The sequence below is a fragment of the Streptomyces sp. NPDC053673 genome (genome assembly GCF_055585225.1).
Genome location: NZ_JBVJKN010000039.1, coordinates 1 through 57,671, shown reverse-complemented (window position 1 = coordinate 57,671; position 57,671 = coordinate 1). Strand labels below are relative to the sequence as shown.

At 71.4% G+C, this 57,671-nt stretch carries 38 protein-coding genes and 1 pseudogene (1 of these 39 running past the window's edge); 10 read left to right on the top strand and 29 right to left on the bottom strand.

What is annotated here, in order from left to right; translation table 11 throughout:
- Positions 1–70 carry the 3' end of an agmatinase gene (gene speB / locus ACZ6ZQ_RS33740; protein ID WP_469772326.1) on the top strand. It extends 920 nt beyond the left edge of the window, so 70 of the gene's 990 nt are visible here — the last part of the coding sequence; the start codon falls outside the window, past its left edge; its stop codon occupies positions 68–70.
- Positions 71–383: 313 nt separating this feature from the next.
- On the opposite strand, the gene ACZ6ZQ_RS33735 is transcribed toward speB, so the two are convergent.
- Positions 384–854 carry a MarR family winged helix-turn-helix transcriptional regulator gene (locus ACZ6ZQ_RS33735; protein WP_469772325.1) on the bottom strand — a complete coding sequence of 157 codons (471 nt, stop codon included), beginning with the start codon at positions 852–854 and terminating at the stop codon, positions 384–386.
- A gap of 129 nt (positions 855–983) precedes the next feature.
- Between ACZ6ZQ_RS33735 and ACZ6ZQ_RS33730 the strand changes: the two genes are divergently transcribed.
- From ACZ6ZQ_RS33730 to pcaD, 6 genes and pseudogenes are all read left to right on the top strand, one after another.
- The gene (locus ACZ6ZQ_RS33730; RefSeq protein WP_469772324.1) at positions 984–1,739 is read left to right on the top strand and encodes a CoA transferase subunit A; all 756 of its coding nucleotides are present in this window, start codon (positions 984–986) and stop codon (positions 1,737–1,739) included.
- Positions 1,739–2,386 (top strand): CoA transferase subunit B, encoded by a 648-nt coding sequence (locus ACZ6ZQ_RS33725; protein ID WP_469772323.1) that lies wholly within the window; start codon positions 1,739–1,741, stop codon positions 2,384–2,386. The genes ACZ6ZQ_RS33730 and ACZ6ZQ_RS33725 overlap by 1 nt, the downstream gene beginning before the upstream one ends.
- Positions 2,387–2,592: 206 nt before the next feature.
- Entirely contained in the window at positions 2,593–3,366 is a 774-nt protein-coding gene (gene pcaH, locus ACZ6ZQ_RS33720; RefSeq protein ID WP_469772322.1) for a protocatechuate 3,4-dioxygenase subunit beta, read from the top strand.
- A 1-nt stretch (position 3,367) separates the two neighbouring features.
- On the top strand, positions 3,368–3,970 hold the full coding sequence (gene pcaG / locus ACZ6ZQ_RS33715) for a protocatechuate 3,4-dioxygenase subunit alpha (protein ID WP_469772321.1): 603 nt from the start codon (positions 3,368–3,370) through the stop codon (positions 3,968–3,970).
- A complete protein-coding gene (gene pcaB / locus ACZ6ZQ_RS33710; RefSeq protein ID WP_469772320.1) occupies positions 3,967–5,316 on the top strand; it encodes a 3-carboxy-cis,cis-muconate cycloisomerase in 1,350 nt (449 codons plus the stop codon). The genes pcaG and pcaB overlap by 4 nt, the downstream gene beginning before the upstream one ends.
- Positions 5,317–5,334: 18 nt before the next feature.
- Positions 5,335–6,123, top strand: a pseudogene (gene pcaD / locus ACZ6ZQ_RS33705) (3-oxoadipate enol-lactonase); the annotation flags it as partial.
- A 14-nt stretch (positions 6,124–6,137) separates the two neighbouring features.
- On the opposite strand, the gene ACZ6ZQ_RS33700 reads toward pcaD, so the two are convergent.
- The 6 genes from ACZ6ZQ_RS33700 to ACZ6ZQ_RS33675 all read right to left on the bottom strand — a co-directional run bounded on the left by ACZ6ZQ_RS33700 (position 6,138) and on the right by ACZ6ZQ_RS33675 (position 16,298).
- A complete protein-coding gene (locus ACZ6ZQ_RS33700) occupies positions 6,138–7,274 on the bottom strand; it encodes a substrate-binding domain-containing protein (RefSeq protein ID WP_469772319.1) in 1,137 nt (378 codons plus the stop codon).
- A 22-nt stretch (positions 7,275–7,296) separates the two neighbouring features.
- Positions 7,297–8,370: an ABC transporter permease gene (locus ACZ6ZQ_RS33695; protein WP_469772318.1), complete on the bottom strand. Its 1,074-nt coding sequence runs from the start codon at positions 8,368–8,370 to the stop codon at positions 7,297–7,299.
- Positions 8,367–9,893: a sugar ABC transporter ATP-binding protein gene (locus ACZ6ZQ_RS33690; RefSeq protein WP_469772317.1), complete on the bottom strand. Its 1,527-nt coding sequence runs from the start codon at positions 9,891–9,893 to the stop codon at positions 8,367–8,369. Before ACZ6ZQ_RS33690 ends, ACZ6ZQ_RS33695 begins: the two co-directional genes overlap by 4 nt.
- Before the next feature lie 189 nt (positions 9,894–10,082).
- Positions 10,083–12,896 carry a SpoIIE family protein phosphatase gene (locus ACZ6ZQ_RS33685; protein ID WP_469772316.1) on the bottom strand — a complete coding sequence of 938 codons (2,814 nt, stop codon included), beginning with the start codon at positions 12,894–12,896 and terminating at the stop codon, positions 10,083–10,085.
- Positions 12,897–13,289: 393 nt separating this feature from the next.
- Positions 13,290–14,021 (bottom strand): 2OG-Fe(II) oxygenase, encoded by a 732-nt coding sequence (locus ACZ6ZQ_RS33680; protein ID WP_469772315.1) that lies wholly within the window; start codon positions 14,019–14,021, stop codon positions 13,290–13,292.
- A gap of 327 nt (positions 14,022–14,348) precedes the next feature.
- On the bottom strand, positions 14,349–16,298 hold the full coding sequence (locus ACZ6ZQ_RS33675) for an APC family permease (protein WP_469772314.1): 1,950 nt from the start codon (positions 16,296–16,298) through the stop codon (positions 14,349–14,351).
- A 755-nt stretch (positions 16,299–17,053) separates the two neighbouring features.
- On the opposite strand from ACZ6ZQ_RS33675, the gene ACZ6ZQ_RS33670 reads away from it, so the two are divergent.
- Positions 17,054–17,257 carry a cold-shock protein gene (locus tag ACZ6ZQ_RS33670; protein WP_469772313.1) on the top strand — a complete coding sequence of 68 codons (204 nt, stop codon included), beginning with the start codon at positions 17,054–17,056 and terminating at the stop codon, positions 17,255–17,257.
- A gap of 288 nt (positions 17,258–17,545) precedes the next feature.
- Positions 17,546–17,767 carry a hypothetical protein gene (locus ACZ6ZQ_RS33665; RefSeq protein WP_469772312.1) on the top strand — a complete coding sequence of 74 codons (222 nt, stop codon included), beginning with the start codon at positions 17,546–17,548 and terminating at the stop codon, positions 17,765–17,767.
- Positions 17,768–17,834: 67 nt separating this feature from the next.
- On the opposite strand, the gene ACZ6ZQ_RS33660 is transcribed toward ACZ6ZQ_RS33665, so the two are convergent.
- The 4 genes from ACZ6ZQ_RS33660 to ACZ6ZQ_RS33645 all read right to left on the bottom strand — a co-directional run bounded on the left by ACZ6ZQ_RS33660 (position 17,835) and on the right by ACZ6ZQ_RS33645 (position 21,472).
- Complete coding sequence (locus ACZ6ZQ_RS33660) at positions 17,835–18,116, bottom strand: hypothetical protein (RefSeq protein ID WP_469772311.1); 282 nt, start codon at positions 18,114–18,116, stop codon at positions 17,835–17,837.
- 93 nt (positions 18,117–18,209) lie between these two features.
- Entirely contained in the window at positions 18,210–19,499 is a 1,290-nt protein-coding gene (locus tag ACZ6ZQ_RS33655; RefSeq protein WP_469772310.1) for a sugar ABC transporter permease, read from the bottom strand.
- Positions 19,496–20,281, bottom strand: a complete 786-nt coding sequence (locus ACZ6ZQ_RS33650) for an ATP-binding cassette domain-containing protein (RefSeq protein ID WP_469772309.1) — start codon at positions 20,279–20,281, stop codon at positions 19,496–19,498. The genes ACZ6ZQ_RS33655 and ACZ6ZQ_RS33650 overlap by 4 nt, the downstream gene beginning before the upstream one ends.
- An 81-nt stretch (positions 20,282–20,362) precedes the next feature.
- Complete coding sequence (locus ACZ6ZQ_RS33645; protein ID WP_469772308.1) at positions 20,363–21,472, bottom strand: sugar ABC transporter substrate-binding protein; 1,110 nt, start codon at positions 21,470–21,472, stop codon at positions 20,363–20,365.
- Between the two features lie 359 nt (positions 21,473–21,831).
- On the opposite strand from ACZ6ZQ_RS33645, the gene ACZ6ZQ_RS33640 reads away from it, so the two are divergent.
- Positions 21,832–23,034, top strand: a complete 1,203-nt coding sequence (locus ACZ6ZQ_RS33640) for a DUF418 domain-containing protein (protein WP_469772307.1) — start codon at positions 21,832–21,834, stop codon at positions 23,032–23,034.
- 31 nt (positions 23,035–23,065) lie between these two features.
- Here ACZ6ZQ_RS33640 and ACZ6ZQ_RS33635 read toward each other — a convergent pair whose 3' ends face one another.
- From ACZ6ZQ_RS33635 to ACZ6ZQ_RS33550, 18 genes are all read right to left on the bottom strand, one after another.
- Positions 23,066–23,845, bottom strand: a complete 780-nt coding sequence (locus ACZ6ZQ_RS33635; RefSeq protein WP_469772306.1) for an alpha/beta fold hydrolase — start codon at positions 23,843–23,845, stop codon at positions 23,066–23,068.
- A 67-nt stretch (positions 23,846–23,912) separates the two neighbouring features.
- On the bottom strand, positions 23,913–25,049 hold the full coding sequence (locus ACZ6ZQ_RS33630; protein WP_469772305.1) for an alpha/beta hydrolase: 1,137 nt from the start codon (positions 25,047–25,049) through the stop codon (positions 23,913–23,915).
- Positions 25,046–27,580, bottom strand: coding sequence for a thioester reductase domain-containing protein (locus ACZ6ZQ_RS33625; RefSeq protein WP_469772304.1), 2,535 nt, complete (start codon positions 27,578–27,580; stop codon positions 25,046–25,048). Before ACZ6ZQ_RS33625 ends, ACZ6ZQ_RS33630 begins: the two co-directional genes overlap by 4 nt.
- 64 nt (positions 27,581–27,644) lie before the next feature.
- Positions 27,645–42,155, bottom strand: a complete 14,511-nt coding sequence (locus tag ACZ6ZQ_RS33620; protein WP_469772303.1) for an SDR family NAD(P)-dependent oxidoreductase — start codon at positions 42,153–42,155, stop codon at positions 27,645–27,647.
- Positions 42,156–42,361: 206 nt separating this feature from the next.
- Positions 42,362–44,095, bottom strand: coding sequence for a fatty acyl-AMP ligase (locus tag ACZ6ZQ_RS33615; protein ID WP_469772302.1), 1,734 nt, complete (start codon positions 44,093–44,095; stop codon positions 42,362–42,364).
- Positions 44,096–44,567: 472 nt separating this feature from the next.
- On the bottom strand, positions 44,568–46,139 hold the full coding sequence (locus tag ACZ6ZQ_RS33610) for an acyl-CoA carboxylase subunit beta (protein WP_469772301.1): 1,572 nt from the start codon (positions 46,137–46,139) through the stop codon (positions 44,568–44,570).
- Between the two features lie 21 nt (positions 46,140–46,160).
- Positions 46,161–46,985 carry a 4'-phosphopantetheinyl transferase family protein gene (locus tag ACZ6ZQ_RS33605; protein ID WP_469772300.1) on the bottom strand — a complete coding sequence of 275 codons (825 nt, stop codon included), beginning with the start codon at positions 46,983–46,985 and terminating at the stop codon, positions 46,161–46,163.
- Entirely contained in the window at positions 46,982–48,301 is a 1,320-nt protein-coding gene (locus tag ACZ6ZQ_RS33600; RefSeq protein ID WP_469772299.1) for an MFS transporter, read from the bottom strand. Before ACZ6ZQ_RS33600 ends, ACZ6ZQ_RS33605 begins: the two co-directional genes overlap by 4 nt.
- Positions 48,298–49,176: an alpha/beta fold hydrolase gene (locus tag ACZ6ZQ_RS33595; protein ID WP_469772298.1), complete on the bottom strand. Its 879-nt coding sequence runs from the start codon at positions 49,174–49,176 to the stop codon at positions 48,298–48,300. Before ACZ6ZQ_RS33595 ends, ACZ6ZQ_RS33600 begins: the two co-directional genes overlap by 4 nt.
- 5 nt (positions 49,177–49,181) lie before the next feature.
- On the bottom strand, positions 49,182–50,669 hold the full coding sequence (locus ACZ6ZQ_RS33590) for an FAD-dependent monooxygenase (protein ID WP_469772297.1): 1,488 nt from the start codon (positions 50,667–50,669) through the stop codon (positions 49,182–49,184).
- A gap of 124 nt (positions 50,670–50,793) precedes the next feature.
- A complete protein-coding gene (locus ACZ6ZQ_RS33585) occupies positions 50,794–52,371 on the bottom strand; it encodes an FAD-dependent monooxygenase (protein ID WP_469772296.1) in 1,578 nt (525 codons plus the stop codon).
- Between the two features lie 2 nt (positions 52,372–52,373).
- Positions 52,374–53,318, bottom strand: coding sequence for an aromatase/cyclase (locus tag ACZ6ZQ_RS33580; RefSeq protein ID WP_469772295.1), 945 nt, complete (start codon positions 53,316–53,318; stop codon positions 52,374–52,376).
- A gap of 50 nt (positions 53,319–53,368) precedes the next feature.
- On the bottom strand, positions 53,369–54,154 hold the full coding sequence (fabG, locus tag ACZ6ZQ_RS33575; protein ID WP_469772294.1) for a 3-oxoacyl-ACP reductase FabG: 786 nt from the start codon (positions 54,152–54,154) through the stop codon (positions 53,369–53,371).
- An 81-nt stretch (positions 54,155–54,235) separates the two neighbouring features.
- Positions 54,236–54,511 carry an acyl carrier protein gene (locus ACZ6ZQ_RS33570; protein ID WP_453662738.1) on the bottom strand — a complete coding sequence of 92 codons (276 nt, stop codon included), beginning with the start codon at positions 54,509–54,511 and terminating at the stop codon, positions 54,236–54,238.
- A gap of 68 nt (positions 54,512–54,579) precedes the next feature.
- On the bottom strand, positions 54,580–55,812 hold the full coding sequence (locus tag ACZ6ZQ_RS33565) for a ketosynthase chain-length factor (protein ID WP_469772293.1): 1,233 nt from the start codon (positions 55,810–55,812) through the stop codon (positions 54,580–54,582).
- The gene (locus ACZ6ZQ_RS33560) at positions 55,809–57,080 is read right to left on the bottom strand and encodes a beta-ketoacyl-[acyl-carrier-protein] synthase family protein (protein ID WP_469772292.1); all 1,272 of its coding nucleotides are present in this window, start codon (positions 57,078–57,080) and stop codon (positions 55,809–55,811) included. The genes ACZ6ZQ_RS33565 and ACZ6ZQ_RS33560 overlap by 4 nt, the downstream gene beginning before the upstream one ends.
- Positions 57,077–57,406: a TcmI family type II polyketide cyclase gene (locus tag ACZ6ZQ_RS33555; protein ID WP_469772291.1), complete on the bottom strand. Its 330-nt coding sequence runs from the start codon at positions 57,404–57,406 to the stop codon at positions 57,077–57,079. The genes ACZ6ZQ_RS33560 and ACZ6ZQ_RS33555 overlap by 4 nt, the downstream gene beginning before the upstream one ends.
- A 98-nt stretch (positions 57,407–57,504) precedes the next feature.
- Positions 57,505–57,671: acyl-CoA carboxylase biotin carboxyl carrier protein subunit (locus ACZ6ZQ_RS33550; protein WP_469772327.1), on the bottom strand; the 167-nt coding region annotated here is incomplete at its 5' end.

The window sequence follows — 57,671 nt, the reverse complement described above, 5'->3', positions numbered from 1 at the left end:
TGCGGCGTACGAGCTGATCAGTATCATGTCCAACCAGATCGCCCCGATCCGCTGGGGTGCGGTGCAGTAGCACTTGCGTCAGATGCCTGTGGCATCGCGGGTCTGGCCCGCCGTGGTCTAGGGCCTGTCGTTCGGATCTTGCCGGGCTCGCGTGCCCTGGCACGCACATCTGCTGCGTTGTCGTCAGTCGCCAATGTCCCCCGTAGCCCTTCGGGCACGGGAGGTGCCCCCACCGCAGTGGCTCATTCCTCCGCCTTGCATCTGCACGCGCCAGACCCCGCTCGCCCCGCGGCGGTAGCCGCAGATGTCGCTGCCGGCCTGATCCAAACGACAGGCCCTACCAGTCCGCGGAGGTGTGCGGCGGATGCTTCTCGTACGTCATGTCATCGTGCTGACCGCTCCCGTGTCTGTACGGCAGGGTTGCGCAGTGACTCGGCCGCGTCGGAGACCCGCTGCAGCAATTCCAGGAACGTGGACTGCTCCTGAGGGTCCAGCGGTGCGAGGAAGATCTGGTTCATGCGGGCCGTCCGCCCGGACAGCTTGCGGTGCAGCCGCTCACCCTCCTCGGTGGCGCGCAGCACGGACCGGCGGCCGTCCTTCGCGTCGCGGACCTTGTCGACCAGACCGCGGCCGGCCAGTCGGCGGATCACCTCGGCGATGGTGGACCGGTCGAGACCGACCCGCTCGCCCACGGTGCGCTGGTCCAGGCCGTCCTCGCCGACCAGGGTGTTGAGAACGGCGAACTGCGGGGAGGTGACCTCCTCCGAGACGATCGTGTTCCACAGCAGGGTGTGCGCCTGCTGCAGGCGCCGGGCCAGATGGCCGGGGTGGGTGCTGAGGTCGAGCGCGGGCACGGTTCGTCCTTTCCGGAGGTCCTCCTTGTACTGAGGACCTTGACCCTGGAACGCCATGATGTCACGCTCCCAACTGATACGCAGATAGTCAGTACACTGATTATTTCGTTCCAAGGGAGGAGCGGACGGATGGACAAAGTGGTGTCCACAGCCGCGGAGGCCGTGGCCGACGTGAGCGACGGCGCGTTGCTCGCGGTCGGAGGTTTCGGTCTGAGCGGCGTGCCGAACGTGCTGATCCAGGCGGTGTACGCGACCGGGGCCGGCGGTCTCGGCGTCGTGTCGAACAACTGCGGCGCGATGGACTCCGGTCTGGCCCTCCTGCTCGCCGCGGGCCGGATCGCCCGCGTCACGGCGTCCTACATCGGCGCCAACAAGGAGTTCGCCCGCCAGTACCTCGCCGGCGAACTGGAGGTCGAACTGATCCCGCAGGGCACGCTCGCCGAGCGGCTGCGCGCGGGCGGCTGCGGCATCCCCGCCTTCTACACCCCGGCCGGCGTCGGCACCCAGGTCGCCGAGGGCGGACTGCCCTGGCGCTACGACGGCCAGGGCGGGGTCGCGCTGGCTTCGCCGCCCAAGGAGGTGCGGGAGTTCGACGGCGAGAAGTACATCCTCGAGCGGGGGATACGCACCGACTTCGCGCTCGTACGAGCCGCGAAGGGCGACCGGCACGGCAATCTCGTCTTCGCCAAGTCCGCCCGGAACTTCAACCCCCTGGCAGCCATGGCGGGCAGGATCACCGTCGCCGAGGTCGAGGAACTGGTCGAGCCCGGCGAGATCGACCCTGATCAGGTCCACCTGCCGGGCATCTTCGTCCAGCGGATCGTGGCCCTCACGCCCGTGCAGGCCGCCGACAAGAAGATCGAGCAGAGGACGGTGCGCGGCTGATGAGCTGGACACGGGACGAGACGGCCGCCCGCGCAGCCCGGGAACTGCGCGACGGGGAGTACGTCAACCTGGGCATCGGACTGCCGACGCTGATCCCGGGCCACCTCCCCGAGGGCGTCCACGTCATCCTCGAGTCCGAGAACGGCATCCTCGGCACCGGTCCCTTCCCCCACGAGGACGAGGTCGACCCCGACCTGATCAACGCGGGGAAGGAGACCGTCACCGTGCTCCCGGGCGCCTCGTTCTTCGACTCGGCGCTGTCCTTCGGGATGATCCGCGGCGGCCACATCGATGTCGCCGTGCTCGGCGCCATGCAGGTGTCCGCCTCCGGCGACCTGGCCAACTGGGCCGTCCCCGGCAAGCTGGTCACCGGCATCGGTGGCGCCATGGACCTGGTGCACGGGGCTCGCCGGGTCATCGTGACGATGACCCACACGGCCAAGGACGGCAGCCCGAAGATCGTCGAGGAGTGCGACCTGCCGCTCACCGGCCGCGGTTGCGTCGACCGGATCATCACCGACCTCGGTGTCCTGGACGTCACCGCTCAGGGCCTGGTGCTGGTGGAGTGCGCACCGGATGTACCGGCCGGCGAGATCGTGTCGCAGACGGCCGCGAAGCTGATCGTGCCTGAAGGGATCCGCTCGTGAGCCCGTCTTGGATCAGGCCCCAGGACCAGGGCCTGTCCGGTGGATCCTGCCGGGCTCGCGACGCCCTGCGACTCCGTCTCCTGCGTTGTCGTCAGTCGGCATGGCTCCGCCATGACTCCATCCTCCGCCTTGGATCCGAAGCCACATGACGCCGCTCGCTGATCCAGCCTGATCCACCGGACAAGCCCTGGGGAGTTCACCGGCTCATGACACTGACTCAGACCGATATCGACCGCGAGATGGCGCAGCAGCGTGAGGCGTACGAGAAGTTCGCCGCCGATGGCGCCCCGCCCGCACATCATCCGGCGCGGGACTACGCCCCGTACCGCTCCAGCGTGCTGCGTCACCCGAAACAGCCGCTGGTCTCCATCGCACTGCGGCAGGACCCTGAGGCCGTCGAGCTGGCCTCGCCCGCCTTCGGCGAAACCGACATCACCGAGCTCGACAACGACCTCACCCGCCGCCACCGGGGTGAGCCGCTCGGCGAGCGCATCACCGTCACCGGCAGGCTCCTCGACCGTGACGGACGGCCGGTGCGGGGCCAGCTGATCGAGGTCTGGCAGGCCAACGCCTCCGGGCGGTACGCCCATCAGCGCGACCAGCATCCCGCGCCGCTCGACCCCAACTTCACCGGTGCGGGCCGGACGCTGACCGGCGACGACGGCGGCTACACCTTCACCACGATCAAGCCCGGCGCCTACCCGTGGCGGAACCACACCAACGCCTGGCGACCCGCGCACATCCACTTCTCGCTCTTCGGGACCGCCTTCACCCAGCGGCTGATCACGCAGATGTACTTCCCGGGCGACCCGCTCTTCGCGTACGACCCCATCCTGCAGTCCGTCACCGACGACGCCGCACGGCAGCGGCTGGTCGCCGCGTACGACCACGACCTGTCGGAGCCGGAACGGTCCCTCGGTTACCGCTGGGACATCGTGCTCGACGGTCCCGTCGCCACCTGGGCCGAGGAAGGCCGCTGACATGACGACTTCTCCCGCGCCTCCCACTCCCTTGCCTCCCACTCCCTCCCACACCGTGGGGCCCTTCTACGGGTACGCCCTGCCGTTCCCCGGCGGCGCGGAGATGGCCCCGGTCGGCCACCCCGACACGATCACCGTCCACGGCTGTGTGTCGGACGGGGACGGCGCCCCCGTCCCGGACGCGCTCCTGGAGTTCTGGGGTCCCGGCCCCGACGGTGAACTGCCGTGCGTCGGAGGCTCGTTGCGCCGCGACCCGGTGACCGGTGGCTTCCTCGGCCGCAACGGCGTCGACTTCACCGGCTTCGGCCGCGTACCGACCGACGCGGACGGCCACTGGGCCGTACGCACGCTCCGCCCCGGTGCCCGCGGCCGCAACGCCCCCTACATCGGCGTCTGCGTCTTCGCCCGCGGCCTCACCCACCACCTCTTCACCCGGGTCTATCTGCCCGAGCCGACCGAGGCGTTGGCCGCCGACCCACTGCTGTTCTCGCTCACACCCGAGCGGCGCGCGACGCTGGTGGCGGTTGCCGAACCGCGCGGCACCTACCGGTTCGACATCCGGCTGCAGGGTGCGGCGGAAACCGTGTTCCTGGAGTTCACATGACGCACGACGATCTCGACGCCGGGCTGCTCGCACCCGGGCGGGCGGGCTCGCCCGCCGAGGCGGCCACCTCCGACGCCGCCTTTCTGCAGGCGATGCTGGATGCCGAGGCCGCACTCACCCGCGCCCAGGCCGCGCTCGGCCTGGCTCCAGCGCAGGCGGCCGTTGCCGTGACCGCGGCCGCCCACGCCGGGCACTTCGACCTGCGCGACCTGGCGCTGCGCGCACGCCAAGGCGGCAACCCGGTCATCCCACTGGTCGCCGATCTCACGGCGGCGGTGCCCGAGGAGGATGCGCCCTACGTTCATCGCGGGGCCACCAGCCAGGACATCCTCGACACCGCGGCGATGCTGGTCGCCTCCGGGACGCTGGCGCTGGTCCTCGACGACCTGGACCGTACGGACCACGCCCTGGCCCGCCTCGCCGCCGAGCACCGTGACACCCCCATGCCGGGCCGCACCCTCACCCAGCACGCCGTCCCGACCACGTTCGGGCTGAAGGCGGCGGGCTGGCGCGCGCTGGTACTCGACGCCCGCGACCGCCTCACCGCCGTACGCGCGTCGCTGCCCGCCCAACTCGGCGGTGCGGCAGGCACATTGGCGGCCTTCGACGCATACGCGCAGGCGGCCGGCACCGGTGTGCGGCTGGTCGCCGCGTACGCCCGGGAACTCGGCCTCGCCGAGCCGGCACTGCCCTGGCACACCCTCCGCACCCCCCTCGCCGACCTGTCCGGTGCGCTCGCCTTCACGGCGGGTGCGCTCGGAAAGATCGCCTCCGACGTGCTCGTACTCTCCCGTACCGAGATCGGCGAGCTGAGCGAGGGCAGTGGCGGAGGATCGTCCGCCATGCCGCACAAAGCGAATCCGGTGCGGGCCGCGCTCATCGTGGCCGCCGCCCGCAGAGCGCCCGCGCCGGCCGCCGTGCTGTACGGCTCCGTCGCGGCCGAGGACGAGCGGCCGGCCGGAGCATGGCACGCGGAGTGGGAGCCCCTGCGCGATCTGCTGCGGCTGGTCGGGGGAGCGGCCCGGGACGCGGCGGAACTCGTCACGGACCTGCGGGTGCACCCCACTCGGATGCGCGAGCACCTGGACCTGACCGAAGGGCTGATCGTCTCGGAGCGGCTGACCGCCGTCGCCGCCGCCCGGCTGGGCCGCGCCCGTGCCCAGCAGTTGCTGACGGATGCGGCACGCACCTGCCGTACGACAGGCGCAGAACTGGCCGACGTCCTGGCCGGGATACGCGACTCGGAGCCCGCGCTGAAAGATCTCGACCTGTCCGCCCTCACGGACCCCACTCACTACACCGGCGCCGCCCGGGCACTCACCGACCGCGCCCTGAGGCGGCGCTGAGCCACGAATGCGCAGGCCATGACCGATATGCTGCATCACCACTCAGAGGGCCCGGCCACCGGGCCCGCCCTGCTCCTCGGCCCGTCCCTGGGCACCTCGACCGCCCTGTGGGACGCGATCGCGCCCGAGCTGAGTCCGGCGTTCCGCACCGTCCGATGGGACCTGCCGGGGCACGGCGGATCGTCCGCCGGTCTGATCGGCCCCGGCGCCACCGTCGACCGGCTCGGCACGCTGGTCCTGGACCTGGCCGACTCGCTCGGCCTGGACCGCTTCCACTACGCCGGGGTGTCGCTCGGCGGCGCGGTCGGCCTGTGGCTGGCCGCGTGCCGTCCGGAGCGGGTCGACCGGCTCGCCGTCATCTGCTCCTCCGCGCACTTCGGACCGGCCGGGCCCTGGCGTGAACGGGCCGCTCTGGTACGCGAGTCGGGCACGGACGCGATCGCCGAGACCGCGCCGGCACGATGGTTCACCCCCGGCTTCACCGAGCCGGGGCTCATCGACGATCTGCGCCGGACCGACCCGGAGGCGTACGCGGCCTGCTGCGATGTGCTGGCTGCCCTGGACCTGCGTGACGCACTGCCGTCGATCACCGCTCCCACGCTGGTCGTCGCAGGCCGGCAGGATCCCGCCACACCGCCCGCGCACGCCCGGGAGATCGCCGACGCCGTGCCGGGCGCGGCCCTCACCGAGCTGGCGGACGCCTCGCACCTCGCACCCGCGGAGCAGCCCGGGGCCGTGCTGGCCGCGCTGCGCGAACACTTCTCGGCGCCGGGCTCTGGCCTGGGGACGGCGGAACGCAGCGAGGTTCGTGCACGAGGTCGTCACGTGCGCCAGATCTTCCGGTAGGCCTCGCGGTAACCCGACGGATTCCAGGAAGTGGCCCCGCCGGTGTTGTCGGCCGTGGAGATGTGGACGGGGGCGACGTAGCCACTGGCGGCCTGGCCGGCGAAGGAGCGGTTGAACTCGTCGATGATCTGCCAGCCCTGCTGGGACAGCGGCTCGGGGACGGTTGCGGCCTGGTACTGCCCGCTGTTGATGCGCTGGAAGGCGGAGGGATCGCCGTCGCCCGCGCCGATGTTGAAGGGAGGGCCGGAGCCCGGTTTCCCGGCAGCGCGGAGGGCCGGGGCGGCATCGGCGAAGTAGAGGTCGTTGATGGCGACCGAGTACGTCCAGCTGTTCTGGAAGCGGGAGAGGAGGGAGGAGACCTCCTGGGGGGTGCGGTGGCTCGCATCCGGAATCGGGATGTTCTCGTACGCCAACAGCCTCACGCCCGGGCAGGTGGCGAGCCCCTGCTTGATCAGTTCGGCCTTGTTCTTGGCGAACGGGATCGAGTCGTCGGTGAAGACGACGACTCCGGCATCGCCGTTGGACCGGGCGATGATCCAGTCCGCGCTGATCTTCGCCACGTCCGCCACGTTGGTGGTGATGTTGGTGTAGAGCCTGGGGCTCTCGCTCGGGCCGGGTGAGCGGACCGCGTGCCAGCCGACGAGCGGGATGTGCGCCGCATGAGCCCGCGCCACCTGCTGCGACGTCAGATTGGGGTCGAAGCCGCCGATGGCGATGCCCGAGGGTTTGAGGGTGATGGCCTGGCTGAGTGCTGCCTGGATTCCGGCGGGAGTGCCCTCTCCGTCGATCACCCGGACGTTCCAGCCTGTGACCTTCGCGGCTTCCTTGACACCCTTCGCGACGCCGGCGACGCCAGGGTTGGTCATGGTCTGCGCCACGTAGACGATGGTCTTGCCGGGAACCGCCGCGGGGCCGCTGGTGGGGCCGGTCCAGGAGGCGTTGGTGTTCTCGGCCCGCTGCACGGCCGCCTTCGCCTGCGCGAGCACGGCGGGGCAACCGGCCTTCGACGGCCCGGTGCCCGTCGACGGGCCGCGCCCGCAACCGACAACGACGGTGGCGGCGAGTGCCAGCAGGGCTGCGGTGGTGAGCGTGGTCCTTCGGTTCGGGTACACGGTGCTCCTGACGCGGTGCGCGTTACGAACTGTCCTGGGGGGTGCCGTCCTTCGTCGGTGCGGCCGACGTCTTTGCGAGCGTCTGGCGGGTCGCGGCGGGGCCGGTGCGCAGTCGGCGGCGGGCGGAGTAGCCGGCCAGGCCGACGGCGATGAGCAGGGTGGCGCCGTTGAACAGCGGCGTGGCCCAGAACTGGGCGCCGAGCTGGCCGATGCCGGCGAGGCCGACCGCGAGGACGGCGACGGCCACGACGGTGCCCAGCGCGTTGGCGCGGCCGGGCTTGATCGCGGTGGAGCCGAGCAGGGCGCCGACGAAGGCGGGCAGCAGGTAGTCCAGGCCGACACTCGGGTTTCCGGTCTGCTGCTGGGCGGCGAGGAGGACCCCGGCGAAGCCGACGACCAGGCCCGAACCGGCGAAGGCGTAGACGGAGTACTTGTGGGTGGGGATGCCGAGGATGCCGGCCGCTCGGGGGTTGGAGCCGATGACATACAGGTACCGGCCGAGCGGCAGCCGCTCCAGCACCAGCCAGAGGGCGACGACGACGGCGAGGACGTAGAAGGCGGGTACCGGCAGGCCGAGGAACCTGGAGTCGTAGATGCCGGTGAAGGCGGGCGGCAGGCCCTGCGGGCCCGGGACGATCCGGGCTCCGTCGGTGATCCAGCCGCTGACGGCGTACATCATGCTGCCGGTGCCGAGAGTGGCGATGAAGGAGTCGATCTGCGCGAACTCGACGATGACACCGTTGAGAGCGCCGACCACCGCCCCTCCGAGGATCACTGCGAGGCAGGCGAGCGCCCAGGGCCAGCCTTCGTTGACGATGAGCTGCATCACCATGACGTGCGCCAGACCGAGGCCGTACCCGATGGACAGGTCGAACTTGCCGGTGACGATGGGGATCGTCGCGCCGAGCGCGAGGATGGCGGGGATCGATTGGTTGGAGAGGATCGAGGACACGTTGTCCCGTGTGGGGAAGGTGTCCGGCAGAGTGATGGAGAAGATCAGGAAGAGCAGGGCGGCCAGGGCCAGCAGGCCGTAGGTGCCGATGAGGTGCCCGCGCAGGAAGCCCAGCAGGGGTCGGGGCGAGGGGGAGGGGGTCACCGGTTCGTCGCGGTTCCGGTGATGGCGGGCATGGCCGAGGCGGTGCGGGTCAGTTCGCTGACCGTGAGGGCATCACCGGTCAGTTCGGCCGTCACGCTCCCACGGGCGAACACCAGGGCGCGGTGGCACACGGTGGTGACCTCCTCGAAGTCGGTGGAGATGAGCAGTACCGCCAGGCCGGCGCCCAGCGCGTCGTCGAGCAGACGGTGGATCGCGGCCTTGGCGCCGACGTCCACGCTGGCGGTCGGCTCCTCGAGGACCAGCAGGCGCAGGCTCACCCGGAGCCACCGGCCGACCATGATCTTCTGCTGGTTGCCGCCCGAAAGGGTGGCGATCGGGACCTCGCAGTCGCGGGGGTGCACCGAGAACCGGTCGATCAGGGCGGTGGCCTCGGCCCGCTCGCGCCGGGGACCGGTCCAGTGCCACGCCGGCACACCGGCTGCCCGGGGGTTGGCCAGGAAGTTCTCCCGTACGGTCAGTTCGGCGGCGCAGCCCTCCTCCTGACGGTTGCCGGCCACGAAGCCGACGCCGGAGTCGAGAGCGGCGGCGACCGTACGCGGGTGGTACGGGCGGCCGTCGAGCAGCGCCCGCCCGCCGAGGACCGGCCGGGCGCCGGCGAGGGCGCGGCCGAGGTCCATGTGGCCGGCGCCGGTCAGGCCCACCATGCCGAGGATTTCGCCGGCACGCAGTTCCAGGCTGACCGGTCCGGCGTATCGGGTGCGTACGCCGTCGAGGCTCAGGACGGGCGGGCCGCCGGCGCGGGTGGTGGTGGGCCGGTGGTCGGCCAGTTCGCGGCCCACGATGTCATGCACCAGACGAGCGGGACTGTGGCCGGCGAGAGCACCTTGGCTGACGAGGTGGCCGTCGCGCAGCACGGCGAACGTGTCGGCGACCTTGTACACCTCGTCGAGCCGGTGGCTGACGTAGAGGACGCCGTGCCCCCGGTCGCGCAGGGTGTGCAGGACGTCGAAGAGCCGGGCGCAGTCCGCGGCGGGGAGGGTGGCCGTCGGTTCGTCGAGGACGAAGAGCTCCGCCCGTGTCGCCAGGGCGCGGGCGATGGCGACCAGCGAGCGCTCCGCGGGGGCGAGGTCGGCGATCGGGGCGTCGGCGTCCAGGTGACCGGCGACGATCCGCAGGGCCTCGGCGCATCGTTCTCGGGTCTGCTGCCAGGAGACCAGTCCGCAGCGGCGCGGATAGCCGGTGCCCAGGGCGATGTTCTCGGCGACCGTCATCCACTCGACGAGGCCGAGATCCTGGTGAATGAACGACATCTTCCCGGCGGCGGCGTCCGAGCCGAGCGGATGCCCGGCCACCGTCACCTCGCCCTCGTCGGCGTGGTGGACCCCGGCGAGCACCTTGATGAGGGTGGACTTCCCGGCGCCGTTGGGACCGAGCAGGGCGAGGACGCTGCCGCCGTGGATGTCGAGGTCGACCCCGGCGAGCGCGAGGGTGCCGCCGAACCGCTTGCTGAGACCGCGTATGCGGACGAGAGGTCCTCCACCGAAGCGAGAAGGTGGGCTCATCGCGGTGTCGGGAGCGTCATGCACGGACTTCTCCGGGGGTCGGCCTCCAGGTTCTTCCCGACTGCATGGAGGATGCTACTGGGAGCTGTTGCCGTATTTCCGGCATATCGGTGGCCCCTTTGACCCCAATGGGTGAGCTGTCCGGAAAGCCGGTCTCCCCATGCGCCTCCCAGCTGTGCCGGGTGCAGGTCACGCCGCCGCGTCCAGGGCACACTCGGCCCAGATGACCTTGCCGTCGGTCGTGTAGCGGGTGCCCCAGGCCTGGGCGAGCTGCGCGACGAGGAACAGGCCACGGCCACCCTCGTCGGTGGTGGCTGCATGGCGCAGGCGTGGGGCGGTGCTACTGGTGTCGTAGACCTCGCAGATCAGGGTGCGGTCGTGGATGAGGCGCACCTGGATGGGCCCGGTTCCGTAGCGGACGGCGTTCGTGACCAGCTCGCTGAGCAGCAGCTCCGTGGCGAAAGCGGACTCGTCCAGCCCCCACTGGCTCAGCTGTTGGACGGCGGCGGCACGGACGTCGGAGACGAGGGCCGGGTCGGCGGGCAGGTCCCAGGTGGCGATCCGGTCGGCGGGCAGGGTGTGGGTGCCGGCGACGAGCAGTGCGATGTCGTCGGCAGGGTGGTCGGGTGCCACGGCGTCGAGGACCGCCTGGCAGGTGTCATCGGGCGTTCGGTCCGGGTGGGCCAGTGCGCGGCGCAGCTCGTCGAGTGCCACGTCGATGTCGCGATCGCGGTCTGCGATGAGTCCGTCGGTGTAGAGGACCAGCCGGCTGTGTTCGGGGAGATGGATCTCGGCCGTTTCGAAGGGGAGACCGCCCAGGCCGAGAGGGGGTCCGGCGGGCAGGTCCGGGAAGGTCACGGTGCCGTCGGGGTGGACCAGCGCGGGCGGAGGGTGGCCGGCGCGAGCCATGGTGCACTGCCCCGAGGTGGGGTCGTAGACGGCGTACAGACACGTGGCGCCGACGATGCCGGGGCTGCCGAACGCAGGGCCGTCTTCGCCCTCCTCCCGGTCCAGGCGCAGCACGAGATTGTCCAGGTGGGTGAGGAGTTCGTCGGGGGCGAGTTCCAGTTCGGCGAAGTTGCGTGCGGCGGTGCGCAGCCGGCCCATGGTGGCGGCGGCGTGCAGTCCATGGCCGACGACATCGCCGACGAGCAGGGCGACGCGGGTGCCGGAGAGGGGGATGACGTCGAACCAGTCGCCGCCCACTCCGGATTCGGCCGGCAGATAGCCGTGGGCGACCTCGACGGCGTCCTGCTCGGGAAGGCCGCGCGGGAGCAGACTGCGCTGAAGTGCCAGGGCCAGGGTGTGTTCGCGGGTGTAGCGGCGGGCGTTGTCGATGCAGAGGGCGGCGCGGGCGGCGAGTTCCTGGGCCAGCGAGCAGTCGTCGTCCCCGAAGGGGGCGGGATCCTGCGAGCGGTAGAAGCTCGCGATGCCCAGGAGGACGCCCCGCGCGAGGAGGGGGACGGAGATGAGGGAGTGGACGCCGTGCGCGAGGATCCGCTCGGCGTGCTCGGGTTCCTGGGCGATCCAGCCTGCGGCGGACGCCAGATCGGGTTCCAGCACTGCCTGCCCGCTGGCCAGGCACCGTAGATGGGGCGTGGCCGGGTGCAACTGCACCCGCTTGCCGGCCGGGTAGAAGGGGCAGTCCTCGCGGATGCCGTGGACCACCGTACGGTGCAGGTCGGTGCTGGGGTCGGCGGACTCCTCGCCGCGCAGTACGGCCTCGGGAACGTCGATGGTGACGTAGTCGGCCAGGCGCGGGACCGCCATCCCGGCGAGTTCCCAGGCGGTGCGGCTCACGTCCAAGGTGGTGCCGATACGGGTGCTGGCCTCGGCCAGCAGCTCCAGGCGGCGTCGGGCCGCAACGGCGTACTTCCCCACCTCCGGCTCGCCCACCAGCACCAGCCCCCTGGCCAGGTCGTCGGCGTCGTCGGTGCCGGGTGGGACGGGCGCGCGGGCCGTCGTGGGGGCCCGGCCCGCCACAGCGCCGGGGAAGTGCTCGGACGACGGGCCGGCGGTGGTGGTGGCATGCTGCGGGACGACGCCGCGTGGTCGGCCGACGCGAGTCGGGACGGCGATGCGGGGGTGCGGCGAGTCGCTGGGGAGGACCGCCTCGATGACGACGCCCTCCACCCCGGAGGGGCTCGTCACCGGATGGCTCAGGAGGGTGACCCACCGGTCGCGGGACAGGGGCACTTCGACGGCGGCCCGCTGGGACGAGGAGATCAGCTCCGTGGCCTTCTCCTTGAGTGTCGTCCGATCGCGCTGGTCCAGCCCCATCTGAACCAGTTCGTTCATTCCGATCAGGCGCCCGTCCCCAGTTGCCTCGCTGGTCCACGCGCGGCGTCTGGCGTCGAGATACGCCCGCAACAGGCCACGCTCTCGCGCCGAACTCTGCTCCATCAGCCGCCGTTCGATGGCTTCGGCGGCGTTGCGTATCACGCTGACCAGTGCCGGGTCGGCGTCGGCGAGGGGATAGCCGAAGCAGAGGACGCCCTCGATCCGCCCGCTGAGCTGGTCGCGAACCGGGATTGCGGTACAGGCGTTTGACTGAGAGCGCTCGGCGAAGTGTTCGGCACCGGAGACCTGGCACAGCTCCCTGTCCGCGAGTGCCAGGCCGACACCGTTGGTCCCGGCGAACTGCTCGGCGAACACGAAGCCGGGGATGCTCTGGATCGGGGCGAGGCGCCGCACCAAAGACGCTTCCCCGAAGCGGCGTTCGAGTATCGTGCCGTATCCATCGGCGAGACAGATGTTCATCTGGCTGCCCGCGAACATGGCTTGCAGCCGGTCCAGCACGGGCCCGGCCGCGCGCACGAACTCACTGTCCGGATCGAAATCCTGACGGAAGGGGAGCTCGGTTTGGTCCGGTGAGAGTCCCAGCAGCCGGCAGCGCTGCCACGAACTCAGGATCGGACTTCTCACGCCCCCCTCGACCGACTCGCCATGCAGAAACCGTTCGCGGGGACGTACGGGGCCGATGCGGTCTCCCACGACCCCCATCTGCATCACTTCCCTCACAGAAACTCTGCGATCTCCCAGCTTCTTTTTGAGTATATTCCTCACGTTTTGGGCGAATATAAAAGTACATACAGTGATGAGATGATTGCTGACGGGAAAGCCCTGGCGGGCGTCCACGATGATCGGTCGCCGCGCTCGGGGCGACGGCACCGGCTGGCCATCACAGGAAGTAATGCAGCGTGGGCTTGCTGTTGTCCGGTCGGGCCGGGTGTTCCAGGGCAGCCCGGCGTCGGATCGGTGCCGCACCGGCGCCCGAGGTGGGGTAGGCGTCGGGCGCTTGGGAGGTGAGGCGCTGGGCGGGCCGCAGCCAGGAGCCGGCCCGCTCGGGCCCTGTTCCGGGTGGCTTTCCACTGCTGGCGTCCGGCCGGCAGGACCTCATCCGGCGTCGTGGAAGACGAGACCGAGGGTGTGGCGTCGGCCGGAGCGGACGGTGCTCACGCCGTGCCGCATGGGCCCGGTCGACCAGCCGCGCTTGGAGGCGACGGGCCGGTCGCGAGTGGTGAAGATCAGTCCGTGGCCCTGGGGGAGGGTGGTGGAGGAGCCGCGGGACTGGGCGCGGGGGCGCTGTTCGGTCATGAGGAACTCGCCGCCGCTGTAGTCGATTCCGGGCTCGTCGAGGCCGATGACGACCTGGAGGGGGAAGACGGCTTCGCCGAAAACGTCACGGTGCAGGGCGTTCCAGTCTCCGGCCCCGTAGCGCAGCAGGATCTGTGCGGACTTGGCCTGACCGGCCTCATGGCAGTGCGCCAGCCACTCCTGAAGGCTGTCCGGCCAGGGGGAGGGCCGGCCGAGCTTGGCGGCCCAGTCCCGGGCGATGGGCAGCAGGCGCGGGTAGAACGCCTCCCGCAACTCTCGTACGGCTTCGGGCAGTTCATGGGTGAAGTAGCGGTACTGGCCGGAGCCGAAGCGGTGGCGGGCCATGTCGACGGTGGTGCGGAAGTAGTGGTCCTCGTCGTAGAGAGCGGCGATCGCGGCGCACTCGTCGGAAGTGAGGAGCGGGCCGCTCAGGGCGCTGCCGTACTCGTTGACCTCGCCGGTGAGCGCGTCCCAGCCGGCGGCGTCGACCCGCTCGGTGAGCGTGGTCTGCAGGTGGATGCTGTCGATCATCGTGCTGCCCTCCCGGGCGGTGCATGTCGGGGCCCGTACGGTTCGTGGGACCCCGCGAGGGTGGGGCCGGTCATGCGACCTTGGGGCCGTTCTCGACGTCCAGCGGCTGCTGCTTGCGCTCCAACAGGTGAGGGTGGTGCCGTAGCTGCTGTTCCCGGCTGCATGCACGAGTCTGCGACTCTCGGGGGGTCATGTCCGGCGGAATTCGGACGCCGCATTTCCGCTGGCGTATGCGGACGCCTTACGGCCCTGGGAAGGCTCGCCCTCGCGGGTGGAGGGCGAGCCGTGATCGCGGCGAGGCGCAGCCCGCGCCGCTCGTGCTTCGCGTCAGCCGACGTGGACGCGAGGCCGGTTCGCCCGGTCGGGTTCGGCCTCTCGCAGCACTTCCCGGGTGACGGGGGCGACCTCGCCCTGGCCGAAGAGGAAGAAGCGCAGGAAGTTGGCGAACGGATTGCCCTCGGACCATTCGAAGTACATGTGCGGGCGCTGACCGGTGGCGTCGCGTACGTGCAGGAGCAGTGCGGCCAGGGCGTTGGGGATGGAGGAGCTCTCCAGGGTCAGGACGCGGTAGCGGCCGTGCAGTACCTCGCCGCGTACGTTCAGACCGGCCTCGAACTCCGAGGGGTCGCCGACAGTGACCTCCACGAAGATGAAGTCATCCCCTGCCGGTACGTCGTTGTCGGCCCGGATCTGATGGATCTTGTCGCGGTACTCGGCGACGTCGCGCTGGTCGGGCTCGTTGGCGATGAAACGGATCGTCCGGTGGGAGATGTCGCGGACGAAGCGGTCGGCCATGTCGTCCAGCGTCACGCCCGTGACGCGCAGCTCGAAGGCGCGGGCAAGCCGAGAGGCCAGGGACAGGATGATGATGCCGGCGATGAAGCACGCGCCGATCTTCACGCCGTCGGGCCGTTCGATGACGTTGAGGACCGTGGTGTAGAGGAAGACCGCCGAGATGACGGCGAAGGCGATCGTCCAGTTGCGTTGCTGGGCGCGGTGGGCGGCGATGGTCACCGCGATCGCCGCGGAGCAGATCAGCACCAGTACGCCGGTGGCGTAGGCGCCGCCCTGGGCGTCGACGTCGGCGTTGAAGATCCAGGTGACCAGGAACGCCACCAGGGTGAAGACGATCACCATGGGGCGGACCGCGCGCGCCCAGTGCGGGGCCATGCCGTACCGGGGGAGGTACTGGGGCATCAGGTTGAGCAGTCCGGCCATGGCGGAGGCGCCGGCGAACCAGAGGATGGCGATGGTGGCGACGTCGTAGACGGTGCCGAAGACGTTTCCGAGGTATTCGTGGGCGAGGTAGGCGAGTGCGCGTCCGTTGGCCCGGCCGCCCGGCTGGAACTCCTTTGCCGGGATGAGCAGGGTGGTGATGAAGCTGGTGGCGATCAGGAAGACACTCATGATCAGTGCTGCGGTGGTCAGCAGCTTCTTCGTGCCCCGGATACGTCCTGCGGGCTGCTCCTCGGTGTCGCCCGGGTCGCCCTCCACGTGCGGCATGACCGCCACGCCGGTCTCGAAGCCGGACAGGCCCAGCGCCAGCTTGGGGAAGACCAGCAGTGCCACCCCGACCATGGCCACGACGTTCCCGTGCTCGGCGGTCAGGGCGCTGGACCAGTCGGTGACCACATGCGCCTCGGTCACGATGTGCCACAGGCCGACGACCACGACGACCGCGTTCAGGGCCAGGTAGATCCCGACGAGGGCGACGGCGACGCCGATCGCCTCCAGGAAGCCCTTGAGGAAGACCGCCCCGAGCAGCGCGATCAGCAGCAGCGTGACGAGCATCTGCTGTCCGTGCAGGAAGCCGGGCACGTGCGGGTTCTCCACCAGGTGGATGGAGGAGTCCGCCGCCGACAGGGTGATGGTGATGAGGAAGTCGGTGGCGGCGAAGCCGAGCAGGGTCAGGACGAACAGCTTGCCTTTCCAGAACGACAGCAGTCGCTCCAGCATGGCGATCGAGCCCAGACCGTGCGGGCTCTCCTTGGCGACCCGCCGGTACACCGGCAGTGCGCCCGCCAGGGTGACGATCACCAGCACGATGGTGGCCACCGGCGACAGCAGCCCCGCCGCGAGCGCGGCGATGCCCGGCTGATAGCCCAGCGTGGAGAAGTAGTCGACGCCGGTCAGGCACATCACCCGCCACCACCGCTGCCCCTTGTGCTCGGGCGTCGGCTCGGCGTGCGTACCTTTCTGGTGCCTGGCCATGTCGGACAGACCCTCGAGCATCCACGCACGCATGCGGCTCGTACGGGCATGGACGGGGGTGGTCATCTGTGCTCCTGGTCTACAGCGAACGATTTCGGCCATCACGAGGACGGCATGATCAGCGTATGCAATGAACAACCCGCCGGCTCAGGTGTCGCCCCGCACGCCGTGAGACGGATGTGGCGTCCCCGGGAACGGTGCGAGGCGGAGCAGAGGGGCGGGTGCGTGAGGGCTGTCAGGTCCCCCGAATCCGGTCAGCCCTGACATGGCAAGGACCTACGGCTGCCCGGCGATGCGAGGCTGTGCGGGCAGGCCGAAGAAGGCGAGCGCCATAAGCACCCGTTAGCCAACCAGTTCGGGGAACGCGGAGATGTCCCTGTCACGATGAACACGGCGCGAGCGTATGTCGCCCCACCTGGTCAACAGCACCACTCCGATGCCTTGAGGGGCATCAAGAACTCGTTAGGATTCCCTAAGGGTTCGTACATATAGCGCAATTACGCCCACGGCGGCCGCTGTCGCTCGTCCAGTCGGGAAGCGTGGTGTCCGGGAGGCGCCACATCGTCGGCGTCGCGCCCCGGAACGGATCGTGTGCTCCGTTCCATGCAGTCGACGCCAAGGGCGCCGAGGACCCGCGCCCGGGCTCATTGGCCTCGCCGAAGCTCCGTCCGACGAGCCGGTCGAGGCATTTCGCCGACACGGAAACAGGACCGTTCGTGAAACCGGCTCAGGGTGGCAAGGTGCAGGAGCCGCAGTCGCGATGGGGCTGTGGCCGGCGCGGCGACGGCGCGCGCCGTGGCATGGCAAAGGGAACGGAACTGATGGCAACAGGCACTGTGAAGTGGTTCAACGCCGACAAGGGCTTCGGCTTCATCCAGCAGGACGACGGTGGCCCGGACGTGTTCGTCCACTTCTCCGCCATCCAGGCCACCGGCTTCAAGGAGCTGGCGGAGGGAGACAAGGTCGAATACGACGTGACCCAGGGCCCCAAGGGCCCGCAGGCGGAGCAGGTCCACCGCCGGTAGGGCGCCTCGGTGCCCGGTCCCACCGGCTGATCGCTGGGACCGGGCATCTGGCATCTGGCATCTGGCATCGGGTATCGGGCATCGGGCATCGGGCAGAGGGGCAGCGCCGGCCGGCCTTGCTGCCGTGGTTGGCCTTCTTCTCGTGCAGGCGCCGTTGACGATCTTCATGGCCGGGTCGCACAGTCGTAGACGCCGGCCGGCGCCGACGTACCCCTGTCCCGTATCGACGAGCTCCTTGCTGCGGGGCCCGAGGAGTTCGCTGAAGCCATCGCTGAGCTCGACCGCGCGTTGACGGAGAAGATCCGCGACCTCACCCGCCACCGCCGCCACATCGCCGAACTGGCTGCTGGGGAACGGTCGTTCCTGCCCGCCGATGTCATCGACATCCTCGACCGGCTTCGCTCGCTCGGCGCACCGCAGTCCAAGACCGCACACAGCTCGCGTCGCTGGGTTGGGGGCGTTGTCGGCTGCTCTGCCGACGCTCCGTACTCGGAGATCGACGTGCGGTGAACGGTGACGTGCCGGCAACGCACGGCCGGTGGCCGAGGCGGTGGACCGGCTCGGCGTGCGGCATCGGTCAGGTTTCCATCGCGAGATCACAGTCGGCGCAGATGCGGTCTTCGTACGCCGGGCCGTACCACTTCGAGCCCGGATGCTCGGAAGGCCTCCAGGTCGACGCTTCCATGGCGAACGTGTCTTTGCCGCAGATGGTCCGTGGACCGGGGGCGGCCGGGTTCCCGGGAGCGGCGGGCGCAGCGTGGACTCGGCGGACGTGCCGGCTCTCGGCTGCCGGGCTGCCGGAGGGACCGGGCGCCGACGCCGCCTCGTCCAGCTCGTGGACAACGACGATCTCGCTCATGATCCGACGGTATGCCGTTGCGAGGGAGCACGCCTTCCCGCTGCCGGCGCCCGGTTCTCGGCGCCAGGCGCCAGGCGCCGGGCGCCTGTCCGGTCAAGCCCTGCCGTGAGCCTTCTGCGAGAGGCGCGACAGCGAGTCGAGGACCACGGCGGCGAGCAGCACACCACCGGTGATCACGGACTGCATCGGCGTCGGGATGCCCAGGAGAACCATGCCCGACGCGATCGACTGGATGACGAGCATGCCGAGCAGGACGGACCAGGTTGTACCGCGGCCGCCGAACAGGCTGACGCCGCCGATGACCGCCGCGGCGATGGCGTTGATCAGCAGAATGGTGGAGCCCGAGGTCTGCCCCACCGCGGCGACGCGCGAAGCCAGGAAGAGCCCGCCGACAGCGGCCAGTGTCCCGGACACCATGAACGCCGAGATCCGCAGCCACACCACATTGATTCCGGCGCGGCGGGCCGCCTCGGCACCCCCGCCGATGGAGAAGATCTTCCGCCCGTAGAACGTGCGGCGAAGGATGAAGTCGAGGCCGACGACGAAGGCGAGGAAGATCAGAAGGGCGAGCGGCAGACCCTCGAACCGGTTCAGGACATAGGCCGCGGCGAACGCGACCAGTGCCACCGCACCCGTGCGCACGGCGATGACGCTGAGTGGCCGGGACAACACGCCGGCGGCCCTTCGGCGGCGTGCGTCCCGGTAGGACGCGAGGAAGAACGCGGCCACGCTGAGCGCCGCCAGCCCGTACGCGACTCCCGCGTCGTGGAAGTAGTAACTGGTCAGCGCGTGGATCAGACCCTGCTCGGGGAGGTTGATGGTGCCGCTCGCGCCCAGGACGTAGAGCATGAGGCCGTTCCAGGCCAGCAGGCCCGCCAGAGTGACGACGAACGACGGTACGCCGACCTTGGCCGAGAAGAACCCCTGAACGGCTCCGATCGCTGCTCCGACGAGCAGGGCGGCGGCGATCGCCAGCCACTCCGGCAGGCCGTTGCTCACGTTCAGGACGGCGAACACGGCCGCCGTGAGCCCACTGACCGAGCCGACGGACAGGTCCACCTCGCCGAGCAGCAGCACGAAGACGATGCCCAGGGCGATCATGCCCGTGCCGACGATGTCCACGCTGAGGTTGGAAAGGTTGCGGGGCGAGAGGAACTGCTGGTGAAGGCTCTGGAAGATGGTCCAGAGCACAACGACACACACGATCCCGGGAAGCGATCCGAGTTCACCGCTGCGCAGCTTGCGGGTGAACTCGCCGACGTAACTCCTGAAGCCCCCTTCGCCCGCTGACCGGCGCTGATCGGCGGCTGCGGGCCTGGCGCCGACCGAATCGCCACCCGCTCCGGCGCGACCGAGGTTCTCGGATGCTCGTGTCCTTTTCACATCGCTCCCTCCCACGACCGGGCCTCGCGATGGGTGCCGGCGTTGTCGGTGGCGCCGGTGATGGAGGAGACGATCTGCTCCTGCGACGTGGTCGGCACGCTGAAGAAACCATTGTTCCGACCGAGGTGCAGCACCGCGACCTGGTCCGCTACGGCTTTGACGTCACCGAGGTTGTGACTGACCAGGAGCACGCCGATCCCGCGCTCCCGCAGCCGATCGATCAGGTCGAGGAAGTGGGCGGTCTGCTGGACGCCCAGGGCGGCGGTGGGCTCATCGAGGATGAGCATCCTCGGTTCGCTGAGAAGAGCGCGCGCGATCGCGACGGTCTGGCGCTGGGTCGCGGAGAGGGAGGCGACGGGGACGCGGACGCTGGGGATGCGTATGGGGAGGGCGTCCAGCAGGTCCAGTTCCCGGGCCCGGCGTTCCATGGACACCTCGTCGAGGACTCCGGTCCTGCCGATCTCATGGCCGAGGAAGAGGTTGCCGACGACATCGAGGGTTTCGCACAGCGCGAGGTCCTGGTAGACGCTGGCGATGCCCAGGCCCTGGGCATCACGGGGGCGGGAGATCCGGACGGGACGGCCGTCCCACTCGATGTCGCCCGCATCGGCGGGGCCGACGCCGGTGATCACCTTGACGAGGGTGGACTTGCCCGCGCCGTTGTCGCCCACCAGGGCGACGACCTCGCCGGCGTGGATCTCCAGCTCGACGTCCGTGAGTGCCCAGACGACGCCGAACCGTTTGCAGATGCCGCGCAGCGCCAGCAGTGGAGTGCTCCGCACGTGAACCGCCTCCTTTGCGCGTCCCGTCTCTCCCTGCCGGTGATGCCGCACGACATGCGGGAGGTGCGGCGCCGGGGCGGCCTACTCGATGAGTCCGGCTTTCCGGCAGGCGGCTTCGACCGTGGGTGTGCAGATCTGGCCGGCCGTGTAAAGGCCGCTCTTGACGACCGTGTCCTTGACCGTGCCGGCGGTCACGGGGACCAGAGGGCCCAGGACGGCCGGGATCTCCTTGTCGGTGTCATTGCTGACACGGTCCGTTGCGATGGTGTCGAGCTTCTCGCCGCGGCCCAGGGCGACTGCCATCTCGGCGGCGGCGTTGGCCTCCGCCTCGAAGGACTTGTAGACGGTGACGTACTGCTCGCCCTTGACGATCCGCCGCACGGCCGAGAGGTCGGCGTCCTGACCGGTGACGGGCGGCAGCGGCTTGATACCGGCGGTCTTGAGCGCGGTGACCACGCCACCCGCGAGCCCGTCGTTGGCCGACAGGACGCCGTCGATGTTGTCCGCGCCCAGCTCGGCGATGGCGGCCGACATGTTCTTGAACGCGTTCTCCGGAATCCACTCGGCGGTGTAGTACGACCTGGCGATCTTCACCTTGCCCTTGAGCACGGAGAGCGCGCCCTTCATCAGGTCTCTCGTGTTCGGGTCCGTGGGGTCACCGTTCATCATCACGATCTGGCCGTCGCGCGCCTTGGGACCCATCGCTTTGAGGAGCTCCTGGCCCTGGATCCTGCCGATCTCCTCCGAGTCGTAGCTGGAGTAGCCCGAGATGGGGCCCTCGGCGAGGCGGTCGTAGGAGACCACAGGGACGTTCGCCTCACGGGCCCTGGTGATCGAGGAGCGGAGCGCCTTGTCGTCGACGGGATCGAGGATCAGGACCTTGGCGCCGTCCGCGATCATGGATTCCATCTGCTGTTGCTGAGTGGCCACGTCCGCCGAGGCGTAGGCGTGGTTCACCCTGCACTCGGGGCACAGCTCCTTGACCCTCTTCACGATCAGGGGCTTGTCGGCGGTCGCCCAGCGAGCGGTGTGCGTGTCCGGGAGCAGCAGCCCGATGGTGAAGCCGTCCTTGCCGGAGGCCTTGCCGCCCGCGTCGTTTCCTGCCTCACCGACCGACCCGCAGGCGGCGAGGCCGGAGAGCGCGGACACCGCTGTCACGGCGACGACAGCGCGCCCCGGGCGGCTCTTCATCCGAGGGGTCTTCCTGCCATGTCTCCGGCGGCTGTGCACCGTCTGGAGTTGATCCGACATAAAGCCCAATGTAGGGGAAAATGTGAAACAACGACGGCAGTGGCCGTCCGACCGGTCTGATCTTCGACGCTCGCCCGGCCTCATACCGCGCCCGGCAACCGAGCGCTGGTCACTGCCACTGCGCATGCCGCCGAGCGAACGCGGCTGGACCGTGCCCCAGGGGGATGAGCCGGGGCGCCGGGTGCCCGTGCCCGTTACCCCCGAGGAGGATCCTTCAGCCGCGGGTGCATCCTTCGATGTAGGGGGAGTTCGCCTGTTCCTACGAGGAATGGCGTCCAGGTCGCGTCGACGATGGAGGCATGACCGAGACTCTGCGCACACCGACCACGACTTCCTCCGCCGACCACGGCGGCGGCCGATTAGCCCTGCTCGACGTACTGCGCGGGGCCGCGATCCTCGGCACGCTGATGACCAATGTGTGGATCTTCACCGGTCCGGGCGCCGAGTGGGGGATCCTGCAGAGCGGGACCGGTGACGCCGGCTTCGGGTCCTGGCCCGGGGCCGCCGAGCGCCTGTTCCGGCTGGTGGCGGACGGGAAGTTCCTGTCGATGCTGACGATCCTGTTCGGCGTCGGCCTGGCGATCCAGTTCGACTCCGCCGCCCGGCGCGGTCAACCCTGGCCCGGCCGCTACCAATGGCGGGCGCTGTTCCTGTTCGCCGAAGGGACCGTGCACTTCATCCTCGTCTTCGCATGGGACGTGCTGATGGGGTACGCGGTCACCGCACTGCTCGTCGCCTGGCTGCTGACACGATCGGATCAGGCGCGGCGGCGGGTCATGTGGTGGGCGGCCGGGCTGCATCTGGCACTGATGGGCGTGCTCACGGCGGTGCTGGTCGTTGCCAACCGGAGCCAGGGGGAGGGCGGTGAGGGCGGAGGCGGTGTTTCCCGGGAGGTCGTCGATCTGTACGCGCACGGCAGCTACCTGGACCAGGTCTCCTTCCGGCTGGAGCACGCGGTCGCGCTGCGCATGGAGCCGGTGCTCTCCTTCGGGCTCCTGGTGTTCCTCTTCCTGCTCGGTGTGCGGTTGTTCCGGGCGGGCGCGTTCGGCGCGGACGAGAAGGGCCGGCGGATCCGTGCCCGGATGCTCGGCTGGGGCCTGGGCCTCGGAGTGCCGCTCACCGGGGCGATCGCCCTGGCCGGCCAGGACTTCTTCCTGCTGAGCCGGTACTGCGCCGCCCCGTTGACGGCGGTCGGTTACATCGGTCTGATCGGTGCGGTGGTGGACCGGGTGCGGCGTCCCGGCCCCCTGACCACCGGCCTCACCTCCGTCGGCCGGACGGCCCTGTCCGGCTATGTGCTCCAGAACGCCCTGTGCGCGCTCGTCTCGTACGGCATCGGACTCGGCCTCGCGGCCCGGTTCGGAGAGTCGGCCCGCCCGTGGTGGGTGATGGGACTGTGGGCGGCGGTGTGCGTCGTCCTCATGGCGGGTTCCACCCTGTGGCTGCGTCGGTTCTCGAACGGCCCGCTGGAGTCCGTGCAGAAGTGGGCGCTGCGGCGCTGAAGGATCCACTCGGACTCGGCCGCGTAGTGCCTCATGGCCGGCCGGTCACGAACCGGTCGAGAGCCGCGGTCAGTTCTGCCGGCTTCTCCACCGGAAGTTCGTGGCCGGCGTCCACGATCCGGACCACCGCGTCAGGGTAGGCCTTCGCCATCCGCAGCATCTGTGAGACGGGCAGTTGGATGTCGTGGTAGCCGTGCACCAGCAGGGTGGGCGTGCGGATCTCGCCGACCCGGTCGAGGACGTCGAAGGCCCGCATGGCGGCGTAGCACGTCATGACCACCTCCTGCGGCGTGGCCGAGGAGGCCCGTATGTGCTCCCGTACCTCCTCGCGCGGGTAGCCGGGGGCGAAGGCCCGCTGGATGTTGGTGGCGACGAACAGCTTGAACGGCACCCGCGTGGACGCCGCCATCAGCAGGCCCCGTCCCCGGCTGTAGGTCATCCGGCTGATCGAGTTCACCAGCACCATGCGCTCCACCCGATCGGGATGGGAGAGGGTGATGGTCTGCGAGATCATCCCGCCCATGGAGTGGCCGACGAGGATGAATCGCTCGACCTTCAGATGGTCGAGGAGGGCGAGGACGTCCGCCGCCAGGTCCTTGATCGTCCGCGCCCCCGCCCCGCTGCTCTCGCCGTGACCGCGCAGGTCGAGCCGTATCACCCGCCGCTTCTCGGCGAAGTGCGCCATCTGGTGGTCCCAGCGGTGCCGGTTCGCCGTCCAGCCGTGGACGAACACCAGGGGCACACCGTCACCGTCGCGGGGGCCCTCGTCGTCGTACGTCAGTGCTGCGCCGTCGACTTCGAGCTGCGGCATGGGTCGTCGCCTCCTGGAATGCGGTCTGGTTACTGACGGGTACGGTAGTCGGCCGCCGGGGAATCCGTCACCGTCGCCTGCCAAGGAAGTCGAGAATGTGACCGAACACGTCGAGGGCGGCGCCCCTGCCGAGGAACGTGTCCAGGTGACCGTAGCCGGGAATCTCGGTGTAGGCCACGTCCAACTGGGGCCGGCGGTGGGCGAGAACCTCGTGGCAGAGCTTCTGCGAGTCCAGCCAGAGCCCGTTCTCACTGCCGGCGAGCAGGAGGACGGGGGTGTCGATGCGGCCGGCCGCGTCCAGCGCGTTGGGCGGCAGGGCCCGGTAGCGGTGGTCGGTGTCGTGCCATCGCACCACGCTGCGGGCCAGCTCGATGCGGCGCAGGTGCGGCAGGATCCACAGCGGCGCGGGGCCGAGCAGCTCCGCGAGCCGGTTGTGGGTGGCCTCGGACAGGTGCTCGTGCACGAACAGCGAGGCGCCCGTGCCCCACGCCGAGTTGTGCAGGATCTGGCAGGTCGGGTCCGGGCAGCTCGCCTTCCGGGAGGCCAGCGCGAACAGCGGGGTGTACTTCGACCAGAGACCCACCGTGCGGAAGTCGACCGGTATGTGGTCGATCCGGGACCTCAGCAGTTCCCCGGCCACTGTCATCCGCAGCGAGGTGCGGCCCGCGAGCTTCGGTGTCAGGAACACACCCTGGGACACCACGCCCGCGAGGCCCGGCACCAGTCCGGCCGCCATGCTCATCGACAACGTGAGTGACCCGATGCAGTGGGCCACCACGAACAGCGGCCGGTCGCCGATGCGCTGCCGGATGCGGGAGACGGCCTCGGGGATGTCGTACAGGGCGACGTCGTCGTACGTGTACTTCTGGCCGGTCTCGTTGTACGGCAGCCGGCAGCTGCCCCGCCAGTCGAGCAGCCAGGGTTCGTAGCCGTCGTCGAGCAGGACGTCGACCAGGTTGCGGGTCTCCGGCAGCAGGAACATGTCGGCGGACGCGGTGTGCCCGTGCAGGAGCAGCACGGCGGGCCGGTCCGCCTCGCCGGTGTCGATGCGGGTCAGGCCGAGCCGGACGCCGTCCCCCGCCCGGAAGGGGATCTCCTCGACTGCCGCCGCGTCGAGGCGGTGGCGGAGGGGACGCAGGGCCGTGGTGGTCCTGACCTTGCGGAACGCCGGCCTGGTCCGGGAGTTGGTCGCCTTGAACATCATCGGTTGTGCTCCGTGGGGGTCTGGGTGCGGCGCAGGTCGAGCAGGTCAGCGGCGGCCCGGGCGAAGGGGCCGAGCAGGCCGCGGCCCATCTCCAGGCCGAACCAGGCGAGCCAGGTCAGTTTGGCGGCGCGCTTCTCCTGGCCGGTCAGGCGCGGGTCGACCTTGATGCCGTCGATCTGGTCGCGTACGTAGCTGTCCGCGGGCACGACGACCTCACCCGCCAGGGCGGCCGGTTCGCCCTCGCGGCCGATCTCCACCGTCAGCGCGCGGGTCTGCCGCCACACATCGCGCCGGGCCCTGGCGTACTTGCGGCCCTCCAGCCACCAGCGCCCGCCGTCGGCGTCGCGCAAGCACAGCCGATAGCGGAGGAGTCGGTGCCGCAGACCGTGCTGCTCGGGGATCCCCTCCTCGGGGCGGACCCAGACATCGCCGCGCTCCACGACCAGCGGCTCGGGGTGCACCGCCACGCACACCAGCTCGCCCCTGACGTCCACCCGGCGCTCCTTCACCAGCTGGTACATGCTCGCGATGGAGAGGGTGAGCGCCATCGAGCAGGGAGTGTCGGCGCCTGCGCCGACCGGGCCCACGCTGCCCTCGGTCGTCTCGGAGAACCACAGGTACGGCTGGTCGTCCTTGTCCGGCAGCCGGGCGAGGCCGTCACGGGTGAGGCGCTCGAACGTCCTGAGCTGCGCCTGGGCGTCGTAGCGGGCCGCGCGCGGAAGCCCGAGTGCCTCGACGAGCGCGTTGGTGCGCTCCATGGTGGCCGCCGGGCCCTTCAGCGTCGCCTCGCACAGTTTGAGGGCGGTGGGGCTCTGCAGCACCCTGGTAAGGAAGGCCAGTTCGGGCACCGGGTCGGCCTCCAGGCGGGCCAGGGCGTCGGTGCGCCACTCGTCCCAGTCCTGTACACGTACGTGCATGCCGCCGAGCGCCATGTCCCGTACGACGTCGTCGAGGGTGTTGGGCACGCCGGTCAGGTTGTAGTCGTAGCCCCAGGCGTCGGGTTCGCAGATGACGCCGACAGCGACCCGGCTCACCCAGTCCACCGGGGCCGCGTTCAGGTAGCGGAAGGCGGGCACGGTGCGGAAGCGGCCGAAGGCCGAGATGAGGCCGCTGCTGAGGTCCTGGGGGTTGTAGGCGCCGGTCCTGGTGTGGCCGCCGATGCCTCCCGGGCGCATCGCCGTGACCACCAGGCCGTGGTCGCGAGCCCGCCGCAGCGCGACTTCGGCGGCCCACTTGGTCTGGTCGTAGCCCGCTACGAGGCGGTCGGCGTGGGCGAGCGGATCGTCCTCGCCCATGGAGGTGATGCCGACCTCGTTGAAGACCGCGATCGAGGAGACGTGGTGCAGCGGCTTGGGCCGGCCCGTCGCCGCCAGTTCGGCCAGTGCCAGCGCACCGAGGACGTTGCTCTGCCGCAGCGACTGGTAGCCGCGCAGGAAGTCCACGGCCGCCGCCACGCCGACGACGCTGTCCAACTCGTGCGCGAGCGTGTTCCACAGGTCCTCGGACAGGCCGAGGCGCGGGCGCCTGATGTCGCCCGCAAGCACGGTCACCCGGCGGCGGATCTCCGACGACCAGGGCAGCTCGTAGCTCCGCAGCGCCTCACCGAGCCTGGCGACCGCCGCTTCCTCGTCGGCCGCGCGGACCAGGCAGTGGACATGGGCGTCGCTGTGCCGCAGCAGGTCGAGGAGCAGATGGCTGCCGAGGAAGCCGGTGGCGCCGGTCAGCAGGATCCGGCGGGGCGGCAGTGGCTCGGGCGAGCCGGTCCAGGGCAGGCGGTCGGCAACGGAGAGGTCCGCCAGGATCTGCTCGAGGTCCTCGCGGCGGGCTGTGGAGTACGGAGCGACGGGGGTGGCCGTCAACGGCGTCGGGGCGCGGGGGGACAGGACGGGGATCGCGACCGGCGTCGCTGCGGCGTCGGTCGGCGGGGTTGCCGACGGGGTCGGGACCGAGGGCGCGGTCCCAGAGCCTGTCCGATGGATCTTGCTCGGCTGATCCACCGGACACCCCATGGCCCCAGTGGCTGCGGGGACGACCGAGGCCCCGGCGCTCGACAACCAGCGCCGGGCGAGGCTGATCGGGCGGGCGTCGGCGAACACGTCGTCCAGGCCGATCTCCAGGCCCAGCTCGCCCTCCAGCTCCGCGACGAGTTCCACGGCGTGGATGGAGGAGCCCCCGGCGTCGAAGAAGTCGGCGTCGGCCGACAGGTGACCCCCGGGCAGATAGCGGCCCGCCGCGGCGGCGATGGCGGCAGCCAGGCCGTCCACGTCCAGGGCCGGAGTGGTCCCGGCATCGGCCTGAGCGGTGGCCTGAGCATTGGTGTCGGCTTGAACCGTGGCCTGAGTGTTGGTGTCGGCCTGAGCGGTGGCCTGAGCATTGGTGTCGGCTTGAACCGTGGCCTGAGTGTTGGCGTCGGCCGACATGACCTTGGCCAGCAGTGCGGTCACGCCGAGCCCACCGCCGCCCCGCTCGATCGACTCGGCGGTCGCCCGCTGTGCGGCGTACGCCGGCACGTCCTCGTTCACGTCACGCATGAGACCCCTCCACGATGTGCCATGTCCTTTCCCCACTGCCCCCCGGAGGTCGCAGCCGGCCCGGTCACTGCTGCTTCCAGGAGCGGAACGCCCGCAGGTGTTCCGGCGTGACCACGCTCTCCAGGCGCTCGTCGTCCTCGTCGCCGCCGCCGAGCGCGGCGAGGAGACGACGGGCCGGGACGTTGCGCGGGGTTCGCTCCGCCGCCAGCCGGACCTTCGTACAGCCCAGCTCCTCGGCGCGGTCGGCGAGCCACTGCAACAGGCGTTCCTCGACACCCCGGCCGAGCGCCCGGCAGCTCATCATCCAGGCGATCACGTCGAGTTGGTCGCCGTCCGGGCGGAGAGCGAGCAGGCCGATCTGGCCGTAGTCGCCGAAACGGTCCCGGGCCGCGGCCGTCCACACCTCGCCGCACTCCCGCCACCGGGCGAGATCGCCGCCGTCGGCCGACCGGGAGCGGAGGGTGAACTGGTTGGTACGGCGGACGAGTTGCCCGGCCCGCTCGACGTCGGCCTCGGAGAGGGCCCGAATGTCGACCTCCAGTTCCAGCCGGGCGAGGAAGTCCTCGAATCCGGCCTGTTCGCGGATGGCGTCGCGTTCCCGCTCCTGTTCGTAGAACCGTGCCCGCAGCGTGTCCTCGGCCGTCGCCGCCGCCGGGACCAGCGGCCACAACCGGCCCAGGAACTCGTCCAGTTCAGCCGTCGGCGGGCAGGTCACCGACAGCACCTGCGGCAATGCCGACCGCATCCTGGCGATCTCGGCCGGGTTGTCGTCCAGGAACAGGAAGCTGTCCACACCGAGATTGAGCGTGCGCGCCGCGTCCGCCAGACGGCCCGGCTTCGGGCCCCAGGCGGCGGAGAGCACGCTGAAGTGCTCGGCCTTCAGCAGGCTGTCCGGGCGATCCAGGACGGCCCGGACCGTGGTCTCGTCGTTGTTGCTGACCAGCGCCAGCAGTGCGCCCGCGGCACGCCACTGCAACAGCCTCCGCGCGAGCAGGGCACGCGGACCGGTCAGGTCCACCGCCTCCGGGCCGATCTCCCCGGCCACCCCGCCCCACAGGGTCTCGTCGCCGTCCACCGCGATCACCTTGGGCGCGGAACGCCGTACCGCCCGTACGACCTCGGCCAGTCGTAGAGCCACGGCCGCCTGGAAGTGCGGGGTGAAGGGGAGGTGGGCCAGCTGCTCGGTCCGCTCGTCGAAGCGTTCCTCGACGGCGTGGTGCCGGGTCCAGTCGTCGGGGCCGAGTACCGCGACGCCGGGCAGCTCGGCCAGCTCGGCCGCGACCTCTCGCTCCCACCGCCCGAAGCGGTCGTCGACGCGCTGGGTGGGCAGGAAGCCGACGATCAGCGGCTTGCGGGTCCGCTCGGACAGGGCTCGCAGCGCGGCCGGGTACTCGGTGCGCAGCTCGGCGAGCAGTGTGTCGTCCACCGCGCCGAAGCGTTCCAGGTCCACCGCCCGCAGCAGCACGACCCCCACCGCCGCGCCCGGGTGGGCGAAGACGCCCGAGGGGTCGCGCAGGCCGGCGAGCACCTGGTGGTACGGGGCTTCCGCGACGCTCACGCTGCCGTCCTCGGCGCCCTCGTTGACCGCCGTCTCGCACATGAGCGGCAGGTTGCCGAGGGCGAAGGTGGCGGCGAGTGCGAGGGACCGGCGCGGTGCGGCCGGGGCTTCCTGGGCCCGGTGCGGCGCGGCCGGGGCTTCGTACGTGGCCGGGCCGGTCTCGACCGTCGCAGGCGCCGGACGGACCGGTGCCGTCGGATCCTCGGCCGTCTCCGCGAGCAGCCGCAGGAACTCCTCCCCGAGTTCGGTGACGGTCGCCGCGTCCATGATGTCGACGTTGTGGTCGAGCCGGATCCGCCCCGCGTCCGGGGTCATGGTGATCATCAGGTCGAGGTCGGACCAGCCCGTCCCGGCAGGCAGCACCTCCAGGTTGGCGAGCCGGCCGGCCGAGGAGCGTACGTAGTTGAAGTACACCTCGACGAGTGGCGCGTTCGCCCGGTACAGCCCCTCCTGGGCCAGCGTCGACAGCACGTCCGAGAACATGGCGCCCTTCGCGAGGACCCGGTCGAGGCGGCCGTCGGTGCGGCGCAGCACCTCCTCGATCCGCTCGCCCGCCCCGGCCTCGGCCGGGAACGGCACCGGTACTCCGAAGAAGCCCACCGCGTCGTACGCGTCGGTGTGGATGCGCGTGTCCACGGGTACGGCGAGCACGAACCGCTCGCGCTCCCGCTTGCGTGCCAGCAGCACGGTCAGCGCGCCGAGACAGAAGGCGGCCGGCGTGACGGCGAGCCTGCTCGCGGCTGCCGACACCCGCCCCATGAGCCCGTCGGGGATCGTCACGGTCACACTGCCCGCCCGGTACGACCGCGCCGCGGGGCGCGGACGGGTGAGCTCCAGGTCGAGACGGGCACTGCCGTGGAACGCCTCGCGCCACTCGTCGGCGCCGGCGCCGGGCCCGTCGCCGACCTGCTGGGCCTCGATCAGCAGGTCGATGTCGCGGTTGGTGACGGCGTCGCCGAGCGAGGTGCCGGACAGCTCGGCGTCGATCTCTCCTGCCACGAGCAGCAGGGACTGCAGATCGCTCACGGCGTGGTGCGCGCCGAACACCAGGATCTGGCCCCGCGCGCCGCCGTCGAGCAGTTCGAACCGCCACAGCGGCGGGTTCGCCAGCTCGAACGGCGGCTCCAGCAGCTGACGCAGCCGGTCTGCGGCGTCGATCGCGGAGCCGGATGCAGCGTCGGCGGCCATGGCCGTCCAGCGCAGCACCGGCTGCGCCAACTCCCGGTCCACGCGCAGTTGCCGCTCGCCCCCGCCGGTGACGATCGCGGTGCGCAGGGCCGCGTGCCGTCCGGCGAGCCGGAGGAGGATGTCGGTGAGGGCGTCGCGGGTGGTCGGCGCCGTGAGCCGCACGGCCAGGCCGATGCTGTGCGCCGCCTCCGGCATGCCCGGCTGGGCGCTGCGCAGCAGCCGTACGACGTCGCGGGTCGCGGGCCGCAGCTCGGTCCCGGGCACCTCCACGGTGATGTCGCCGTGCTGCTGCTCCTGTACCTGCACCTGTACCTGTACCACGCTGTCCCGCTCGGGCAGGGCCGCGCCGAGTGCCTGTGCGAGGCCCCGGATGTCGGATGCCGAGAACACCTCGGCGGCAGGGAGTTCGACACTCAGATCGCGGGCGAACGCGTTGCGCAGCCGCACGAGCATGAGGGAGTCGAGGCCCATTTCCTTCAGGACGGTGGTCGCGGACACGTCCACGACACCCCCGGACACCTCGCCGACCCTGGCCCGTACGTACGCTTCGAGCCACGCCGCGCGGTCTTGGTCGGTCGTCGCCGCGAACACCTTCTTGACGAGGTCGTCCGAGTCCGCCGTACCCGTCGGGGCGCTGACCAGGTCGCCCAGGATCGGGCGGGTCCGCGTCGCGTCCGGGTCGAGCGCCAGCATCTCCCAGTCCAGGGCCATGGGCGCGAGCTGACGACGGGTCGTGGCCAGTACCCGCTCGAACAGCTCACCGCCCTCGTGCGGGGAGAAGGCGACCAGACCCGACCGGCTGGTCCCGGCGGCCCGGGTGCCTGATTCGGAAACCATGCCCACGCCGCCCCAGGCGCCCCAGTCGAGGCTCAGCGCCCGGCGGTCGGTACGGGAGAGGTGGTGCGCCCAGGCATCGAGGAAGGCGTTCGCCGCCGAGTACGGGCTCTGTCCTGCCGAGCCCAGGAGTCCGGCCGCCGAGGCGAACAGGACCAGGTTCTCGGCTTCCGGGATCAGCTCGGTGAGCAGGGCGGTGCCCAGGACCTTGGGGGCGAGCACACGCAGGACTCGGTCGTCCGTCAGGTTCGCCACCGTGGCATCGTCGAGCACACCGGCGGCATGGACGATTCCGGCGATCGGGCCGGCTTCCCGTCGTACGGCGTCCAGGGCAGCCGTCAAGCCGTCCCGGTCGGCGACGTCGGCCCGGGCGAGGTGCACGGTGACACCGCGCTCTTCGAGACCCTGGATCCAGCGCGCGGCTTCCGCGCCGGGCGTGCCCCGGCTCATCAGGGCCAGCCGACGGGCACCGCGGCTGACCAGTCGCTCGGCGACGACGCGGCCGAGGCCGCCCAGACCACCGGTGATCAGGTACACGCCGTCCGGGGTGATCTCGCCCGGACCGCCGTCGTCCGGGCGGGTGCGGGCCAGGCGCGGCACCAGACGGCCCGACTCCCGCAGCGCGACCAGCCGTTCGTCGTCCGCGTGCCGGAGCTGCGTCCACAAGGCGTCGACGCCGTCCGTGGACGGCAGGTCGATCAGCGTGGTCGAAAGCTCCGGGTACTCCTGCGCCACCGCGAGGGAGAAGCCCCAGGCGAGCGCCTGCTGAGGGTGCGTCACCTGCGTGCTGTCACCGGCTGCCTGGCTACCGCGGACGACCACGAACAGGCGGGGAGCCCGGCCGCCCTGCGGACGCTCGGCGAGCGTCCGCACCAGGTGCAGGGTGCTCAGGCAGCACAGCCGTGCCGCCTCCTCGGCCGTACCGGCATCCGCGATCGCCGGAGCATCGAGCGCGGACAGCTGGACCACCCGCTCGGGCAACCCGTCCGCGAACGCCTCGTCGAGCAGCCGGGCCAGATGCTGCGGATCGGCCGGATCGAGGACGTAGCGGCCCGGGCCCTCGACGCCGAACGACTCACCCCGGCGGGCGATCACGTGCGGCACCGAGGAGCCGAGCCGCTCACCGAGTTCGGCGGCCACCCCCGATCCGTCGGACAGGATCAGCCAGCTGCCGTCGTCGGAGGGCGGCTCCTGCGCGACCGGGCGCGGCTGCCAGCGCGTCTCGAAGAGCGCTCCGTCCAGCGGGGAGAGTGCGGCCAGCTCGAACTCCTGGGCCTCCAGGACCAGTTGCTCGTTCTCGTCGAAGAGCCGCAGATCCAGGATGGCGGTGTCGCCGTTCACCGAACGCAGATGACAGGTCACCCACACGGGCGTGGTGCGCCGCCCGGTGAACCGCAGCCGTCCGAATCCGGCGGGCACGAACGCCCGGCCTTCGGGCGCGTCGCCCGGCAGGGCGGCCGTGTGAAAGGCGGCGTCGAGGACCGCGGGGTGCAGCAGATGACCGGCGGCGTGCCGCTCGGCCAGGCGGCCGAGCGCCGCGGTGTCCGTGCGGTGGCCCGCCTCCAGGCCCCGGAAGGCGGGACCGTATTCGATGCCGAGCGTGGCCAGCTGGGCGTGGACGGCCCGCAGGTCCACCTCCTCCACGCAATGCTCGCGCAGCGCACTGACCTCCTCGCCCGCATGGCACGCATCGCCCGCATCGGCCGCTGGTTCGGCCAGGGTGACAGCGACCCGTCCGCTGACGTGCCGTTCCCACCGCGTGCCGCGCCCACCGGTGGCCGCCGAGGCGATGGTGAAGTCCCGGAAGCCGTCCTCGACAGGCCGCAGGACGAGTTGCAGCCGTACGGGCTTCTCCTCGTCCAGGCGCAGCGGCTGGACGAACCTGACGTCGGCCAGCCGCACCTCGCCGTCGTCCTGCAGCGCGGAGGCGCCCGCCAACGCCATGTCCAGGAAGGCGGCGCCGGGCAGCCAGACCTCGCCGGTGACCCGATGGTCGGTAAGGTAGGCGAAACGGCTGTCGCGCAGGTCCATTTCGCTCTGGAAGATGTGCCGGTCGGATTCGTCGCTGGCCTCGACGTGCGTACCGAGGAGCGGCGAGGCGCCCGTGGCGGTGGCGGGCGCGGGGGCGAGCCAGTGGCGTTCGCGTGCGAAGGCGTACGTGGGCAGGGCGACTCGGCGGCCCTCCGGGAACAGCACACGCCAGTCGGGTGTGTGCCCGGCCGCGTACAGCTCTCCCAGCCTGCACAGCAGAACGTCGTGCCCGTCCTGCTGCCGGCGCAGCGAGCCGACGCCGACCGCGTCGATCCCGGCCTCGGCCGCCACCGCCTCGATCGACGCGGTGAGCGACGGGTGCGGGCTCAGCTCCACGAAGTAGCGGTAGCCGTCGTCCAGCATCCGTCGGATCGTCTCTGCGAAACGGACCGGTTGCCGGAGGTTGGCGTACCAGTGCTCGGCATCCAGCCGGTCACCGGCCACGGGTTCGGCCGGCACCGCCGAGTACAGCGGGATCGGCGTCCGTGTGCCCCGGATACCGGAGAACCGGTCGAGCAGTTCCACGCGGAGCGGGTCCATCAAGGGGGTGTGCGAGGCGAACGGCGTCGACAGCCGGCGTGCGGTGATCTGCTGGTCGTCGAGGTGCCGGCGCAACTCGGCCAGCGCGTCGGTGTCGCCGGAGACGGCCGTGGAGTGCGCGCTGTTGACGGCCGCCACGAACAGCCGCTCCGCGTACGGCGCGAGCAGTTCCTCGACCTGAGCGCGCGGCAGCTCCACTGCCAGCATGCCGCCCCGTCCGACCAGTGGTACGACCGCCTGGGCGCGCCCGGTCACCACGGCCACGGCGTCGTACAGGGTGAGCGCGCCCGCACTGTAGGCGGCGGCGATCTCGCCCAGGCTGTGCCCGACCACGGCGTCCGGGGCGATGCCGAGCGCACGCCAGGCGGCGGCCAGCGCCGCGTTGACGGCGAACAGCACCGGCTGCAGGAACTCGGTTCGGCCGAGAGGGGAGAATTCCTCCGGCGCCCGCAGCACGTTGAGCACCGACCAGCCGACGTGACGGCGAACCGCCTCGTCGATGCGGGTCAACTCCTGGCGGAACGCCTCGGATTCGGCCATCAACCCCATGCTCATGCCCGGCCATTGCCCGCCGTGCCCGGCGAAGACGAAGGCGACCTTTCCCGTCTGCTCCTCGCGGGACGGCGCCAGCGGTGCCCGTCCGGTCGCCAACGCGTCGAGCTGGGCCAGCAGTTCGTCCCGGTCGCCCGCCACGATCCCCGCGCGCCGCTGGAAGTGGCTGCGGTGCCGAGCCAGGGTGTGGGCGACGTCCGGCAGGGCGGTGTCCTCGGTCACGTACCGGGCCAGCCGCGCGGCCTGCCCCCGCACGGCAGCCTCACTGCGCCCGGACAGGGCGAACAGCCGCTTTTCCCGGGGGACGTCGCACTTCGGCGCCGCCTCGACATGCTCCGCCTCGACCGGTGGGGCCTCGACAGGCGCCGCCTCGACCGGCGGTGCCTCCTCCACGATCACATGCGCATTGGTCCCGCTGATCCCGAAGGCACTCACTCCGGCACGACGTACGCGCTGCGGCGATGACGGCCAGGGCGCCGCCTCCTGCAGCAGCTGCAGCCCGCTGTCGTCCCAGTCGACGTGCCGGCTGGGCGCGCCGGCATGCAGCGTGGCGGGCAGGGTCCGGTGATGCAGTGACTGCACCACTTTGATCAGCCCGGCCACGCCCGAAGCCGCCTGTGCATGCCCGATGTTGGACTTCAGCGTGCCCAGGTACAGCGGGCGGTCCTGCGGACGCGAGTCGCCGAAGACCTCCGACAGGGCGTTCGCCTCGATCGGGTCGCCCAGCGTCGTCCCCGTCCCGTGCGCCTCCACATAGTCGATGTCGGCGGGTTCGAGCCCGGACAGCTCCAGCGCCCGCCGGATCACCCGCTCCTGAGCCGGACCGTTCGGCGCGGACAACCCCTGACTGCGGCCGTCCTGGTTGACGGCCGTGCCGCGCAGCACCGCCAGCACCTCGTCCCCGTCGCGCCGCGCATCGCTGAGCCGCTTCAGTACGACCATGCCCGCGCCCTCGGCCCAGATGGCGCCGTCGGCGTCGTCGGAGAAGGAACGGCAGCGGCCCGTCGGGGACAGCCCCCGCAGGCGGCTGAACTCCACGAAGGTCTGCGGCGTCACCATCAGCGTCACGCCACCGGCGAGCGCGAGGTCGCACTCGCCGGACCTCAGCGCCTGCGCCGCCAGGTGCGTCGCCACCAGCGACGACGAGCACGCCGTGTCCACCGTCAGCGCCGGGCCGTGCACCCCCAGCGCGTACGCGAGCCGGCCCGAGGCCACGCTCAGCGCCGACCCCGTACCGACGTACCCGTCCAACTGGTCGAGCCGGGAGCCCGCCAGGTAGTCGCTGCCGAACATGCCGACATACACGCCGGTGGTACTCCCCGCCAGCCCGGCGGGCACGATCCCGGCCCGCTCCAGCGCCTCCCACGCCGTCTCCAGCACCAACCGCTGCTGCGGGTCCATGGCCGCCGCCTCCTTCGGAGTGATCCCGAAGAAGCCCGCGTCGAAGGACTCGATGTCATCCAGGAAACCGCCCTCCCGGGCGTACGACTTGCCCCGGGCCTCCGGATCGGGGTCGTACAGCGACTCCACGTCCCAGCGTCCCGCCGGGAACGGGCCCACCGCGTCACGGCCCTCCGCGACCAGGCGCCACAGGCCCTCCGGATCGCTCACTCCGCCCGGCAGGCGGCACGCCATGGCCACCACGGCCACCGGCTCGTGGGGCGCCGGCTCCGCCGACGTGGCCGCGCGGGTCCGCTGCGTGCCGGGCGCGGTCCGAGGAGTCGTACGGCCGACCGTCGCGAGTGCGGTGGTCAGCAGGTACTCGGCGAGCCGGGCCGCAGTGGGGTGGTCGAAAAGCAGTGTGGCGGGGAGTTTGGCGCCGATGCGGGTGGCGATGCGGTTGCGCAGTTCGACCGCCGTCACCGAATCCATGCCGAGCTCACGCAGCGGCTGGTCGGGGCGGACGGACTCCGCCGAGCGCAGCCCGAGGACGCGGGAGACCTCCTCGCGGACCAGGGCCAGTACGCGCTCGGCGCGTTCCGCCTCGGTCAGCCGGGCCAGGCGGCCGGCCAGGCCGCCGCCGTCACGGCCGGTGCGGGGCGCGGGCAGCAGCGAGCGCCACAGCGCCGCCGCAGTGCCGCCTCCGGCCGCCGCCGTATCGCGCAGACGGGGCAGGTCCAGGGCCCAGGCAACCAGGTGCGGCGCGCCCCGCCGCAGGGAGAGTTCGACGAGTTCGCGGCCCTGGCCGGGGCGGAGGGCTCGGTGGCCGAGGCGGGCCATCCGCTCCAGGTCGGCGTGTTCGGCGGCGAGACCCTCGCCCTCCCACGCGCCGAAGGAGACCGAGACGCCGGGCAGGCCCAAGGCGCGCCGGTGGTAGGCCAGTTGGTCGAGGAAGACGTTGGCGGCCGCGTAGTTGCCCTGGCCCGCGCTGCCGACGACGCCGGCGGCCGAGGAGACCAGCAGGAAGAGGTCGAGCGGCGCGTCGGCGGTGAGCCGGTGCAGATGGGCGGCGCCTTCGACCTTCGGACGCAGCACCTGCGCGAGGCGTTCGGGCGTCAGCTCGGCGACCACCCCGTCGGCCAGGACGCCCGCGCAGTGCACGACGCCCCGCAGCGGCAACGTGTCGCCGATCCGGTCCAGTACGCCGGCCACGGCCGCCGCGTCCGCGACGTCGCACGCCGCAACCCCGACCTCGGCGCCGAGCGCGGTCAGTTCCGCGGTCACCTCGGCGGTGCGCGGGTCGTCGGCGCCCCGGCGCGAGGTCAGCAGCAGGCGCGGGACGCCGTGCTCGGCGAGGAGCCTGGCGATGTGCCGGCCGACTGCGCCCAGACCGCCGGTGATCAGCACCGTGCCGTCGGTGGGGACCAGGGTGGGGCGGCCGGCCAGGTCCAGTACGACGGGGCCGCCGGACGCGATCCGTCGCCGTATCTCCTCACGGGCCGCGGTGACGGGCAGGACCTGGGGGCGTGCGGGACGCGCCTGTCCGGCGGCGACCGACGCGACGGCCGCGCGCAGGGCCGCACCGAGCTGTTCGCGGCCGGGCCCGGCCGGTTCGACGACGGCGTCCGCGAGGGGCAGGGAGGCCCCAGTGGTGAAGGGCAGGCCGTCCGGGAGCGCCGCGACCAGCCGCGCGTCGGCGACCGCCTCGGAGCCGGGCGCGCTGTCGGTGAGGGCGACGACTCGCAGGCCGGGGGCGAGACCCTCGACTCCGGCGCCGACCTCGGTGAGCACACCGGCGCATTCGGCGAGCGGCGCCTCGTCACCGGGGACGAGGGCCGCAACGGGGAGCAGACCGGCCGCGTGCACCTCGATCCTCACCTGGCCGGGGGCCAGGGCCTGGGGCGCCACCGGGCGCAGGGTCACATCCGACGGGAGGCCGGCCGGCTCGCAGTGGTCCCCGGGCGGGACCCGCAGCTCGTCCGCGGCACGGGCGCGCACCAGCCGGGGGGCGAGCAGCGCGCCGCTGCGGACGGCGAGTTCGGGCTCCCCGTCGTACGCCACGACGGCCGGTAGATCAGCCGCACCCTCGGATCCCTCGATGTCGAGCAGGGTCAGCCCGAGGTCCGGGTGTTCCGCGCGGGCGCTGCGGGCCAGGCCCCACAGCACCGACTGGGCCAGGCCGGGCACCGTGTCCCCGTCGCCGGCCGCGACGGCGCCACGGGTCACCCACACGGTGCGGGCGGGTGCCTCGTCCTGGGGCAGGGCGATCAGCGCGTGCAGCTCCGCCAGTGCCGTTGCCGCCAACTTCTGTGCCGCAGCGGATGGTTCGCTGTCGGCTTCCGGGCGCGGCCAGAACCGCACGAGGACGTCGGCGCCCGTCTCGCGGATCTGGATCCCCGCCGCATCGAGGCCACGCAGGGCCGCCGCGACATCCGGCTCCGATCGGTCGCCGATCACCGTCCAGGTGGTGCCCGGCACCCCCGCGGCTTCCTCGGACGGGGCCGTCCACACGACCTCGTACAGGTGCCGGCCGTTCTCCGAGCGGCCGCGCAGGTCCGCCGGGTCCGCGGCGCGCAGCCGTACGCCCTCGAGACGGCCTGCCGGGAGACCGTCGGCATCCCACAGAGTCACGTCCAGCATGAGGTCCGTTCCCGTACCGCCCGTCCGGCGTACGGACGCGGTGAGATCCGTCGCGCCGCCGGGCGGCAGGACGCAGCGGCCCACCGCGACCGGCAGCAGCACCCGGCCGCCGGACGCGCCGCACGTATCGAACCCAGCGGCCACGTGCAGCGCGGCGTCCAGCAGCGCCGGGTGGACCGGGTACGGGTCGGCCGCATCGCGGGCCACGGACGGCAGCGAGAGGCGGGCCAGCAACTCGTCGTCGCCGGTGGTCACCGCCTCCCGTACGCCCTGGAAGGCCGGGCCGTAGCCGAGGCCGAGTCCGGTCAGCCGCTCGTACGTCTCCTCGCGCCAGGCCGGCTCGGCCGCCTCCGGCCACACCGGCGGCTGCCCCGCTGCCACCGGGGCGGAATCCTCCGCGGACGCGGTGGCGTGCAGGGTCCAGCCCGTGGCCTCCTCGCCGCGCGGACGGCTGTGCACGGTGATTTCCGGTACCGGGCCGGTGGTGACCACCTCGACGGACACCTCGACGGTTCCGGAGGTGGGAAGCGTGAGGGGCGCAAGCAGGAGCAGGTCGGCGACGTCACCCGGTTCGTCCGGACGGGCCACGGCCAGCGCGGCGCGGCACAGCTCCATCAGGGTCGTGCCCGACACCACGGTCCGCCCGAACACGGCGTGGTCGGGCAGCCAGTCGGCGGTGGTCGGGGACCACTCGTTGCGGAAGGTCCAGCGGGCCTCGTCCGCCGACTGCAGCTGGATGCCGAGCAGCGGGTGCGCGGCGCGGTCGAAGAGACCGGGGGCGTCGGCGCCGGACTCGGGCTCGATCCAGTAGCGCTGCGGGTCCCAGGCGTACGTCGGCAGGTCCGCCGCTTCGGCCTCGGGGACCAGGCGGCGCCAGTCGATCTGCCGTCCGTGGACGTGGAGTTCGGCGGCGGCCCGGTCCAGGCAGGCGGGCCCGTCCTCGTCGCGGCGCAGCGATCCGACGGCGACCACGTCGCGGGCGTCGTCCTCGGCATCTTCCGCGACCGTGCGTACGGCGGTGAGCAGGGACGGATGGGGGCTGAGCTCGACGAAGTACCGGTAGCCGTCGGCCGCCATGCGCTCCACGGTCGGCGCGAAGCGGACGGGCTCGCGCAGGTTGGTGTACCAGTAGTCGGCTTCCAGCTCCTCGGTGACCGGCTCGCCGGTGACCGTGGAGTACCAGGCGACGGACGTCGGGTAGGTGGCGACGCCGTCGAGTTCGTCGAGGATGGTCGCGCGCAGCGGTTCGACCTGGGCGCTGTGGGAGGCGTAGTCGACGTCGAGGCGGCGGACGAACACCTGCTGCCGGTCGAGCTCGGCGAGCAGGGCCTCCAGTGGCTCCACGTCACCGGCGATCACCGTCGACCGGCCGCTGTTCACGGCGGCGACGGACACCCGGCCGCCGAGTCCGGCGAGGCGGGCCTCGACCTCGGTGTGCGGCAGGGCGACGACGGCCATGGTGCCGGTGCCGGACAGCTCGGTCAGGGCCTGGCTGCGCAGGGCGACCACCGCCGCCGCGTCGTTGAGGCCGAGCGCCCCGGCGACGCAGGCCGCGGCGACCTCGCCCTGGCTGTGCCCGATCACGGCGTCCGGCCGTACGCCACGGGCCCGCCATACGGCGGCCAGGGACACCATCACGGCGAAGAGGACCGGCTGGACGACGTCCACGCGCTCCAGGGACGGGGCGCCCGAGTCGCCGCGCAGGACGGCCGCCACCGACCAGGCGGTGAAGGGGCGCAGTGCGGCGTCGCAGCGGTCGAGCTCGTCCGCGAACACCGGGGAGCGGTCCAGCAGATCGCGGGCCATGCCGGCCCACTGGGCGCCCTGGCCGGGGAAGACGAAGGCCACCTTGCCCGGGGCGAGGGTGTGTTGGGGGCCGACGACCGGGCCGGCGTCCGGCTGTCCCTCGGCAAGCAGACGCAGCGCGGTCAGCAGTTCATCGCGGTTGCCCGCCTGGACGACGGCTCGGTGCTCGAAGTGCGTGCGGTGGTGGGTGAGCGTTCCGGCCACGTCGGGCAGCGGCAACCGAGGCTGCGCCGAGAGCGCCTCAAGCAGGCGGGCTGCCTGTCCCCGGAGGGCGGGGAGGGTGCGGGCGGACAGCGGGAAGAGGGTCTTTCCGGGCCGTCCCGCGGTGGGCTCTTGGGCGGTCGGCTGCCGGTCGGGGTTCGACTCGCCAGTCGGCTGCCGGTCGGTCGGCTGCCGGTCGGGCGCCGGCGCGCCGGCCGGCGGCGCGAGGTCCGCGGGTGCCTCCTCCAGCACCACATGCGCGTTCGTGCCACTGATCCCGAACGCGCTCACTCCGGCCCGTCGCACCCGGTCGCCGCCCCGCGCCCACGCCTGGGCGCTGCTGTGCACGCGCAGGCCGCCGCCTGCCCAGTCGACATCCTCGGTCGGGGTTTCGGCGTGCAGCGATGCCGGGAGCAGCTCGTGGCCGAGGGCCAGCACCGTCTTGATGACGCCGCCGATGCCGGCCGCGGCCTGTGTGTGCCCGATGTTGGATTTGAGGGAGCCGACGCCGAGCGGCCGGTCGGCCGGGCGGCCCGGTCCGAAGACCGCTGCCAGCGCCCGGCCCTCGATGGGGTCGCCGAGCCGCGTGCCGGTGCCGTGCGCCTCCACGTAGTCAAGGTCGTCCGGCCGGAGCCCGGCGGCGTCCAGCGCGGCGCGCAGCACCCGCTCCTGCGCCGGGCCGCTCGGGGCGCTCAGGCCCTGGCTGCGGCCGTCCTGGTTGATCGCCGACCCCTTGACGACCGCGAGGACCCGGTCGCCTTCCCGGCGTGCGTCCGCGAGCCGCTTGAGCAGCACCAGACCGCAGCCCTCGGCCCACACCACGCCGTCCGCGTCGGTCGAGAACGGGCTGCACCGCCCGGACGGCGACAGCGCGCGCAGCCTGCTGAACTCGACGTGTCCGCGTGGTGTCACCAGCAGCGTCGCGCCACCCGCGAGGGCCAGGTCGCATTCGCCGCTCGCCAGCGCCCGCGAGGCCAGGTGCAGGGCGACGAGGGAGGAGGAGCAGGCGGTGTCGACGGTCACCGCCGGGCCCTGGAGGCCGAGGGTGTAGGCGATACGCCCGGAGGCCACGCTGGACGCCGAGCCCGTGCCGACGTGCCCGTCGAGCCGGCCCAGTCCGGCCGAGGCCTGGTACCCGCTGTCGTACAGGCCGATGTAGACGCCTGTGGAGCTGCCGTTCAGCGTCTGAGGGACGATCCCGGCGCGCTCGGTCGCCTCCCAGGCGGTCTGCAGCAGTAGCCGCTGCTGGGGGTCCATGGCTGCGGCCTCGCGCGGGGAGATGCCGAAGAAGGCCGCGTCGAAGCGGTCCGTGCCGGCCAGGAAGCCGCCGCGCAGCGTGTACGCCTTGCCGGTGGCCTCCGGATCGGGGTCGTAGAGCCCCTGGGTGTCCCAACGACCCTCGGGTACCTCGGAGATGACGTCCTCGCCCGCTGCCAGTAGCCGCCACAGCGCCTCGGGTTCGTCGGCGCCGCCGGGGAAGCGGCAGGCGATGGAGATGATCGCGATGTCGTCGTCCGCCCGTACGGGCGGGTGCGCCGGTGCCGGGTCCACCGCGACGGCGGCGGCGGGCCGTTCGAAGACCGCCTCGGCGAGCGCGGCGATCGTGGGGTGGTCGAAGACGAGGGATGGCTCCAGGGGCCGGCTGATCCGCGTGGAGAGTTCGGCGGCCAGGGTGACCAACTGGCGTGAGCCCAGGCCGAATTCGGCGATCGGTCGCTCGGGGCCGACGGCCAGCGGGTCGAGCCCGGCGGCCTCGGCGACGGCCGTCGTCAGCCAGGCCCGCACACCCTCCAAGGTCGTGACGGTCGTCTCGGGGAACTGCTTCGGGGGCTCGTTCGCAGGCATCTAGACAGGTGTCCTCGTGAACTCGGGCTCAGGCGGTGTCAGGTACGGCCGATACGGCTGGTACGCCCGGTGTACGGCTGATGCGGCCGGCGCACGGCGGCGTGCGGCGCATTCGCGAGGCGTACGGCCGGGGGCACCCGGGCTGTGCCCCGCACGACCGTCGTGCCGCCGACGACGCGGACGATCGCGTCGACGGCGGGGCGTTGTCATCCCGTGGCGGCCGCTCCGACCACGGAGAGGGCGCCGTCGAGGTACGCCGCCCGGGAGGCCCTGCGCTGGATCTTCCCGCTGGATGTCTTGGGGATGGTGCCGGGGTGGACCAGCACGATGTCGTGAACCGACAGGCCGTGGGCCTCGCCGATCGCGCTGCGGATCAGGTCGGTGATCTTCTCGGACCCGCCCGGCGCGTCCGGGTCCGTCTCGGCGACGATGACGGTCTGTTCGCCCTCGACTCCGCTGTCCACGGAGAACGCGGCGGTGCAGCCCGGCCGCAGCGCCGGGTGGGACATCTCGGCGGACAGCTCCAGGTCCTGCGGGTAGTGGTTGCGCCCGTCGATGACCATCAGGTCCTTGAGGCGTCCGGTGACGAACAGTTCGCCGTCACGCAGGAATCCGAGGTCGCCGGTCCGCAGAAAGCGGACGTTGCCGGCCTCGGGGCCCTTGAGGGTGGCCCGGAAAGTCTCGCGGGTGGCGAGGGCGTTGCGCCAGTAGCCCTTGGCGACGCTCGCGCCGCCGACCCAGATCTCGCCGACCTCGCCCTCGGGCAGCTCCTCCTGCCGCTCGGGGTCGGCGATCACCACGGTGACGCCGGGGCCGGGCCGGCCGGAGCCGACCGCCGCAGCGTCCGCCGCGCCGGCGTGCGGCCCGGTCCCGGCGGCCTCGATCAGGGTGGCCGGGGCCTCCACCGAGCTGCCGGTGACCATCAGGGTGGCCTCGGCCAGGCCGTAGCACGGGTAGAGGGCCTCGCGGCGGAAGCCGGCCGCGCCGAAGGTCTCGGTGAACCGCCGCATGGTGGCGGCCCGCACCGGTTCGGCGCCGTTGAACGCGACTTTCCACCGGCTCAGATCGAGGCCGTCGAGCAGGTCGGGCGTGGTGTGCTTCAGACACAGCTCGTACGCGAAGTTGGGGCCGCCGCTGGTGTGCGGGCGGTAGCGGCTGAGGGCGGTCAGCCAGCGCTGGGGCCGCTGCAGGAAGTGCAGCGGCGAGAAGAGAGTGGCGGTCACGCCGAGGTAGACCGTGTTCAGGACCGGGCCGATGAGGCCCATGTCGTGGTACACGGGCAGCCAGCTGACGAACAGTTCGTGGTCGTACTCCGCGATCGCGTCCGGGGTGTGGCCCATCCGCTCCGTGATGACCCGCTCGTTGTCCAGCAGGTTCCCGTGGGTCACCATCACGCCGCGGGGGGCGGCCGTGGAGCCGGAGGTGTACTGGAGGAAGGCGACCGAGTCGGCGGTGAGGCCGGGGTCGCGCCAGGAGCCGGCCGCCTCGTCGGGGATGTCCTCGGTGGCGACGCAGGTGATCCCGTCCAGTTCGGGCAGGTGTTCCGCCATGGCACCCAGGGTGGAGATCACCTCACGGCCGCCCAGGATCACCTTGGCGTCCGCGTCGGCGATGAGGCGCTTCATCCGGGTCAGGGCGCGGTGGATCTGCGACCGCCCTTGCGGGGGTACGCCCGGCACGGCGACGACCCCGGCCGAGAGGCAGCCCAGGTAGCCACAGATGAACTCGAGGCCGGGCGGGTACAACAGCATGGCGCGGGAACCGGCCAGGCCGTGCTCCTGCAGCCAGGCGGCGATGGCCTGGGACCGGCGGGCCAGCCGCCCGTACGAGATCTCCTGGACCTCTCCGTCGCAGTCGCCGGTGACGAGGTAGCGGTACGCGGTCCGGTCGGGCTGGCGCGAGGCGTGCGTGGTCAGTAGATCGACCAGGGAACGAGCCATGTGACGAGTCTCACCTGTCTGGATACGTGGGCGAGGAACGGGAGTTCGAGGGCCGCGTGGTGCGTACGCGCAGAAAGCCGTGGCGGCCTGGCTTCCTTGCCAGACCCGCCGTCTCGACCACCCACCCGAGGGGCGTGGCGAGGCCCCCACCGACTCCTCGCGCCCCCGTTACAGCTTGCTACCGGTGAGTAACACGATAGCAAGTGCTACCGGCCCGGCAGACCAAACCGATGTAAACCCTGGGTATCAAACGGAATTGGGCGATCTGATGCCTCGTAGCGGAAAGGCACCGCCGGCCGGCCACTCCCGGTACGGCGGGGACAGGCCCCTTCGCGCCTGGTCGGGAGGAGCGATTCGGTCGCGGCCACACCGTCGCGCGGCGGACCGCCCGTGGGCGACGGGGCATCGTGGACACCCCGCCGTTCACGTCACCGGCACCGGCCGAGGCGGCGGGAGCGGCACTCCGCGCGGCCTACTGGGGCGGATTGCCGTGCTTGCGGCTCGGCAGGGCGGCGGACTTGGCACCGAGCATCGCCACGGCGCGGCTGAGTACCCGCCGTGTGTCGCGCGGGTCGATGACGTCGTCGACGAGGCCTCGTTCGGCCGCGTAGTAGGGGTGGACCAGCTCGCTTCTGTACTCCTTGACCCTGTCCCGGCGCATGGCCTCGGGATCGTCGGCCGCCGCGATCTCACGGCGGAAGACCACGTTGGCCGCGCCCTCGGCGCCCATCACGGCGATCTCGTTGGTGGGCCAGGCAAGTGCGATGTCCGCGCCGATGGACCGGGAGTCCATGACGATGTACGCGCCCCCGTACGCCTTGCGGAGGACCACCGAGACACGGGGCACCGTGGCGTTGCAGTACGCGTACAGCAGCTTCGCGCCGCGCCGGATGATGCCCTCGTGCTCCTGGTCGATGCCCGGCAGGAAGCCCGGTACGTCGACCAGGGTGACCAGCGGGATGTTGAACGAGTCGCAGAACTGCACGAACCGCGCGCCCTTCTCGCTCGCCTTGATGTCCAGGACCCCGGCCAGCGACCGCGGCTGGTTGGCGACGATGCCGACCACGTGTCCGTCGAGCCGGGCCAGCGCACAAACGATGTTGGTGGCCCACGTGGCGTGGACCTCCATGACGTCACCGTTGTCGACGATCTCCTCGATCACCTCGATCATGTCGTACGGGCGGTTGCCGTCGACCGGGACGAGGTCGAGCAGGGCGTCACCGGACCGGTCGGCCGGATCGTCGCTCGGCACGGCCGGCGGCAGTTCACGGTTGTTGGAAGGCAGAAGGGAGAGCAGATAGCGCACCTCGGCGAGGCACGTCTCCTCGTCGTCGTAGACGAAGTGGGCCACTCCGGAGACACCCGCGTGCACATCGGCGCCGCCCAGGCCGTTCTGGGTGATCTCCTCGCCCGTGACCGCCCTGACCACGTCCGGGCCGGTGATGAACATCTGTGAGATGTCCCGTACGGCGAAGACGAAGTCCGTCAGGGCCGGACTGTAGGCCGCGCCGCCCGCGCACGGCCCGAGCATCACCGAGATCTGCGGGATGACGCCGGACGCCTTGGTGTTGCGCTGGAAGATGCCGCCGTATCCGGCGAGGGCGCTGACTCCCTCCTGGATGCGCGCACCGGCGCCGTCGTTGAGCGAGACCAGCGGTGCGCCTGCTGCGACGGCCATGTCCATGAGTTTGTGGATCTTCTGGGCATGCGCTTCACCCAGGGCACCACCGAAGATCCGGAAGTCGTGCGCGTACACGAAGACCGTGCGTCCTTCGACGGTGCCCCAGCCCGTGATCACACCGTCCGTGTAGGGCCTCTTCGACTCGAGGCCGAAGCCGGTCGCCCGGTGCCGCCGCAGCGCCTCCACCTCGGTGAAGCTCCCTTCGTCCAGCAGCAGTTCGATACGCTCACGAGCGGTCAGCTTGCCCTTCGTGTGCTGGCGCTCGGTGGCCCTCGGATCGGGTCCCGCAAGGACCAGCTCCTTGATCTTCCTCAACTCGTCGAGCCGGTCCAGGGACTGGGCCGGAACTTGTGTGCCGGTCATGGTGTTCCCCTCTCCCTCGCGTCAATCTCGCTCTCTCGGTTTCCAGGTCCGGCGGTGTGCCGGCCGCGGCTCCTGCACCCGCAACACCGTCCGCGCCGAAGCCCCCGCGCCGGCGATACGGCCGGCGGGGTCCTTGGCGTACAGCCAGTCGGCGGGCAGTGAGCGGATGACCGCGTGGCAGTCCTCGTCGATGGGCAGAGCGGCCGCGGCGACATGACCCGGGCCTGCGGGCAGATTGCGCACCAGCCAGCCCGGTGGCCGTTCGCCGGCCGAGTACTCGCCCAGGTAGTCGGTGCCCGCCCCGCGAGTGAGTCCGGTGCCGAGCCCCTTCAGATACGCCTCCTTGCGCACCCACAGCCGCGCGAAGGCCACGTTCCGGTCCGGTGCCGGAAGCCGGCGCAGTTCGAGCCGTTCCGCCGGATGCAACGCCGGTAGGCACAGTTCGGTGGTCTGCGCCGACGGGACCTTCTGGACGTCGGCCCCCACCCGGACGGCCGCCACCGCGATCAGGGCCAGGCCGTGGCTGTGCGAGAGCGAGAACTGCGGTGCGCCCGGCGCGTCGCGAAGGACGGGGCGGCCGTGCGGGGCACCGCAGCCGGGGCAGGGCTCCCGGCCGAGGGACAGCCGGGCCGGAGCGATTCCCGTGTACGCGGCCATGATCCGGCGCAGCCCGATGTGCGCCGCCACGTACAGCAGCCGGTCGGACGGCCGGCGGAGCGCGGCGGCCCGTCGTGTCTCGTCCGCGTCGAGTTCACCGGTGGGCAGCTCGTGTACCGAGCCCGGAGGACGCAGCAGCCACAGATGCAGCTCCGCGGCCCCGACGGCGAGAACGGTGAGGGTCGTCATGGCGGGCTTCCCGCGGTCGACCGGGGCGGGACGTGCACGTCCGCCGGCGGCGAGGCGGTGCGCTTGTGCCCGGGGCCTGTCCGGGGGCGGTCGGCCGCTGCGGCGGCGAGTGCCGCCGTCAGCGAGATCAGGCCGCCCACGTAGAGCCCGGAGCGCGCGCCCAGATGCTCGGCCAGCAGGCCGACGAAGAGCGCGCCGAGCGGCACCGAGCCCTGCAGGATCAGCGTGTAGAGGGCCATGACCCGGCCCCGGTACCGGGGATCGCTGCCGAGCTGGATCCGGTGGTTGGCGGCCTGCGCGAAGTACATCGAGGCGAAGCCCGTGAGGGCCAGGAGCACCAGCGCCGACGCGAAGCCGGGCGCCCATCCTGCCGCTGTCTCGAGAAGGCCGAACGCGAAGGCGGAAGCCGTCACTGCGCGGGCGGACGGGCGGCCCCGCCGAGCGGTGCCCGCGAAGGCCGCGAGCAGCGAACCCGCGGCGAGCGCGGTGGTGAGCAGGCCGAAGGAGGCCGCGTCGGTGTGGAACACCGTCTTCGCCATGAGCGGCAGGGTGAGTTGCAGGTTGAGGCCGAACAGACCGACCACCGTCACGAGGGCGGACGTCAGCACAAGGTCCGGCCGGGTCCTCAGATGCGTGAGCCCGTCGACGACGCGAAGGTGTGTGGCAGGGCGTGTGCTTCGCCGTAGTTCCGCCACGCGCATTCCGCGCAGCCCCGCGACCGTCGCCAGATAGCTCGCCGCGTTGAGCAGCATGACCGGTCCGGTGCCGGCCACGCTGATGAGCAGCCCGGCGAGGGCCGGGCCGAGGACCCGGGCGACATTGAAGTACGCGGCGCTCAGGGCCGAGGCGTTGGGCAGCAGCTCGGCGCCGACGAGCTCGCTGATGAAGGCCATCCGGGTCGGGACCTCCACCGCGTTGACGATGCCGAGAGCCAGCGCGAACGCGTACAGATGCCACAGCCCGGCAGTGCCGGTGAGGACCAGCAGCGCGAGCGCGAGGGCGAGCAGCCCGGAGACGACGTTGGCGGCGGTGAGCAGGGCGCGCTTGTCATGGCGGTCCGCAAGCCCCCCGCCGTACAGGGTGAGCAGGAGCAGGGGAGCGAACTGCATGGCGGTCACCGTCGCCAGGGCCGCGCCCGAATCCCCGGTCAGCTCCAGGACGAGCCAGTCCTGGGCCACGACCATCATCCAGGTACCCGTCACGGACGCGATCTGCCCGGTCGCGAAGAGCCGGAAGCTGCGCACGGACAGGGAGCGGAAGGTGATGGCGAGCGTCTTGCGCACGAACCCGGTCCCGCGCAGGAACCCGGGGGTCACGTTCCGTCCCGCCGCAGCAGGCATTCCTCCAGGAAGCCGAGAGCCCGCAGATGGTACGAGCGGGCTGCCCAGCCCAGACTGATGTTGTGGCCGGCGTCCGGCTGCCGGTCGACGATCGTGCGCGGTGCGGACGTCAGCCTGGCCGTGAGGTCGGCGAGAGCGGGACGGTCGTGGCACCACCAGTGCTCGTGCTCGGCGAAGGTGAACCGGACGGGCGCCTGGATCCGCGGCGCGAGTTCGTCGAACGCCTCCGGCCAGCGCTCGGCGGCCCACCGCTCACGTGACGGCACGGGGGCGACCAGCGCGCTGCTGGACCGGAACGTGTCGGGCGGATAGAGATCCAGCCGGCCCCAGTGCCGCTTCCAGTGCGTGCGTACGAGTGCGTCGGGCAGCTCTTCCCGCCCTACGGCGTAACGATGGCCGCAACCCGAGATGTCGAGGCCGAGCAGACGGGGCCAGGACTCGTCCGCCGCGCCGGTCAGGGCGAGCTTGCCGCCGAAGGAGTGGGCGAGGAGATACAGGCCCTGGCCCGTGGCGTACCGGGAGCTGAAGTCCTCCAGCGCCGCGCGCAGTGTGCGGGCCTGCTCCGCGAGGGTCTGGCCCTCGCGGAGCAGGGCGGCGGAGTGCCCGTAGCCCGGACGGTCCACCGCGAGCACCGTGAAGCCGAGCCGGGCGCCGAGGGTGAGCAGCGACAGATCGGGATGGGCCCGACCGTCGAAGTACCCGGCGCTCATGCCCGCCCCGTGCAGGGCCACCACGGTCGCACGCGCGGGCATGTGCTCCGGCTCGTGGAGGAGGGCGGACAGCGTGATACCGGCCGCGTCCAGGGCGATGGGGCGTACCCGGTGGGACAGAGCCTGTGTCGCCGTGGCCATCGGCGCTAGACCGCCACCGGCGCGCCGAACCAGCGTCGCAGCGCCGCCTCCGGCCCGTCGGGTTCGCCGGACGGGCCGCTCGACGAGTCGGCAGCCGCCCAGACCACATATCCGTCAGGCCGGACCAGCAGCGCCCGCGTCCCCGCGAAGGCACCGTCCTCCTCCGGCTCCGCGGTCGCGACGACGACACGGTCCTTCCAGCCCGCCGCGGTGGCCCGCACCCCGGCATCGTCGGTGAGGTCGAGCAGCACGCCCTGAGCCCGGTGCAGCAGCTGCATCGTGCCGGTCGCGCCCGTCGCACCGCGCAGTCGGCGGGGTGGTACGCGGCGACCGAGCAGCGGGTTGCCGCCGGGGCCGACGTCGTAGCGGATGTCGAGGCCGCTGACGACACCGGCGAGATGCCGTTTGACGTCGTCGAGGGCGATCAGCTCGGTGAACAGCTCGCGCAGCGGATCGGCCTCGTCGCCGCCGAGGAACACCTGGCCCTGGGCGCGGGTGTTCATCAGCAGCCGCGCGCCGACCGGGTGCCGCTCGCTGTGGTACGTGTCCAGCAGACCGTCCGGTGCCCAGCCCTGGATCACGGCCGCGAGCTTCCAGCCGAGATTGACCGCGTCCTGAACGCCGGTACTCAACCCCTGGCCGCCGGCCGGGAGATGGATGTGGGCCGCGTCCCCCGCGAGCAGCACGCTCCCCCGGCGGTATGCGCCGGCCTGGCGGGTCGCGTCGGTGAACGAGCTGACCCAGTCGGCGCCCCCACCGTGGATGGACTCACCGGTGATGCGCTCCCAGGCGTCGGCGACCTCGGCGAAGCTCACGGACCCGGCGCGCTCGGCCGCCGGAGTGCCGTGCGGGCAGACGATGATGCGGTCCACGCCTTCACCCAGCGGAGCGGCCATCACCATGCCGCCGGGCAGCCGCTCGCCCAGGAAGCGGGGGCGGAGGCCGCAGCCCACGACGTCGGCGAGGTACATCGTGCGGGTGGCCGGGCTCCCGGGGAAGTCGAACCCCGCCGCCTTGCGGACCGTGCTCTGCCCGCCGTCGCAGCCCACGAGGTAGGCGGCCCGCAGCCGCTGGACGCCCTCCTCGGTGGCCGCGGTGATCTCGACGGCGTCGCCGTCGTCGGCCAGCTCCACGAGCTCCCAGCCGCGCCGTATGTCCACCCCCAGGCCGGTCGCCCACTGCTCCAGAACCGCTTCCGTCAGGGACTGCGGGATGCCGCGGGCACCGAAGTGGGCGTCCTCCAGGACGCTGTAGTCGAACTGAACACCACCGAAGTGGCCCAACGGACTCGTCTCCAGGCCGCCGAACATCGGCAGGAGACCACGCTGGTCGAACACTTCCATGGCGCGCGCCGTGAAACCCAGCCCGCGGGACTGTCCGGTGGGTTGGCTCAGGCGCTCCACCACCACGACGCGGGCTCCGCCGAGGCGCAGTTCCCCGGCGAGCATCAAACCGGTCGGGCCCGCGCCGGCAACGATCACATCCGTATCCACAACTCTCCTTCTCTCTTCAGCGTCCGGAGGCCCGGTGCCTCCGCGTCTGGGAACTGGCCCGCCTGACAGGCCCAGGGCCTGTCAGGTGGATCTTGCTGGGCCAGCCTGATCCACCGCACAGGCCCTAGAGGCCCGGCTCGGGCGGGCCGAACCAGCGCACCAGAGCGCGGCGTACGCCGTACTGCTGGGAGCCGGTCCAGGCGATGTAGCCGTCCGGCCGGACCAGAACCGCGTCGATGTCCCGCAGCGGCCCGTCGGGGTCGGCGCGGGCGACGACGGTGGTGACACGGTCGGCCCAGAGCCTGGCCAGCCATCGCAGATGCGCGTTCGACACCGGGGCGAGGTCGAGCAGGACGCCCCGCCCGGAGCGCAGCAGAGCCGCCGTGGTGACGACTCCCTCCGGCGTGTCCAGCTCCAGATGCGGGAGCCGGGAGCCGAGCAGCGGATGCGTGCCGTATCCGACCGGGTAGCGGACGTCCAGTCCGGTGATCAAGCCGGCCAGGTGCTCGCGGGTGGCGTCCGACGCGATGAGCTCGCCCAGGAGTGCACGTACCGGTTCGATCTCTTCGCCACCGAGCAGCAGCTCGGTCTGCGCCCGGATGTTGGCCAGTACCCGGCTTCCGGCCTCGTGCCGTTCGCTGTGGTAGCTGTCGAGCAGGCCCTTGGGGGGTCTGGGACCGACCTGGAGCGCGAGCTTCCAGCCGAGATTGGCCGCGTCCTGGAGGCCCAGATTGAGGGCCTGGCCACCACTCGGCATCTGCTGGTGCGCGGCGTCCCCGGCGAACAGGACGCGACCCCGGCGGTAGCGGGACAGCTGCCGGTTGGCATCGCCGAAGGCATTGACCCACAACGGGGTTCCGCCACTGAGGTCCTCGCCGGTCACCCGCTTCCAGCAGTCGATGACCTCGGCGAACTCCGGTGCGGCGGTGCGCTGCCCCGCAGGCCTGCCGAACTCGTGCACCATCACCCGCGTCACACCGTCGCGGCGGGCGGCGATGGCGAGCCCGCGGTCCAGCCTCTCGAAGCGCCGGCCCGGAATGTCGACGCCCGCCACGTCCGCCCGCAGCAGCTCACGGCGGGCCCGCTGACCGGGGAACGCGACCCCTGTCAGCCGGCGCACGGTGCTCTCCTCCCCGTCACAGCCGACCACATACGCGGCCCGCAGTCGCCGGACGCCCGTCGAGGTCCTGGCCGTCACCTCCACGTACGAACCGTGGTCGGACAGTCCGGCCAGCTCCCAGCCGCGCATGAGCCGCGCCCCCGACGACACCGCCCGGTCCTGCAGCAGCGCCTCGGTCCGGGTCTGCGGGACTTTCCACTGGCCCGGGTAGCGGCTGGGCATCGTCAGATCCATGGGGATACCGCCGAAGTGGCCTCGCGGTTCGTTGGGCGGGGTGCCGAGGGCCGTCAGCAGACCGCGGCTGTCGAAGAGCTCCATGGTGCGCGCGTGCAGGGTGGAGGCCCTCGACTCCGTAGAGGGTGTCTCCCGGCGTTCGAGCACGGTCACCTCGGCCCCGCCGAGGCGCAGTTCGCCGGCGAGGAAGAGGCCGACCGGGCCCGCTCCGACGACGACGACCTGCGTGTCCAGGGTCGTCGGGGCCGTCGAGGTCGTCGGAACCGTCGGGGCCGTGTGGGAGAGCGGCAGGTCAGGGCCGCCCGGCCGGTACTCGCCGGCCTCTTTGTCCTCGCTGTCCGCGAACATGGTCAGCGGGACTTCTCGGCGTAGGCCTTGGCGTGCGCCAAGGTGGCTTTGCTGTTGGTGCTGAGCGCGCCGTGGACGTACTGCCTGGCATCGGCGACGGTGGCAGCGGCACCGAGGATCCGGGAGATGTTCCCGGGGTTCAGTACAACCGTGTGCTGCGAGCGGGCAGCCACGCCGCTGTCGCTCTCCTCGAAGGTCCAGTAGCCGGTGTGCAGGGTCATCAGGGCCGGGAGAGTCACCTGCTTGTAGGCGATCCCCCGGTGCGGGAAGGTCACCCGGTACGACTTGGTGGTGTGGGTGGAGCCGTCCTTGGCGCGGGTGTCCATCTCCAGGGTCTGCAGGCCCGGCGTGTCCTCATCGAGACGGACCCTGGCCACGTGCGGCAGCCGTTCGGACCACAGATGCGCCTCGTTGATGAAGTCGTAGACATCCTTGGCCGAGCCTTCGATGTGCACCGTGTCCTCGAACGAGAAGGTCAACTCACGTGAAGCATGCGCCAGTTCGACGTTGTGCTTCAGAGCGCCCAGTTCGGAGCGCGAGTTGCGGTCCACTGCCTTGTCGATCCAGTCCAGCCCCTCCGGGCTGTCGTCGACGGCCCGGAACTCGTGCAGCAGGCGCACCCGGGACTCGCTGTCCGACAGCGCCTCGACGACCCATGCGCCGCCCATCGAGGCGACCGGCGGGGCGGAAACCTCCTGCTGGAAGTTGATCCGGAGCTTTTCCGGCTCCAGCAGACGACGGGAGGACCAGCTCTTGGCCTCGCCGTTGGCGGTGGCCCAGATGCGTATGCGCTCCTCGCGCTCCCCCTTCTCGATGTGGTCGACGTAGATGGTCGGCGGGAAGATCTGCGGCCAGTTCTGTACGTCGGCGATCAGCAGGTAGACGGAATCGGCGGGGGCCGAGACGGTGATCTCGTGCTCGACCTGGCGCAGGCCCGGTTGCGACATGATCGGACTCCTCGTCCGGGATGGGGTTCGGGATCAGAAGGTGCCGAGGCTCAGAAGTTGCCGAGGCCACCGCAGACGTTGATCGCCTGTGCGGTGACGGAGGCCGCGGTGTCGGAAGCCAGATAGCCGACCATTCCGGCGACCTCGTCGGGGGTGGAGTAGCGGCCGAGCGGGATCTTCGCCCGGAACTTCTCGAGGATCGCGTCCTCGCTCGTGTCGTAGGCGGCCGCGTACCCCTGGCGGACCCGCTGCGCCATCGGGGTCTCGACATACCCGGGGCAGACGGCGTTGACGGTGATCCCGGTCGGGGCGAGCTCGTTGCCGAGCGCCTTGGTGAAACCGACGACGCCGTGCTTCGACGCGGAATACGGAGCACCGAGGACGACGCCCTGCTTGCCGGCCGTGGAGGCGATGTTGATGATCCGGCCCCAGCTCTTGTCCCGCATGCCGCCGGTGTTGAGTACCTCACGGGTCGTGCGGAAGACACTGTTGAGGTTGGTGTCGATGACGTCGTGCCACAGCTCGTCGGCGATGTCGGCGGTGACGCCGCCACCACTGCGGCCGGCATTGTTGACCAGGACATCGATGGTTCCGAACCGGTCCACGGCGGCCACGACGAACGCGTGAACCGCCTCTATGGAGCGGACGTCGACGGCGGTTCCGTCGACCTCCAGCCCTTCCTCCTGCAACTGCTTGACGGTCGAGGTGACGTTGTCGGCGTCGCGGGCGCCGATGAAGACCTGGTGGCCCTGTGCGGCCAGGCGCCGTGCTGTCGCCAGGCCGATCCCGCTGGTGGCCCCGGTGACCAGGGCGACCCGCTGCTCCTGCTGCGGCATATCTCTCTCTCCTGTCAGGTGGACGGTGCCGGGCGGATGCCGACTGCCGGGTGGGGGATCCCGGCAGCCGGCAGCATGGGGTCAGGCAACGGCGTCGGCGGTCGCTGCCAGCTGGGCGTTGACGGCCTCGATCAGGGAACGGGGCGTGGGGGTGTCGGCGAGCGCGTCGTCGTCGAGCGTGATGCCGTACTCGCGCTCGATACGGCCACCCGTCTCGAGCAGGGCGAGCGACTCGTAACCGAGCTCCTCGAAGCCGGTGTCGAGAATGTCGCCGTCGAGGTCCACGCCCTCTTCCGCGCCGGCGCCCTCGAGCAGGATGCGCTTGAGGTCGTCGAGGGTGAACTGCTGGGGTTCCACGTGAGGTCCCTTCCTTCTGCGTTCTTGTGTGCACTGGTTCACTGGGTGCTCGGTGAGCACGCCGCCCCTCAGGTGCGGCGCTGGGACCGGTGGCCGGCCCGGACCACGACGGCCGAGTTGAACCCGCCTTGGCCCCGGGCCAGCACGAGGGCCGTTCGCACGTCGGCCTCGCGGGGCCGGTCGACGACCAGGTCCAGGCCGTACTCGGGAGCCGGTTCGACATTCACGGTCGGCGGTATCGCGCCCTCACCCATGGCCAGCAAGGCCGCGGCCAGATCGAGGGGGGCGGCGCCCGAATAGAGACGGCCGGTCATGGTCTTGGGAGCGGTGACGGGAACGCCCCCGGCGCCGAACACATCGGTGATCGCCTGAGCCTCGACACGGTCGAGTTCGGGGACGGCCGCCGCGTCCGCGAACACCACGTCGATCTCGTCCGGTCGCACGCGCGCATCGTCCAGGGCCAGTTGAATCGCTCTGCGCAGGCCCGGTTCGCGCGCGCTGCCCGGTTTCGGGTCGAAGGTCGCGCCGTACCCTGCGATCTCTCCGTAGATCCGCGCCCCACGGGTCAGTGCCGATTCGGCGGACTCCAGTACGAGCAGCGCGCCGCCCTCGCCCGGCACGTGTCCCCGTGCCGCGCTGTCGAAGGGCAGATAGGCGCGGGTCGGCTCGTCGCTGGTGCTGAGCCGGTCGCCTGCCAGCTGGGCGACCCAGCCCCAGGGGCAGATCGAGGCGTCGACGGCACCGGAGACGATCAGGCCGGTCCCCTTGCGGATCTGCCGGCGGGCCTGGGCCACGGCGTCGAGCCCGCCCGCCTGGTCGGTGACGACCACGCTGCTGGGGCCCTTCATGCCGTTCCGGATGGAGATCTGGCCGCTGTTGACCGCGTAGAACCAGGCGAAGGACTGGTACGCGCTGACGTACTGGCTGCCCCGGCTCCACAGGTTCTCCAGTTCTCCCTGGCCGAACTCGAAGCCGCCGGAGGAACTCGCGGTGACCACGCCCATGTCGAACTCGGGGAGTTCGGCGGGGCGTACGCCCGCGTCCCGCAGCGCCCAGTCCGCGGCCACCAGAGCGAGGCGGGTCATCCGGTCGGTCTGGGGGAGCAGCCGGCTCGGCAGGTGCTCCTCGGCCGTGAACCCGGGGATCTCGCCCGCGAGCCTGGCCGGGTACTGCTCGGGCGCGAAGCGGGTGATGCGGCCGATGCCGCTCTTGCCGCCGAGCGTCGCCGTCCAGTAGTCCTGGGTTCCCAGGCCGTTGGGCGCGGTCACGCCCAGTCCCGTCACCACCACCGAGGTGGTCATGCCATGCTCCTCTCCGGCCGGGCCAGCACCATCGCGCTCTGGAATCCGCCGAATCCGCTGCCCACCGACAGGACCGCGTCGGTGAGCTGGTCGCGGGCGGTGAGCGGTACGTAGTCGAGGTCGCAGTCCGGGTCCGGTGTGTGCAGGTTCGCCGTCGGTGGCACCACGTTGTTCTCCATGGCCAGGGCGGATGCGGCGATCTCGATGGAACCGATGGCCCCCAGCGAGTGACCGACCATCGACTTGATGGAGCTCACCGGTGTCCGGTAGGCGTGGTCGCCCAGGCTCTTCTTGAAGGCTGCGGTCTCGTGCCGGTCGTTCTGCTTGGTGCCGGAGCCGTGGGCGTTGATGTAGTCGATGACCTCGACGTTCATCCGTGCCTCGGCGAGCGCCACCCGGATCGCCTCGGCCATCTCCGCACCGTCGGGCCGCAGCCCGGTCATGTGGTACGCGTTGCTGCGCGTGGCGTAGCCGGCGATCTCGGCGTAGATGTGGGCGCCTCGCTGCTGGGCGCTCTCCAGCTCTTCCAGGACGAACACCGCGGCGCCCTCGCCGAGGACGAACCCGTTCCGGGTTCCGTCGAACGGCCGCGAGGCGTGCTCCGGGTCGTCGTGCCGGGGCGTGGTCGCCTTGATCGCGTCGAAGCACGCCATGGTGATGGGGGAGATCGGGGCGTCGGAGGAACCGGCGATCATGATGTCGGCCGAGCCCTCCCGGATCAGATCGACCGCGTAGCCGACGGAGTCGATACCGGAGGTGCAGCCGGTCGACACCACGGTGCTCGGGCCTTCCGCGCCGACCGCCCAGGCCACCTCGGCCGCGAAGGAACTGGGAACCAGGTAGTTGTACAGGTGCGGCACGGCGTACTCGTGGTCCACCAGGTGGAGGCGGCCCCCGTCGCTGACGATCCGGTACTCCTGGTCGAGCCCCATCGTCGCGCCGACGGCGCTGCCGACGGTGACGCCCACGCGGTGCGGGTCGAACGTGCTCACGTCGATACCGCTGTCGGCGACGGCGCCGCGCGCGGCGACCACGGCGAACTGGGCGGCCCGGTCCATCCGCCTGACCTCCTGCGGCGTCAGGCCGTATGCCTCGGGGTCGAAGTCGATCTCCGCGGCCACCTGGGAGCGGAAGGGGCTGGGGTCGAAGAAGGTGATCCTGCGCGTGGCGGTACGGCCTTCGCTGATCAGGTTCCAGAACTCCTCCCTGCCGGCGCCACCGGGTGCGAGAACCTCGATGCCCGTGATGACGACTCGACGGCCGGTCATATGGAGGCCTCCCAGGTGTAGAAGCGGGTCGCCATCGCGTCGGCCGGCGAGCGCCATGTCGCGGGGTCGTACGCCTGGATGAACGGCTTCAGGTCTTCGCTGATCCTGATGAAGCGTTCGTCCGTCTTCGCCCGTTCGATGAGCTCGCCGCCGTTGTCCACGTCGAAGTCCTGCAGGTGGAAGTAGAGCCCCTGGTAGTGGAAGAGCTGGCGGCGTCGCGTGCCCATGAGGTGAGGCATCCGGGTGTCGTCGAAGTCGGCGAACAGTTTGGCGACATCGGCATGCGATCCGGGGTTCATCCGCGCCACGATCAAGGTGCTGTGCATGAGGTTTCTCTCCTTCGGAGTGGAATGGCCACCGGGCTCGGACAGTTCGTGCTGATCGGCGCGCGACGCATCGCACGACGCCTGTGCGTGACGTTGTGTCAGTTCTTGATTTCGCAGATCACGGCGCCTGAGGTGAGTGAGGCGCCGGCTTCGGCCGACAGGCCCTTGATGGTGCCGGAGCGGTGGGCGTTGAGCGGCTGTTCCATCTTCATCGCTTCGAGGACGACGACGAGGTCGCCCTCGTTGACCTGCTGGCCCTCCTCGA

Coding starts and splice junctions, on each gene's coding strand:
- ACZ6ZQ_RS33730 (WP_469772324.1), top strand. CDS start 984: ATGGACAAAGTGGTGTCCACAGCCGCGGAGGCCGTGGCCGACGTGAGC.
- ACZ6ZQ_RS33725 (WP_469772323.1), top strand. CDS start 1,739: ATGAGCTGGACACGGGACGAGACGGCCGCCCGCGCAGCCCGGGAACTG.
- pcaH (WP_469772322.1), top strand. CDS start 2,593: ATGACACTGACTCAGACCGATATCGACCGCGAGATGGCGCAGCAGCGT.
- pcaG (WP_469772321.1), top strand. CDS start 3,368: ATGACGACTTCTCCCGCGCCTCCCACTCCCTTGCCTCCCACTCCCTCC.
- pcaB (WP_469772320.1), top strand. CDS start 3,967: ATGACGCACGACGATCTCGACGCCGGGCTGCTCGCACCCGGGCGGGCG.
- ACZ6ZQ_RS33690 (WP_469772317.1), bottom strand. CDS start 9,893: ATGAGCCCACCTTCTCGCTTCGGTGGAGGACCTCTCGTCCGCATACGC.
- ACZ6ZQ_RS33685 (WP_469772316.1), bottom strand. CDS start 12,896: ATGGGGGTCGTGGGAGACCGCATCGGCCCCGTACGTCCCCGCGAACGG.
- ACZ6ZQ_RS33680 (WP_469772315.1), bottom strand. CDS start 14,021: ATGATCGACAGCATCCACCTGCAGACCACGCTCACCGAGCGGGTCGAC.
- ACZ6ZQ_RS33675 (WP_469772314.1), bottom strand. CDS start 16,298: ATGACCACCCCCGTCCATGCCCGTACGAGCCGCATGCGTGCGTGGATG.
- ACZ6ZQ_RS33670 (WP_469772313.1), top strand. CDS start 17,054: ATGGCAACAGGCACTGTGAAGTGGTTCAACGCCGACAAGGGCTTCGGC.
- ACZ6ZQ_RS33660 (WP_469772311.1), bottom strand. CDS start 18,116: ATGAGCGAGATCGTCGTTGTCCACGAGCTGGACGAGGCGGCGTCGGCG.
- ACZ6ZQ_RS33645 (WP_469772308.1), bottom strand. CDS start 21,472: ATGAAGAGCCGCCCGGGGCGCGCTGTCGTCGCCGTGACAGCGGTGTCC.
- ACZ6ZQ_RS33640 (WP_469772307.1), top strand. CDS start 21,832: ATGACCGAGACTCTGCGCACACCGACCACGACTTCCTCCGCCGACCAC.
- ACZ6ZQ_RS33635 (WP_469772306.1), bottom strand. CDS start 23,845: ATGCCGCAGCTCGAAGTCGACGGCGCAGCACTGACGTACGACGACGAG.
- ACZ6ZQ_RS33630 (WP_469772305.1), bottom strand. CDS start 25,049: ATGATGTTCAAGGCGACCAACTCCCGGACCAGGCCGGCGTTCCGCAAG.
- ACZ6ZQ_RS33625 (WP_469772304.1), bottom strand. CDS start 27,580: ATGCGTGACGTGAACGAGGACGTGCCGGCGTACGCCGCACAGCGGGCG.
- ACZ6ZQ_RS33620 (WP_469772303.1), bottom strand. CDS start 42,155: ATGCCTGCGAACGAGCCCCCGAAGCAGTTCCCCGAGACGACCGTCACG.
- ACZ6ZQ_RS33615 (WP_469772302.1), bottom strand. CDS start 44,095: ATGGCTCGTTCCCTGGTCGATCTACTGACCACGCACGCCTCGCGCCAG.
- ACZ6ZQ_RS33610 (WP_469772301.1), bottom strand. CDS start 46,139: ATGACCGGCACACAAGTTCCGGCCCAGTCCCTGGACCGGCTCGACGAG.
- ACZ6ZQ_RS33605 (WP_469772300.1), bottom strand. CDS start 46,985: ATGACGACCCTCACCGTTCTCGCCGTCGGGGCCGCGGAGCTGCATCTG.
- ACZ6ZQ_RS33595 (WP_469772298.1), bottom strand. CDS start 49,176: ATGGCCACGGCGACACAGGCTCTGTCCCACCGGGTACGCCCCATCGCC.
- ACZ6ZQ_RS33585 (WP_469772296.1), bottom strand. CDS start 52,371: ATGTTCGCGGACAGCGAGGACAAAGAGGCCGGCGAGTACCGGCCGGGC.
- ACZ6ZQ_RS33580 (WP_469772295.1), bottom strand. CDS start 53,318: ATGTCGCAACCGGGCCTGCGCCAGGTCGAGCACGAGATCACCGTCTCG.
- fabG (WP_469772294.1), bottom strand. CDS start 54,154: ATGCCGCAGCAGGAGCAGCGGGTCGCCCTGGTCACCGGGGCCACCAGC.
- ACZ6ZQ_RS33565 (WP_469772293.1), bottom strand. CDS start 55,812: ATGACCACCTCGGTGGTGGTGACGGGACTGGGCGTGACCGCGCCCAAC.
- ACZ6ZQ_RS33560 (WP_469772292.1), bottom strand. CDS start 57,080: ATGACCGGCCGTCGAGTCGTCATCACGGGCATCGAGGTTCTCGCACCC.
- ACZ6ZQ_RS33555 (WP_469772291.1), bottom strand. CDS start 57,406: ATGCACAGCACCTTGATCGTGGCGCGGATGAACCCCGGATCGCATGCC.